The organism is Mycobacterium sp. URHB0044 (assembly GCF_000620625.1).
Lineage (GTDB): Bacteria > Actinomycetota > Actinomycetes > Mycobacteriales > Mycobacteriaceae > Mycobacterium.
Genome location: NZ_JIAW01000006.1, coordinates 338,294 through 393,809 on the forward strand (window position 1 = coordinate 338,294; position 55,516 = coordinate 393,809).

The 55,516-nt window shown below is 66.5% G+C and carries 60 protein-coding genes and 1 tRNA gene (2 of these 61 cut by a window edge); 29 read left to right on the forward strand and 32 right to left on the reverse strand.

The features are described 5' to 3' along the window. On the forward strand, positions 1-83 hold the 3' portion of the coding sequence (locus N536_RS0115525; RefSeq protein ID WP_029114444.1) for a TIGR00730 family Rossman fold protein. Its footprint begins 469 nt before the window's first position; only the last 83 of its 552 coding nucleotides appear in the window; its start codon lies off the left edge, out of view; it ends in the stop codon at positions 81-83. Here the strand turns inward: N536_RS0115525 and N536_RS0115530 are convergent. Beyond that, positions 80-1,714 carry a fatty acyl-AMP ligase gene (locus tag N536_RS0115530; RefSeq protein WP_029114445.1) on the reverse strand — a complete coding sequence of 545 codons (1,635 nt, stop codon included), beginning with the start codon at positions 1,712-1,714 and terminating at the stop codon, positions 80-82. The two genes, N536_RS0115525 and N536_RS0115530, sit on opposite strands and share 4 nt — an antisense overlap. Before the next feature lie 51 nt (positions 1,715-1,765). Here N536_RS0115530 and N536_RS42220 point away from each other — a divergent pair, with 51 nt between their 5' ends. Further along, positions 1,766-1,945 carry a hypothetical protein gene (locus tag N536_RS42220; protein WP_155948607.1) on the forward strand — a complete coding sequence of 60 codons (180 nt, stop codon included), beginning with the start codon at positions 1,766-1,768 and terminating at the stop codon, positions 1,943-1,945. A 110-nt stretch (positions 1,946-2,055) separates the two neighbouring features. Here N536_RS42220 and N536_RS0115535 read toward each other — a convergent pair whose 3' ends face one another. Beyond that, on the reverse strand, positions 2,056-3,021 hold the full coding sequence (locus N536_RS0115535; RefSeq protein ID WP_029114446.1) for a 4-(cytidine 5'-diphospho)-2-C-methyl-D-erythritol kinase: 966 nt from the start codon (positions 3,019-3,021) through the stop codon (positions 2,056-2,058). Positions 3,022-3,217: 196 nt separating this feature from the next. Here N536_RS0115535 and N536_RS0115540 point away from each other — a divergent pair, with 196 nt between their 5' ends. Both N536_RS0115540 and N536_RS0115545 read left to right on the forward strand, forming a co-directional pair. Then, positions 3,218-4,015, forward strand: coding sequence for a serine/threonine-protein kinase (locus N536_RS0115540; RefSeq protein WP_029114447.1), 798 nt, complete (start codon positions 3,218-3,220; stop codon positions 4,013-4,015). Positions 4,016-4,095: 80 nt separating this feature from the next. Next, a complete protein-coding gene (locus tag N536_RS0115545; protein ID WP_029114448.1) occupies positions 4,096-5,610 on the forward strand; it encodes an amino acid permease in 1,515 nt (504 codons plus the stop codon). Between the two features lie 107 nt (positions 5,611-5,717). Here the strand turns inward: N536_RS0115545 and rsmA are convergent, their stop codons facing one another. The 3 genes from rsmA to N536_RS0115560 form a co-directional block, all read right to left on the reverse strand. Beyond that, positions 5,718-6,647: a 16S rRNA (adenine(1518)-N(6)/adenine(1519)-N(6))-dimethyltransferase RsmA gene (rsmA, locus tag N536_RS38565; RefSeq protein ID WP_051574521.1), complete on the reverse strand. Its 930-nt coding sequence runs from the start codon at positions 6,645-6,647 to the stop codon at positions 5,718-5,720. Further along, complete coding sequence (locus N536_RS0115555) at positions 6,644-7,771, reverse strand: resuscitation-promoting factor (protein WP_029114449.1); 1,128 nt, start codon at positions 7,769-7,771, stop codon at positions 6,644-6,646. Before N536_RS0115555 ends, rsmA begins: the two co-directional genes overlap by 4 nt. A 99-nt stretch (positions 7,772-7,870) precedes the next feature. Further along, entirely contained in the window at positions 7,871-8,716 is an 846-nt protein-coding gene (locus tag N536_RS0115560) for a TatD family hydrolase (RefSeq protein WP_029114450.1), read from the reverse strand. A 24-nt stretch (positions 8,717-8,740) separates the two neighbouring features. Between N536_RS0115560 and metG the strand changes: the two genes are divergently transcribed. The 4 genes from metG to N536_RS0115580 all read left to right on the forward strand — a co-directional run bounded on the left by metG (position 8,741) and on the right by N536_RS0115580 (position 13,754). Beyond that, positions 8,741-10,327, forward strand: a complete 1,587-nt coding sequence (metG, locus tag N536_RS0115565) for a methionine--tRNA ligase (protein ID WP_051574522.1) — start codon at positions 8,741-8,743, stop codon at positions 10,325-10,327. A gap of 76 nt (positions 10,328-10,403) precedes the next feature. Continuing rightward, positions 10,404-11,582 (forward strand): NAD(P)/FAD-dependent oxidoreductase, encoded by a 1,179-nt coding sequence (locus N536_RS0115570; protein WP_029114452.1) that lies wholly within the window; start codon positions 10,404-10,406, stop codon positions 11,580-11,582. After that, the gene (locus tag N536_RS0115575; protein WP_029114453.1) at positions 11,579-12,478 is read left to right on the forward strand and encodes an RNA polymerase sigma-70 factor; all 900 of its coding nucleotides are present in this window, start codon (positions 11,579-11,581) and stop codon (positions 12,476-12,478) included. The genes N536_RS0115570 and N536_RS0115575 overlap by 4 nt, the downstream gene beginning before the upstream one ends. 19 nt (positions 12,479-12,497) lie before the next feature. Then, entirely contained in the window at positions 12,498-13,754 is a 1,257-nt protein-coding gene (locus N536_RS0115580) for an aminodeoxychorismate synthase component I (protein ID WP_029114454.1), read from the forward strand. Here N536_RS0115580 and rsmI read toward each other — a convergent pair. Next, complete coding sequence (gene rsmI, locus N536_RS0115585) at positions 13,724-14,560, reverse strand: 16S rRNA (cytidine(1402)-2'-O)-methyltransferase (RefSeq protein ID WP_029114455.1); 837 nt, start codon at positions 14,558-14,560, stop codon at positions 13,724-13,726. The two genes, N536_RS0115580 and rsmI, sit on opposite strands and share 31 nt — an antisense overlap. Positions 14,561-14,653: 93 nt before the next feature. On the opposite strand from rsmI, the gene N536_RS0115590 reads away from it, so the two are divergent. Then, positions 14,654-16,129: a dolichyl-phosphate-mannose--protein mannosyltransferase gene (locus N536_RS0115590; RefSeq protein WP_197040149.1), complete on the forward strand. Its 1,476-nt coding sequence runs from the start codon at positions 14,654-14,656 to the stop codon at positions 16,127-16,129. Between the two features lie 408 nt (positions 16,130-16,537). Continuing rightward, positions 16,538-17,371, forward strand: a complete 834-nt coding sequence (locus N536_RS0115595) for a hypothetical protein (RefSeq protein ID WP_029114457.1) — start codon at positions 16,538-16,540, stop codon at positions 17,369-17,371. Between the two features lies 1 nt (position 17,372). Here the strand turns inward: N536_RS0115595 and arcA are convergent, their stop codons facing one another. Beyond that, a complete protein-coding gene (arcA, locus tag N536_RS0115600; RefSeq protein WP_029114458.1) occupies positions 17,373-18,578 on the reverse strand; it encodes an arginine deiminase in 1,206 nt (401 codons plus the stop codon). A gap of 45 nt (positions 18,579-18,623) precedes the next feature. On the opposite strand from arcA, the gene soxR reads away from it, so the two are divergent. Together soxR and N536_RS0115610 are read left to right on the forward strand one after the other, a co-directional pair. After that, a complete protein-coding gene (gene soxR / locus N536_RS0115605; RefSeq protein WP_029114459.1) occupies positions 18,624-19,055 on the forward strand; it encodes a redox-sensitive transcriptional activator SoxR in 432 nt (143 codons plus the stop codon). A gap of 30 nt (positions 19,056-19,085) precedes the next feature. After that, a complete protein-coding gene (locus N536_RS0115610) occupies positions 19,086-19,718 on the forward strand; it encodes an alpha-ketoglutarate-dependent dioxygenase AlkB (RefSeq protein WP_029114460.1) in 633 nt (210 codons plus the stop codon). Between the two features lie 2 nt (positions 19,719-19,720). Here N536_RS0115610 and N536_RS0115615 read toward each other — a convergent pair whose 3' ends face one another. Together N536_RS0115615 and N536_RS0115620 are read right to left on the reverse strand one after the other, a co-directional pair. Further along, entirely contained in the window at positions 19,721-20,380 is a 660-nt protein-coding gene (locus N536_RS0115615) for a DUF5642 family protein (protein WP_036436464.1), read from the reverse strand. 20 nt (positions 20,381-20,400) lie between these two features. Beyond that, complete coding sequence (locus N536_RS0115620) at positions 20,401-21,057, reverse strand: DUF5642 family protein (RefSeq protein WP_029114462.1); 657 nt, start codon at positions 21,055-21,057, stop codon at positions 20,401-20,403. A 58-nt stretch (positions 21,058-21,115) separates the two neighbouring features. On the opposite strand from N536_RS0115620, the gene N536_RS0115625 reads away from it, so the two are divergent. The 5 genes from N536_RS0115625 to N536_RS0115645 all read left to right on the forward strand — a co-directional run bounded on the left by N536_RS0115625 (position 21,116) and on the right by N536_RS0115645 (position 25,275). Next, on the forward strand, positions 21,116-22,087 hold the full coding sequence (locus N536_RS0115625) for a linear amide C-N hydrolase (protein ID WP_029114463.1): 972 nt from the start codon (positions 21,116-21,118) through the stop codon (positions 22,085-22,087). A 74-nt stretch (positions 22,088-22,161) separates the two neighbouring features. Further along, entirely contained in the window at positions 22,162-22,857 is a 696-nt protein-coding gene (locus N536_RS0115630) for an LpqN/LpqT family lipoprotein (RefSeq protein ID WP_029114464.1), read from the forward strand. Then, a complete protein-coding gene (locus N536_RS0115635; RefSeq protein WP_029114465.1) occupies positions 22,854-23,228 on the forward strand; it encodes a hypothetical protein in 375 nt (124 codons plus the stop codon). Before N536_RS0115630 ends, N536_RS0115635 begins: the two co-directional genes overlap by 4 nt. Next, positions 23,228-24,127, forward strand: a complete 900-nt coding sequence (locus tag N536_RS0115640) for a hypothetical protein (protein ID WP_029114466.1) — start codon at positions 23,228-23,230, stop codon at positions 24,125-24,127. Before N536_RS0115635 ends, N536_RS0115640 begins: the two co-directional genes overlap by 1 nt. Positions 24,128-24,321: 194 nt before the next feature. Then, positions 24,322-25,275, forward strand: a complete 954-nt coding sequence (locus N536_RS0115645; protein ID WP_029114467.1) for an esterase family protein — start codon at positions 24,322-24,324, stop codon at positions 25,273-25,275. A 17-nt stretch (positions 25,276-25,292) separates the two neighbouring features. Here the strand turns inward: N536_RS0115645 and N536_RS0115650 are convergent, their stop codons facing one another. From N536_RS0115650 to N536_RS0115685, 8 genes are all read right to left on the reverse strand, one after another. Continuing rightward, positions 25,293-26,120, reverse strand: a complete 828-nt coding sequence (locus tag N536_RS0115650; RefSeq protein ID WP_029114468.1) for a shikimate 5-dehydrogenase — start codon at positions 26,118-26,120, stop codon at positions 25,293-25,295. After that, the gene (locus tag N536_RS0115655; protein ID WP_029114469.1) at positions 26,120-27,118 is read right to left on the reverse strand and encodes a GNAT family N-acetyltransferase; all 999 of its coding nucleotides are present in this window, start codon (positions 27,116-27,118) and stop codon (positions 26,120-26,122) included. The genes N536_RS0115650 and N536_RS0115655 overlap by 1 nt, the downstream gene beginning before the upstream one ends. Before the next feature lie 46 nt (positions 27,119-27,164). Then, positions 27,165-27,410 (reverse strand): hypothetical protein, encoded by a 246-nt coding sequence (locus tag N536_RS0115660; protein WP_036436465.1) that lies wholly within the window; start codon positions 27,408-27,410, stop codon positions 27,165-27,167. Between the two features lie 121 nt (positions 27,411-27,531). Continuing rightward, positions 27,532-30,420, reverse strand: coding sequence for an RND family transporter (locus tag N536_RS0115665; RefSeq protein ID WP_029114471.1), 2,889 nt, complete (start codon positions 30,418-30,420; stop codon positions 27,532-27,534). Continuing rightward, on the reverse strand, positions 30,417-30,857 hold the full coding sequence (locus N536_RS0115670) for an MmpS family transport accessory protein (protein ID WP_029114472.1): 441 nt from the start codon (positions 30,855-30,857) through the stop codon (positions 30,417-30,419). Before N536_RS0115670 ends, N536_RS0115665 begins: the two co-directional genes overlap by 4 nt. Next, the gene (locus N536_RS38570; RefSeq protein ID WP_064751552.1) at positions 30,854-31,354 is read right to left on the reverse strand and encodes a MarR family winged helix-turn-helix transcriptional regulator; all 501 of its coding nucleotides are present in this window, start codon (positions 31,352-31,354) and stop codon (positions 30,854-30,856) included. Before N536_RS38570 ends, N536_RS0115670 begins: the two co-directional genes overlap by 4 nt. A gap of 219 nt (positions 31,355-31,573) precedes the next feature. Continuing rightward, positions 31,574-32,083, reverse strand: coding sequence for a hypothetical protein (locus tag N536_RS0115680; protein WP_051574523.1), 510 nt, complete (start codon positions 32,081-32,083; stop codon positions 31,574-31,576). 31 nt (positions 32,084-32,114) lie between these two features. Beyond that, positions 32,115-32,615, reverse strand: a complete 501-nt coding sequence (locus N536_RS0115685) for a DUF6328 family protein (RefSeq protein WP_029114474.1) — start codon at positions 32,613-32,615, stop codon at positions 32,115-32,117. Between the two features lie 384 nt (positions 32,616-32,999). Here N536_RS0115685 and N536_RS38575 point away from each other — a divergent pair, with 384 nt between their 5' ends. Continuing rightward, complete coding sequence (locus tag N536_RS38575) at positions 33,000-33,422, forward strand: STAS domain-containing protein (RefSeq protein ID WP_081809220.1); 423 nt, start codon at positions 33,000-33,002, stop codon at positions 33,420-33,422. 4 nt (positions 33,423-33,426) lie between these two features. Here the strand turns inward: N536_RS38575 and usfY are convergent, their stop codons facing one another. Then, positions 33,427-33,738 (reverse strand): protein UsfY, encoded by a 312-nt coding sequence (gene usfY / locus N536_RS0115695; protein ID WP_029114475.1) that lies wholly within the window; start codon positions 33,736-33,738, stop codon positions 33,427-33,429. Between the two features lie 195 nt (positions 33,739-33,933). Here usfY and N536_RS42615 point away from each other — a divergent pair, with 195 nt between their 5' ends. Continuing rightward, positions 33,934-34,107, forward strand: coding sequence for a hypothetical protein (locus N536_RS42615; protein WP_197040143.1), 174 nt, complete (start codon positions 33,934-33,936; stop codon positions 34,105-34,107). Here the strand turns inward: N536_RS42615 and N536_RS0115705 are convergent. Then, positions 34,104-34,649, reverse strand: coding sequence for a type 1 glutamine amidotransferase domain-containing protein (locus tag N536_RS0115705; protein WP_029114476.1), 546 nt, complete (start codon positions 34,647-34,649; stop codon positions 34,104-34,106). The two genes, N536_RS42615 and N536_RS0115705, sit on opposite strands and share 4 nt — an antisense overlap. Positions 34,650-34,756: 107 nt before the next feature. Here N536_RS0115705 and N536_RS0115710 point away from each other — a divergent pair, with 107 nt between their 5' ends. Beyond that, positions 34,757-35,125, forward strand: a complete 369-nt coding sequence (locus N536_RS0115710) for a hypothetical protein (protein WP_029114477.1) — start codon at positions 34,757-34,759, stop codon at positions 35,123-35,125. Between the two features lie 14 nt (positions 35,126-35,139). Then, entirely contained in the window at positions 35,140-35,817 is a 678-nt protein-coding gene (locus N536_RS0115715) for an HAD family hydrolase (RefSeq protein ID WP_029114478.1), read from the forward strand. Positions 35,818-35,839: 22 nt separating this feature from the next. On the opposite strand, the gene N536_RS38580 is transcribed toward N536_RS0115715, so the two are convergent. From N536_RS38580 to N536_RS0115735, 4 genes are all read right to left on the reverse strand, one after another. Next, complete coding sequence (locus N536_RS38580) at positions 35,840-36,760, reverse strand: mechanosensitive ion channel family protein (protein ID WP_081809221.1); 921 nt, start codon at positions 36,758-36,760, stop codon at positions 35,840-35,842. A 78-nt stretch (positions 36,761-36,838) separates the two neighbouring features. Beyond that, positions 36,839-37,855 carry a DNA topoisomerase IB gene (locus N536_RS0115725; protein ID WP_029114479.1) on the reverse strand — a complete coding sequence of 339 codons (1,017 nt, stop codon included), beginning with the start codon at positions 37,853-37,855 and terminating at the stop codon, positions 36,839-36,841. Positions 37,856-37,885: 30 nt separating this feature from the next. Beyond that, positions 37,886-38,422, reverse strand: coding sequence for a cysteine hydrolase family protein (locus N536_RS0115730; RefSeq protein WP_029114480.1), 537 nt, complete (start codon positions 38,420-38,422; stop codon positions 37,886-37,888). A 52-nt stretch (positions 38,423-38,474) separates the two neighbouring features. Next, positions 38,475-39,347 carry an alpha/beta fold hydrolase gene (locus N536_RS0115735; protein WP_029114481.1) on the reverse strand — a complete coding sequence of 291 codons (873 nt, stop codon included), beginning with the start codon at positions 39,345-39,347 and terminating at the stop codon, positions 38,475-38,477. A 107-nt stretch (positions 39,348-39,454) separates the two neighbouring features. On the opposite strand from N536_RS0115735, the gene N536_RS0115740 reads away from it, so the two are divergent. Beyond that, positions 39,455-40,819, forward strand: coding sequence for a wax ester/triacylglycerol synthase family O-acyltransferase (locus tag N536_RS0115740; RefSeq protein WP_029114482.1), 1,365 nt, complete (start codon positions 39,455-39,457; stop codon positions 40,817-40,819). Positions 40,820-40,838: 19 nt separating this feature from the next. Here the strand turns inward: N536_RS0115740 and N536_RS0115745 are convergent, their stop codons facing one another. Continuing rightward, positions 40,839-42,077, reverse strand: a complete 1,239-nt coding sequence (locus N536_RS0115745) for a KasA/KasB family beta-ketoacyl-ACP synthase (protein ID WP_036436468.1) — start codon at positions 42,075-42,077, stop codon at positions 40,839-40,841. Between the two features lie 160 nt (positions 42,078-42,237). Next, positions 42,238-42,597, reverse strand: a complete 360-nt coding sequence (locus N536_RS0115750) for an Rv2640c family ArsR-like transcriptional regulator (RefSeq protein ID WP_029114484.1) — start codon at positions 42,595-42,597, stop codon at positions 42,238-42,240. A gap of 117 nt (positions 42,598-42,714) precedes the next feature. Here N536_RS0115750 and N536_RS38585 point away from each other — a divergent pair, with 117 nt between their 5' ends. Next, positions 42,715-43,137: an ArsI/CadI family heavy metal resistance metalloenzyme gene (locus N536_RS38585; protein WP_036436573.1), complete on the forward strand. Its 423-nt coding sequence runs from the start codon at positions 42,715-42,717 to the stop codon at positions 43,135-43,137. Positions 43,138-43,161: 24 nt separating this feature from the next. On the opposite strand, the gene N536_RS0115760 is transcribed toward N536_RS38585, so the two are convergent. Beyond that, positions 43,162-44,253: a dihydrodipicolinate reductase gene (locus N536_RS0115760; RefSeq protein ID WP_029114485.1), complete on the reverse strand. Its 1,092-nt coding sequence runs from the start codon at positions 44,251-44,253 to the stop codon at positions 43,162-43,164. A gap of 6 nt (positions 44,254-44,259) precedes the next feature. After that, the gene (locus N536_RS0115765; protein ID WP_029114486.1) at positions 44,260-45,291 is read right to left on the reverse strand and encodes a Rieske 2Fe-2S domain-containing protein; all 1,032 of its coding nucleotides are present in this window, start codon (positions 45,289-45,291) and stop codon (positions 44,260-44,262) included. A gap of 125 nt (positions 45,292-45,416) precedes the next feature. Here N536_RS0115765 and N536_RS0115770 point away from each other — a divergent pair, with 125 nt between their 5' ends. The 4 genes from N536_RS0115770 to N536_RS0115785 all read left to right on the forward strand — a co-directional run bounded on the left by N536_RS0115770 (position 45,417) and on the right by N536_RS0115785 (position 47,791). Beyond that, positions 45,417-46,040 carry a TetR/AcrR family transcriptional regulator gene (locus tag N536_RS0115770; protein ID WP_029114487.1) on the forward strand — a complete coding sequence of 208 codons (624 nt, stop codon included), beginning with the start codon at positions 45,417-45,419 and terminating at the stop codon, positions 46,038-46,040. A gap of 214 nt (positions 46,041-46,254) precedes the next feature. Continuing rightward, entirely contained in the window at positions 46,255-46,620 is a 366-nt protein-coding gene (locus N536_RS0115775) for a metalloregulator ArsR/SmtB family transcription factor (protein WP_029114488.1), read from the forward strand. Continuing rightward, entirely contained in the window at positions 46,617-47,354 is a 738-nt protein-coding gene (locus tag N536_RS0115780; protein WP_029114489.1) for an MIP/aquaporin family protein, read from the forward strand. The genes N536_RS0115775 and N536_RS0115780 overlap by 4 nt, the downstream gene beginning before the upstream one ends. Next, positions 47,351-47,791, forward strand: coding sequence for a low molecular weight phosphatase family protein (locus N536_RS0115785; protein ID WP_029114490.1), 441 nt, complete (start codon positions 47,351-47,353; stop codon positions 47,789-47,791). The genes N536_RS0115780 and N536_RS0115785 overlap by 4 nt, the downstream gene beginning before the upstream one ends. On the opposite strand, the gene N536_RS0115790 is transcribed toward N536_RS0115785, so the two are convergent. Further along, positions 47,760-48,170, reverse strand: a complete 411-nt coding sequence (locus tag N536_RS0115790; protein ID WP_029114491.1) for a hypothetical protein — start codon at positions 48,168-48,170, stop codon at positions 47,760-47,762. The genes N536_RS0115785 and N536_RS0115790 overlap by 32 nt on opposite strands. 182 nt (positions 48,171-48,352) lie before the next feature. Between N536_RS0115790 and N536_RS0115795 the strand changes: the two genes are divergently transcribed. Both N536_RS0115795 and N536_RS0115800 read left to right on the forward strand, forming a co-directional pair. Further along, complete coding sequence (locus N536_RS0115795) at positions 48,353-49,768, forward strand: DUF4185 domain-containing protein (RefSeq protein ID WP_029114492.1); 1,416 nt, start codon at positions 48,353-48,355, stop codon at positions 49,766-49,768. 58 nt (positions 49,769-49,826) lie between these two features. Continuing rightward, a complete protein-coding gene (locus N536_RS0115800) occupies positions 49,827-52,478 on the forward strand; it encodes an adenylate/guanylate cyclase domain-containing protein (RefSeq protein ID WP_036436576.1) in 2,652 nt (883 codons plus the stop codon). 10 nt (positions 52,479-52,488) lie between these two features. Here N536_RS0115800 and N536_RS0115805 read toward each other — a convergent pair. The 4 genes from N536_RS0115805 to glp form a co-directional block, all read right to left on the reverse strand. Further along, positions 52,489-52,561, reverse strand: a tRNA-Ala gene (locus N536_RS0115805). A 47-nt stretch (positions 52,562-52,608) separates the two neighbouring features. Then, the gene (gene glpR, locus N536_RS0115810) at positions 52,609-53,733 is read right to left on the reverse strand and encodes a gephyrin-like molybdotransferase receptor GlpR (RefSeq protein WP_029114494.1); all 1,125 of its coding nucleotides are present in this window, start codon (positions 53,731-53,733) and stop codon (positions 52,609-52,611) included. A gap of 134 nt (positions 53,734-53,867) precedes the next feature. After that, positions 53,868-54,521, reverse strand: coding sequence for a GNAT family N-acetyltransferase (locus tag N536_RS0115815; protein ID WP_036436472.1), 654 nt, complete (start codon positions 54,519-54,521; stop codon positions 53,868-53,870). Between the two features lie 15 nt (positions 54,522-54,536). Continuing rightward, positions 54,537-55,516: the 3' portion of a gephyrin-like molybdotransferase Glp gene (gene glp, locus N536_RS0115820; protein WP_029114496.1), read on the reverse strand. The gene runs 280 nt beyond the window's last position; the window shows 980 of its 1,260 coding nt (coding positions 281-1,260); the start codon falls outside the window, past its right edge; the stop codon is at positions 54,537-54,539.

Below are 55,516 nucleotides of genomic sequence, written 5' to 3' on the forward strand. Positions count from 1 at the left end.
AACTCGTGCACATCGCCGACAACGGCCGCGATGCCCTCGCCTACCTGGAGTCTTGGGCACTGACCAGCCGACGCGCGCCTTAGGTGACGAGGGCGACCGAGTTGGCCCGGCGCAGCTTGCCCGACGGGGTCTTCGGGATGGTGCCTGGTCCGAGAACGACGACGTTGCGCGGCCGGACGTCGACCTCGGTCACCACCTCGTGGGCGACCTGATGCTCGATGCGACGCACCTCGACCGGGTCCTGCCAGGCGTTCGACTCGACGGCGACGGCGAACGTCTCACGCGAGTGACCCGCATCGAGCCGGACCGCGACCGCGCAGCCGGGGCGCACGCCCTGGACGCGACCAGCGGCGCGTTCGATGTCGGTGGGATAGATGTTGCGGCCCGCCATGATGATGACGTCCTTGACGCGGCCGCAGACGACGATGTGGCCGTTCTCCATCTGGTAGCCCAGGTCGCCGGTGTCGTACCAACCGTGCTCGTCCTGCGCCGGAAGAAACCCGCCCATGGTCAGGTAGCCGGGCGTCAGGGACTCGCCGCGCAGCTCGATGACGCCGACGCCGCGGGCGGGCATCACGTTCCCGGTGTCGTCGACGACGCGGGCCTCGAGGTCTTGCAGCAGCGGGCCCAGCGAGGCAAGGCGTCGGGTGTTGCCCTTGGTCGCGGGGACGGCGCGGCGCAGCGCGGCCAGCAGGTCGGCGTCCACCTCGTCGACCACCAGGCCGGCGCCGCACTCCGAGAACGACACCGCCAGCGTCGTCTCGGCCATGCCGTAGGCGGGCAGGATGGCTTCGGGTCGCAGGCCGAACGGCTTGCCCGCGTCCAGCAGGTCCTCGACGTCGGCGGGCTCGACGGGCTCGGCGCCCGACAGCGCGAACCGCAGCGTCGACAGATCGAACTGACCGGGCTCGGCCTGCTTGCGCAGCCGCTTGGCGAACAGCGCGTACGCGAAGTTCGGCGCCGCGGTCATGGTGCCCTTGTACTTGTCGATGAGCTTCGCCCACAGCAAGGTGTCGCGCAGGAAGTCCATCGGCGTGACCTTGACCAGCTCGGCGCCGAAGTACATCGGAATGGTCAGGAAGCCGACCATGCCCATGTCGTGGAAGCAGGGCAGCCAGCTCACCATGACGTCCTTGTCGACGTCGTACTGGGCGCCGACGAACATCGCCTCGGCGTTGGAGTGGATGTTGCGGTGCGTGATCTGCACGGCCTTCGGCGAACCGGTCGAGCCGGACGTCAGCTGCATGAGCGCGAGGTCGTCCTCGCTGGTCTCGACAGGGTCGATGGGATCGGCCTCGAGCAGGTCGGAGATCGTGAGGACCTTGATGCCCTTCTCCTCCAGCACCGGGATGGCGACCAGGAAGGGTTCGGAGACGATGACCGCGTTGGCTTCGATCATGCCGATCACGTTCATGGTGTCCTCGGCCCACACGACGAGATCGGTGCGGGGCGTCGGCTGGTGCAGCATCGTCAGGCTGGCACCGCGCATCCACAGCGCCTGCGCGGTCGGAGCGATCTCCACCGGGAAACCGGCCAGCACGCCGACGGCGTCACCCTTGCCGACTCCCGCGGCGGCCAGTCCTCCCGCGATGCGACGGGCGCGCTCATGCACCTCGAGCCAGGTGTGCCGCACCGGCTCGTGCGGTTCGCCGGTCACCATGCCCCGCGTGCTCTCGTGAGCGTTGCGGAACATCTTCTCGGTAAATCTGCTCACCACGACCTCCTGAGTTCAGGCGCCAGTGCCCCGTATTCCATGCTCCGTCTGATGACGGGCACCTTCCAGAAGGCGCGCGTGCACGATTCGGGAGCGGTTTTGTTTCGAATCGGTGATGCCTGCGACAGCCCAGCCAACCAGGAATCGGTTGCCGTTGGGAAATCCAGGCGGCCCGTGCCAGCGCTGCGTATCCGCCCCTCGGGAAGCCCGATGGGCGAAGTCGGCGCGTGAGACGCGTAACCGCTAGCTTTCACCGTCGATCATCTTAAGAGACTCTTAAGTAACTGCCAAACCGACGCGAGAATTGAGGCCTGGGTCACACCTCTAATCAGGTCCGATTCCTAGAGCGGGGTCGGCGTCGGCACGACGCGGGCGCCGTGGACCGGACCGCTCGCCGCGCGGACGGTCCGGCAGACACCGGCGCCGGCCAACTGCACGCCGACGTCGATCGCCGACGACGCCGACGAGCAGAGAAATGCGCACGTGGGCCCCGAGCCCGACACGATGCCGGCCAGGGCGCCCGCTTCCTCACCGGCGCGCAGTGTGCGGCGCAGCTTCGAGTCCAGGCTGAGCGCCGCAGGCTGCAGGTCGTTGCCCAGCAACGGCGCCAGTTGCGCGGCGTCCCCCGAGGCGAGGGCCGCCAGCAGTGGCCCTGGGTCGTCGAGCCGCGGCGGCTCCCCGCGGCCGGAGTCGGCGCGCAACCGGTCGATCTCGCCGAACACCGCAGGCGTCGACAGCCCTCCCTTGCCGAACGCCAACACCCAGTGGAATGTGTTGCGGGCCAATACCGTAGCCAGCTGTTCGCCACGACCAGTGCCCAGTGCCGTGCCACCGTGCAGTGCGAAGGGCACGTCGCTCCCCAGCTCCGCGGCCAGCGCGTGCAGGTCACGGCGCGGCACCCCGAGTTCCCACAACGCGTTCATGGCCACCAGCACTGCGGCGGCGTCGGCGCTGCCGCCCGCCATCCCGCCGGCCACCGGTATCGACTTCTCCACCGAGATCGCGACGTCGGGTGTGCGACCGACGTGCTCGCCGAGCAGTTCGGCGGCTCGCCACGCCAGGTTGCGCCGGTCGGTGGGCAGCGATTCGACGCCTTCGCCGGACATTTCCAACGACAGCACGTCGGCGTTGCGCACCGTAATCTCGTCGAACAACGAAACGGCGTGGAAGACGGTGGTCAGTTCGTGATAGCCGTCGTCGCGTAGGTCACCGACGGCCAGGAAGAGGTTGACTTTGCCGGGTACGCGCACCGTGACGGACCCCGTTGGCACCCACTCGGACGCAGCACTTCCATCGGAGGACGGCACGCCAAAACATTATCGCCGCGACAACGCGTCCGACTACGGAAGTGGTGAGATGCCCCTCGATGATCCCGCCGCTGCGCTCCGGCCGTTCCGACGTGGAGACGACCGCCGCTAGTGTTTGCTCGCAACGAGTGTCGACGATCGTCGCGGTGCGTGCGCTCGACCGGTGCAGAACCCCGCGGCAACCTAGTCTGAGAGCGTGCTCGTGCCCAATGATCGCTTCGAGGACTACGTGGTCGACGACGTCGTTGGCCACGGCGGATCCGCGACGGTGTACCGGGCACACCACGTCTCTGGACGGGACCGCGTCGTCGCACTCAAGGTGCTCGACGAGCGGCACCATCAACCTGCTCAGTTGATCCGCCTTCAGCGCGAGTTCGCCTTTGCCAACCGCCTGGATCATCCGCACGTCGTCACGATGTACGAGAGCGGTCCCGACTGGTTGGCCATGGAACTCATCGACGGTGGCACCGTGACCAACCTCACCACCGTCCGCGATCGGCTCACCGCGTTGGCCGAGGTCGCGGCGGCACTCGACTATGCGCACCTCAACGGCATCGTGCATTGCGACGTGAAGCCGGCGAACATCCTTGTGTTCGAGGATTTCTCGCGCGGGGGCGCGGTTCTGATTGACTTCGGCGTTGCGCGTTCGATGGCAGAGGACGCTCGCCACCGGCCGACGCACGTCGAGGCGTCGCTGCCCTACACCGCCCCCGAGCTACTACACGGACGAACTCCTTCTGCCGCCGCCGACGAGTACGCATTGGCCTGCACGGCCGTCGAATTGATCACCGGTGCACCGCCTTTCACCTCGACGACGACGCTGGCGCTGATCGACGATCATCTGAACCGGCCGGTACCCCGCTACTCCCGCCAAATCGATTGGATTCCACACGCATTCGACTCCATCCTGAGCAAGGCGATGGCCAAGGACCCCGAGCTGCGCTACGAAACGTGCACGGAATTCATCGCGCTCATCGCCAGGGCGCTGAACTGACGCCGTCGCAGGAAACGACTTAACTCAACGTTTACTGTCCCCGAGTTTCCGGTTCGGTCACCCGGGGTTAGCGTCGCTTCATGACCGCCGCCGAGTACGACACGTCTGCGCTGGCCCACGAGGAAGAGGGCTACGACAAGGGCCTGAAACCCCGTCAACTCCAGATGATCGCCATCGGTGGAGCGATCGGCACGGGCCTCTTCATGGGGGCAGGCGGACGGCTGCACACCGCGGGCCCCGGTCTCTTCATCGTCTACGCCGTCTGCGGCGTCTTCGTCTTCTTCATCCTGCGCGCGCTCGGCGAGCTGGTTCTGCACCGTCCGTCATCCGGATCGTTCGTCTCCTACGCGCGTGAATTCCTCGGCGAGAAGGCAGCTTACGTCGCCGGCTGGATGTACTTCTTCAACTGGGCGTGCACGTCGATCGTCGACGTCACCGCCATCGCGCTCTACATGCACTACTGGGGTGCGTTCGAGGCGATCCCGCAGTGGACGATCGCGCTGGTCGCACTGGTCATCACGCTGACGGTCAACATGATCTCGGTGAAGGTGTTCGGCGAGATGGAGTTCTGGGCGGCGCTGATCAAAGTCGTTGCGCTGGTGACCTTCCTGGTCATCGGCATCATCTTCCTGGCCGGGCGGTTCACCATCCAGGGAGCCACCACGGGCCCGTCGGTGATCGCCGACAACGGCGGCATCCTGCCGACCGGGATACTGCAGTTGGTCATCATCACGTCGGGTGTCATATTCGCCTACGCCGCAGTGGAATTGGTGGGCACTGCCGCCGGCGAGACCGAGAACCCGGCCAAGGTCATGCCAAAGGCGATCAACTCGGTGGTGTTCCGCATCGCCGTGTTCTACGTGGGGTCGCTGATCCTGCTGGCGCTGCTGCTGCCGTACACGGCGTACAAGCAGGGCACCAGCCCCTTCGTCACGTTCTTCTCGAGCATTGGTGTGCCTGCGGCCGGCGACATCATGAACTTCGTCGTCTTGACGGCCGCTCTCTCCAGCCTCAACGCCGGGCTGTACTCCACCGGCCGCATTCTGCGCTCGATGTCGATGAACGGCAGTGCGCCGCAATTCACGGCCAAGATGACCCGTCGGGGTGTGCCGTTCGCGGGCATCGCGCTGACGGCGTGCTTCACGGTGGTTGGCGTCTTCCTCAACCTGGTGGTGCCGTCCGAAGCGTTCAACATCGCGCTGGACCTCTCGGCGCTGGGCATCATCGCCTCCTGGGCGACCATCGTGATTTGCCAGATTCAGCTGTACCGCTGGTCGAAGAAGGGCATCTTGGAGCGGCCGTCGTTCCGGTTGTTCGGTACGCCGTACACCAGCTACGCCACCCTGGTGTTCCTGTTCGCCGTCACCGCGCTGATGTGCATCGAGAACTACTGGAACCTGATCGCGCTGCTGGTGATCGTGCCCGCGTTGATCGGTGGTTGGTATGCGGTGCGGCCGCGCGTACTCGCGATGGCCCGCGAGCGCGTGGGCTATACGGGCAATTACCCGGTGGTCGCCGAGACGCCGCTCATGGACGAGTTCCTCGACAAGGACGCACGCGAAGCGGCCAAGCTCGCCAAGGACGACGCCGAGTAGCGGCCGCAGCCGTCGACTCTGCAGTCAGGGCGCAAAAGAGCGAGTAGCCAGCGCCGTCACCGCAGAATCAAACGCACAGTGGGCGTTTGGACCGACGGCGCTAACCGTCAGTACGTGCGGAGTTGACCCGCCTGGCCTTGTTGGCCCTGCTGATCCTGTTGCGGCGCTTCGGGATTCCACTGCCCGGAGCGCTGCAGCAGACGAACGAAGTCGGCGATGCCGAGGGTCTCACCGCGACGCGACGGGTCGATGCTGGCCGACAGCAGCCGCTCAGCGGACTCGTTCCCGGATCCCGCCCACTCGGCGAACGCGTTGCGCGACGTCTTGCGCCGTTGTGAGAACGCGATGTCGATGAGCGAGAACACCTGGTTGCGGAAGCTTGCCTCGGTGGGCCACGGGGACGTCTCGTAGCGGTCGATGCGCACCAACCCCGAGTACACCCGCGGGATGGGCCAGAAGACCGTCGGCGAGACCATGCCGTAACGCCGGACGTTGCCGTAGAAACGCACCTTGGCACTCGGCACGCCGTAATCCTTGCCGCCGGGCTCGGCGGCGAGGCGCTCGGCGACCTCGGCCTGCACCATCACCAGCACGGTGCGGATCGACGGGAACTCCGCCAACAGATGCAGTAGTGCGGGCACCGCGACGTTGTACGGCAGATTCGCCACCAACGCGGTGGGCGGATCCTCCATCTCGGTGTGCATGAACGTCAGGATGTCGCGGTGCAACACCGTGAGCCGGCTGATCTCGCTGTGAGAGTGCTCGGCAACCGTCTGCGGCAACTGGCGAGCCAGCACGGCATCGATCTCGACGGCGGTGACGCGCGATCCACGGTCCAGCAGCGCCAGCGTCAGCGACCCCAGGCCGGGACCGACCTCGAGGACGTGATCATGGCGGTTGACGCCGGATGCCGACACGATGCGGCGCACCGTGTTGGCGTCATGGACGAAGTTCTGCCCGAACGACTTCCTTGGTCGAAAGTCGAGTTCCTTGGCTAGATGTCTTATCTCGGTGCGACCGAGTAGCCGAATCGTCAGTTTGCACCCACTCTCCCACTACACACTGGCCAAGCGCCCCAGCCTTGACGCGCCCGAGTAACTTCAGCTATCGCGATCTGCTCTTCCCGTGTAGCCAGATCGGCTCTAGGAGCATACCGCAAACCACCCTGCCGCTCCCATGTGTTCTGATCAAATTGAACACCACCGTAAAATCCATTGCCGGTGTTTATAGCCCAATTACCACCGGCTTCACACCGGGACAGGGCGTCCCATGTAGCTGGGTTAAGCACTGGCGGCACCTCGGTACCCGGCTTCGCACCCACTCGGAGTACCCCGTCGCGGGCCGGATTTATCACGACATTGGCTACTGGCAGCCTGCTCGTCTCCACGCCGTTGACGTAGGCGACAGCAAAGGTTACGTCCTGCGTTCCCGGCACGCCGGGATCCTCGACGACCTGCCTGCTCATGTTCATCGTGACGTCCGGAATCTGCTTGCTACCGGGGAGAAGCGGCATCCGCTGGGTGGTCTTCTCGATGCGTACCCGCGTGACTTGGATCTGCATGCCGTCGACGACGGGCGAAGACGCCGCGGGCACCACGGTGTCGCTTTGCAACAACGGTGCGCCGGCCGCCTCGAGCAGGCCTGCGACGTTCGCGGCGGCCAGCCGGACCGTCCGCACCGCTCCCCCGTCGTTGATCTGCACGGTCCTCGGGCTCACCACGGGGAGGGACATGCCCTCCAGCGGAACGCGACTGCCGCGGGAGGCTGCGGCGGGGGCCGTGTCCGCCATCGACAGTTGGGAAAGCGCCTCGGACACCGTCGAGGCGGTGGTCCAGACCTGCCTGCTGTCGTGTCCGTCCAACGAGATCTGCAACGGCCGACTGCGTCGCAGCACGATCGTGTCGGACTGGCTGACGGTCGCGTCGCCCGCTGGATAGAGGTCGTCGCGCTCGCCGACGTCGAAGCCGTACTCCTTGACGACGTCGATGACGTGGGACTTCATCGTCGAAACGGTCATCGAAGACCCGTCGACGGTCAGTGTGACGGTCTTGTGCGCAGCGACTGCGTAACCGCCTGCGTAGACCAGCGTGGCCAGCAAAGCGCCGACGAGTAGCCGCAACATGGGCGAACGCGAGTGATGAAGTTTGTGCAATGCATCCAAGAGTGTCTATCCCCGACTATGAGGTCAGCGTGAAGTGAGTCCTGGCCGACCGTTCGATTACAGGACGGTAACGAAAGCCCCTGAGACCGGCAACTCGCGTCAACGACTCATTCCGTAGGTCCTGATCGCATTCGCCGCGGTCTGGTGAGCGACGTCGGTGGCGGGCCGGTCGATGACCTCGGCCAACGCCCTCACGGTATAGGGCAGGCAGTACGACTCATTCGGCGCGCCCCGGTACGGATGCGGGGTGAGGAACGGCGCGTCGGTCTCGACCAGGAGCTGCCCGACGGGAATCAACCGGGCCGCCTCACGCAGTGCCGATGCGTTCTTGAAGCTGACCGTGCCGGACAAGCTGAGCAGCCAGCCCGCGTCGACGCAGGTGCGCGCCATCTCCGGGCCCGAGGAGAAGCAGTGGAAGATCACGGCGTCCGGGGCGCCCTCGGCGTGCAGCACGTCGAGCACCTCGGCGTCGGCGTCCCGGTTGTGGATCATCAGCGGCTTACCGGTGCGCTTGGCCAGGTCGATGTGCCAGGCGAAGGCCTCACGCTGCTGCGCGGGGTCCGCACAGCCGTCGAGCTTGCCGGGCCAGTACATGTCCATTCCGGTCTCGCCGATCGCGACGACGCGAGGATGGGCCGCGAGCCGCTCGATCTCGGCCCTGGCGTCGTCGGTGAGCGCATTGGCGCGCGTCGGGTGCAGCGCCACGGCGGCGTACACCCGCGGATCCCAGTCGGCCGCCTGCGTCACCCACTGCGCCGAGGCCAGGTCGTCGGCGATGGTGACGACGGCCCCGACCCCCACGGCCTCGGCACGGTCGAGGATGGCGCGCACGTCGTCGGCGTCCGACGCGCCGCACGCGTCGAGGTGGGTGTGCGCGTCGACCAGCGGCGCCAACGGTTCCGGCGCGGGCGGCTTCTCACGGTTGGCTGGGCGACTCGAGCTCACCGCCACACAATAAGGTGAGCGTCGATGAGCCCTACCGATCTCCCCGGCGCGGTGACGCCCACCGCGGGACCGCCGTTCTACGTCACGACCGCGATCGCCTATCCCAACGGCGACCCGCACATCGGGCACGCCTACGAGTACATCGCGACCGATGCGATCGCCCGATTCAAGCGGCTCGACGGGTTCGACGTCCGCTACCTGACCGGCACCGACGAGCACGGATTGAAGATGGCGCAGGCCGCGGCGGCCGAGGGCATTCCGACGGCTGACTTGGCGCGGCGCAATTCGAACAACTTCCAGGCACTGCAGGAGAAGTTGAACGTCTCGTTCGACCGCTTCATCCGCACCACCGACGCCGACCACATCGAGGCGTCCATCGACATCTGGAACCGGATGAACGACGCCGGCGACATCTACCTGGACTCCTACGCCGGTTGGTATTCGGTGCGCGACGAACGCTTCTTCGCCGAGGACGAGACCGCCGAGGGCCCGGACGGCACCAGGATCGCCGTCGAAACCGGCACCCCGGTGACGTGGACCGAGGAGCAGACCTACTTCTTCAAGTTGTCCGCCTACACCGACAAGCTGCTGGCCCACTACCAGGAGCACCCCGAGTTCATCGGGCCCGACGTGCGGCGCAACGAAGTCGTCAGCTTCGTCTCGGGCGGATTGAAGGACCTGTCCATCTCGCGGACCACCTTCGACTGGGGCGTGCAGGTCCCCGGTCACCCCGACCACGTGATGTACGTCTGGGTGGACGCACTGACCAATTACCTGACCGGCGTGGGTTTTCCGGACACCGAGTCGGAGTCCTTCCAGCGGTTCTGGCCGGCCGATCTGCACATGATCGGCAAGGACATCATCCGGTTCCACGCGGTGTACTGGCCGGCCTTCCTGATGTCGGCCGGAATCGAGCTGCCGCGAAGGGTTTTCGCGCACGGCTTCGTGCTCAACAGCGGTGAGAAGATGAGCAAGTCGGTGGGCAACGTGGTCGACCCGATCGCGTTGGTCGACGCGTTCGGTCTTGACCAGCTGCGCTACTTCCTGTTGCGGGAGGTGCCGTTCGGACAGGACGGCAGCTACACCGAGGACGCCATCATCGGGCGGATCAACAGCGACCTCGCAAACGAATTGGGCAACCTGGCCCAGCGGTCGCTGTCGATGGTGAACAAGAACCTCGACGCGACCGTGCCGGAACCCGGCGAGTTGAACGACGACGACCTCGCGCTCCTGGCCACCGCCGACGCCCTGCTGGAGAAGGTGCGGGCCCACTTCGACGTCCCGGCCATGCATCTCGCCCTCGAGGCCATCTGGCTGATGCTCGGCGCGGCCAACCGGTACTTCTCCGCGCAGGAGCCGTGGGTGCTGCGCAAGTCCGACGCCCCGGCCGACCAGCAGCGGTTCGGCGCGGTGTTGTACACGACGCTCGAGGTGGTGCGCATCGCCGCACTTCTGGTGCAACCGGTGATGCCGGACTCCGCGGCCAAGCTGCTCGACCTGCTCGGTCAGCCCGCCGACCAGCGGACGTTCGCCGCGGTCGCCACTCGGCTGGCGCCGGGCACCGCGCTGCCGAAGCCCGAAGGGGTGTTTCCGCGCTATCAGGTGGAGTGACGCGCGTCACGTCGTGTCACACTTCGCTCGTGGGCGGTGTCTTGAGGGCAAGGACCCTCGACACGAAGGAGTGACCATGAGCGGGAAGCGCACGCACGTCGTCGTCATCGGAGGCGGTTACGCCGGGACCCTGGCGGCCAACCACCTGCGGCAGCGCAGTGACGTAGATGTCACGTTGGTGAACTCACGGCCCTGTTTCGTGGAGCGAATCCGGCTGCATCAGTTGGTCGCGGGCTCCGACGACGCCGTCGTCGGCTACGAGGACATTCTCGGCGAGGGCATCCGCCTGGTGGTCGATGACGCCGTGCGGATCGACGCGGCGGCCCGGATCGTGACGTTGGCGTCCGGCGACACCCTCGACTACGACTATCTGATCTACGCGGTGGGCAGCGCTGCCGGCGCGTTGACGGTTCCCGGCGCGGCCGAATTCGCCTACCCCATCGCCGAATTGGAGCATGCCGAGCGGCTACGTGCAGCGATCGACGACCTGCATCCCGCCGCGGCGGTGACCGTCGTCGGCGCCGGACCGACGGGCATCGAGACGGCCGCAGAACTCGGCGAGCAGGGTCGCAACGTGACACTCGTCTGCGGCAAGGTGCTCGGCCCGTACCTCAGCACGCCGGGTCGGCGCTCGGTGGCCAAGCGGCTGGCCAAGCTGGGCGTGACCGTGCTGGACGGACCGGACGCGTGCGTCACCGAGGTTCGCGAGCGGACCGTCGTGCTGTCCGACGGCCGTGAGTTGCCGAGCGTCGTCACGATCTGGGCCGCGGGCTTCGCCGTCCCCGACCTCGCCGCGCGCAGCGGATTGCGCACCGACGCGGTGGGCCGCCTGCTGACCGATGAGACACTCACCAGCGTGGACAGCCCACGCATCGTCGCGGCCGGGGATGCCGCCGCGCCGTCGGACCTGCCGCTGCGGATGAGCTGCCAGGCCGCCATCCCGCTCGGCGCCCAAGCTGCCAACACGGTCCTCAGCCGCATCGCGGGCACCGCGCCTGCCGCGCTGAACCAGGCGTTCGTCGGGCAGTGTGTGAGCCTCGGCCGCGGGGCGGCCACCATTCAGATCGCACACCTCGACGACCGCGTCATGCCGGCCTACATCGGTGGTCGCGCCGCCGCGGCGATCAAGGAGACCGTGTGCAAGGGCACCGTCGCGGCGCTGGCCCGCGAGGCCCGCAAGCCGGGCTCGTACTTCTGGCTCAAGGGCGGGAAGCGGGCCGATCGGGTGGCAGCGGTTGGGGTTCGGGTCGAATGACTGGCAGCGAGGAGCACGCCGACCGGTTCACCCTGCTGCGGCCGTTGCTGTTCACCATCGCCTACGAAATATTGGGCTCCGCAACGGAAGCCGACGACGTGCTGCAGGAGAGCTACCTGCGTTGGGCCGACGTCGACTTGGCGACGGTGCGCGACACCAAGTCCTACCTCGCCCAGCTCGTCACGCGTCAGGCGCTCAACGCGCTGCGCGCGGACGCCCGTCGCCGCGAGGACTATGTCGGTCCGTGGCTGCCCGAGCCGCTGGTCCTCGACGACCGGGACCCGGCCGCCGACATGGTGCTCGCCGAGTCGGTGTCGATGGCGATGCTCGTCCTGTTGGAGACGCTTGGTCCCGACGAGCGGGCGGTGTTCGTGCTGCGCGAGGTGTTCGGCTTCGGCTACGACGAAATCGCCTCTGCTGTCGGCAAATCGACGGCCACCGTTCGCCAGGTCGCGCACCGGGCACGCGAACACGTGCATGCCCGCCGCAAGCGCTTCGAACCGATCGACACCGCGACGTCCGCCGAGCTCACCGAGCGGTTCCTCACGGCGGCGGCCACCGGCGACATGGACGGCCTGCTGTCGATGCTGGCCCCTGACGCCACGTGGACGGCGGATAGCAACGGCAAGGCGAGTGCCGCGCGCAGGCCCGTGGTGGGTGCGCGGAAGGTGGCATCGGCGGTGATCGGCTTGTTCCGGCTCGGCAACAAGTTGCCCGACGTCCGCATGGAGATGGTCACCTGCAACAGCGCGCCTGCGATCGTGGTCTACAGCGGCGATCATCTCGAAGGCGTGTTCACCATCGAGATGATCGACGGCAAGATCACGCACTTCTACGCGATGCGCAATCCCGACAAGTTGGCCGCCATCGCCGTCCGACGGGCGATCAGCCGCTAGCGTCTGACACCCTTGGCCGGTGCGGATTGATCGGCTCGGCGACCTCGGCAGCGCCCCGTCGGTGTTGCGCACGGTCGCCGACGCCGCCGCCCGCCGTGGCATGCCGCCGCCAGCGGCCCTGATCGGTGAGTGGTTCGGGTCGAGAGCGGTGATCGCGCCGAGCGTGGCGGTTCGACCGGTCGACGTCGACGCCGTCTTCGACGTAACACCCGGGGCGGGCGAGGCCGTCGGTGGCGGCTGGATCGGGTATCTGTCCTACCCCGACGCGGGCGCCGACGGCCGTGGGCCGCGGATTCCGGAAGCGGCAGGCGGCTGGACTGACTGCGTGCTGCGCCAGGACGCCGGCGGTGCGTGGTGGCATGAAAGCCTTTCGGGTGCAGGGCTTTCCGCGTGGGTGGCCGACGCACTGCAGCGCCCCACGCCGCCGCAGGAATGCGGGATCGTGTGGGGCGATGCCGACCGCGATGCTCACCGCCGCGGAGTGCTGGAGTGCCTCGAGGCGATCGCCGCGGGTGAGGTTTACCAGGCGTGCGTGTGCACACAGTTCTCCGGCCGCCTGCACGGCACGCCGCTCGACTTCTTCGTCGAGGCGGTCGGCCGAACCGCCCCCGCGCGTGCGGCATACGTGGCGGGCGAGTGGGGCGCGGTGGCCTCGCTGTCGCCCGAACTGTTCCTGCGCCGGGCCGGTGTGTCGGTGACGTCCAGCCCGATCAAGGGCACGTTGCCGATCACGGCCGACCCAGCTCAGTTGCGGGCGTCGGTCAAGGACGTCGCCGAGAACATCATGATCGTCGACCTGGTTCGCAACGACCTGAGCCGTGTCGCCGTCACGGGCAGCGTCACGGTGCCGGAGCTGCTGGCCGTGCGGCCCGCGCCAGGCGTGTGGCATCTGGTGTCCACCGTCGCCGCGCGCGTCGACGTCGCGGTGCCCATGGCCGAGGTGCTCGACGCGACGTTCCCGCCGGCGTCGGTGACCGGTACGCCGAAGTCGCGGGCTCGCCACCTCTTGACGAGATGGGAGCCGATGCGTCGCGGAATCTATTGCGGCACAGTAGGGTTGGCGTCACCCGTCGCCGGAACCGAGCTCAACGTCGCGATCCGCACCGTCGAATTCGACGCCAGTGGAGGCGCGGTGCTAGGGGTCGGCGGCGGCATCACCGCGGATTCGGATCCCGACGCGGAGTGGGACGAATGCCTGCACAAGGCCGCGCCGATCATCGGCGCTCCGCATACGGCCGCCATCGCTCAGCGCCGCGAACGCAGAACCGCGTCGTAGAGCTCGCGGCGTGACGGTGCGCCGGGATTCGCGGCGATCACCTCGGCGCACGCATCCTTGACGCCCGCGCCGGCCTCCACCAGGGCCAGCACCGCGGCGACCAAGGTCGCCTCGTCCACGCGGGGTTGCGCGCCGGCGAGCACCACGGTGATCTCGCCGAGGACGCCGTCAGCGGCCCAGTCCGCGAGCTCGCGCAGCGATCCGCGCCTGATCTCCTCGTGGGTCTTGGTCAGCTCGCGGCACACGACCGCCCGACGGTCGGGCCCGAGGGTGTCGACGGCGTCGCGCAGGCAGTCGGCAAGCCGGCGCGGAGACTCGAAGAACACGCACGTCCGCTGCTCACCGGACAGCCCGGCGAGCCACGAGGTCCGCGCGGCCTGCTTGCGCGGCGCGAAGCCCTCGAAGCAGAACCGGTCCGACGCCAGCCCCGACACCGCGAGCGCCGTCGTCACCGCCGATGGGCCTGGCAGGCAGCTGACCTGCAGCCCCGCTTCGGCGCAGGCCGCGACGAGGCGATAGCCGGGATCGTTGATCAGCGGCATGCCTGCGTCGCTGACTACCAGGACCGTCGCACCGCCCTCGATCTCCTCGATCAGCCACGGCACCCGCGACGCCTCGTTCTGATCGAAGAAGCTGACCACTCTGCCGGCGGGCTTGACGCCGAGCGCCTGCGCCAGTGTCCTGACCCGCCGGGTGTCCTCGGCGGCGACGATGTCGACGGTGCCCAGCGCCTCCACCAGACGTGCCGACGCGTCGCCGACCTGCCCCAACGGGGTGGCCGCGAGCAGCAGTCGGCCTCCCGTCACACTGCACAGCCTACGATCGCTCGTGTGACCGCTCCGCCCGCCGACGTCGTCGACGCCCCACGCGCGGTTCCGGTGATCAGCCCAGCCCCGCTGATGCCCGCCCCCGACTTCGGGCCTGCCGACCGTTTGCAGGGCTGGGCGATGACGGCGGTGATCACCGCACTCGCGGCCATCACGCGGTTCCTCAACCTCGGCTCGCCGACCGACGGCGGCACCCCAATCTTCGACGAGAAGCACTACGCGCCGCAGGCCTGGCAGATGCTGGGCAACCACGGCGTCGAGGACAACCCGGGCTACGGGCTGGTGGTCCATCCGCCGGTCGGCAAGCAGTTGATGGCGATCGGCGAGGCGCTGTTCGGTTACAACGGGCTCGGCTGGCGGATCAGCGGCGCGGTGTGCGGCGTGATCATCGTCCTGCTGGTGGCGCGGATCGTCCGCCGCATCACCCGCTCGACGCTGTTGGGCGGCATCGCCGGACTGTTGATCATCGCCGACGGCGTCAGCTTCGTCTCGGCGCGCACCGCACTGCTGGACGTCTACCTGGTGGTGTTCGTCGTGGCGGCGTTCGGCGCGCTGATCGTAGACCGCGACCAGATGCGCGAGCGCATGCACGTCGCGCTGCTGGAAGGGCGCATCGGCGAGACGCCGTGGGGGCCGCGCCTCGGGGTGCGGTGGTGGCGCTTCGGTGCGGGCGTGTTGTTGGGGCTGGCGTTCGGGACGAAGTGGTCCGGCCTGTACTTCATCGTCTTCTTCGGGTTGATGTCGTTGGCGTTCGACGTCGTAGCGCGGCGTCAGTACCGGGTGCCGCGGCCGTGGCTGGGCACGCTGCGCCGAGACATCGGGCCGTCGGTGTACGCGCTGGGACTCATCCCGCTCGGCGTCTACCTCGCGTCCTACGGGCCGTGGTTCGCGTCCGAGACGGCGACGAACCGGCACGAGGAAGGGCAGTCGATCGGCGAGGGCGGGGTGATGCCCGACGCGCTCCGATCGCTGTGGCACTACACGTATTCGGTTTACAAGTTCCACTCGGAGCTGACCAACGCAGCAGGCAACCACCATCCGTGGGAGTCGAAGCCGTGGACGTGGCCGATGTCGCTGCGGCCCGTGCTGTACGCGATCGACCAGGACAACATCGCGGGGTGTGGCGCCCAGTCGTGCGTCAAGGCGGTGATGCTGGTCGGCACGCCCGCGATGTGGTTCCTCGCGGTGCCGGTGCTGGGCTGGGCCATCTGGCGGGCATTCGTCAAGCGGGACTGGCGGTATGCGGTCGTGCTGGTCGGCTACGGCGCGGGCTATCTGCCGTGGTTCGCCGACATCGACCGGCAGATGTACTTCTTCTACGCCGCGCCGATGGCCCCATTCCTGGTGATGGCGATCGCGTTGATCCTCGGCGACATCCTGTATGCGCCACGCCAGAACGCCGAACGCCACACGCTCGGGTTGCTGGTCGTGTGCCTGTATGTCGCCGTGGTGATTACGAACTTCGCGTGGATGTTCCCGATCCTCACGGGGCTGCCCATCTCGCAAGCTACGTGGAACATGCAGATCTGGCTACCCAGCTGGCGTTGAAGCAGCAGGTCGGCTCCCGCAGCCAGTCGCCTGCCGCAGCCCGTCGCCGGACGGTGCCGTCGCCTTGCCTAGTCCTCGGCGCGCGGCAAATGCCTTTCACGGCCCTATGCGCATTTTCCACGCCACGGTCGTCGATACCGGGCTATCGGCCCGAACGCGCAGCCCCCGTGTAGAAACCGCGTATAGGACGGCGAGGGGCATGGTGCTGGACGGGCCGGGCCTCCCGGCATATGCCCTCGGCGCATGGTGCTGGATGCGCCGGGCCTTGGTTCTCAGATGGTGCTGGGCGGGGCGGGACTGGATTCTCGCGGTGCCGGGATTTCCACAGTGCGTTTTCCATCCACAGGTGACCATCAACTGAGCGAACGGTGGGCAGTAGCGTCGGCTGAACCGTCGATCATCCTGGGTATGGACCCATTCGTCGGATCCGAGGCCATCGCCAGTGGTGCGCTGACACGCGGCCAGCTGCGGTGGAACTACACCGCGCTCTATCCGAACGTCTACGTCGCCAACGACGCCGCGCGATCAATCTCGACGAACGCGCACGCCGCGTCGCTCTGGTCCGGTGGCACGGGAATCATCGCCGGCAAGGCCGCCGCCGCTCTGCACGGGGTGCGCTGGATCGATGAGTCGACGCCCATTGAATTGATCACCAGCCACGGCAGGCAGCATCCGGGGCTCATCGTCCGGCAAGAGCGCATCGAGGACGACGAGGTGCAGGCGCGCGGCCCGCTGAGAGTGACCACGCCGGCGCGCACCGCACTCGACCTTGCGCGGCGGCTACCCCGCGATGAGGCCGTAGTTCTCATGGACGCGTTGGCCAAGATGACGCTTCTGGAACTTGCGGAGGTGGAGGCGTTGGTCGACCGGTATCGCGGAGCACGGGGCATGCGGCGGGCACACATGGCGGTGCCTTTAATGGACGGCGGTACCCGATCGCCGGCCGAGACCCGGTTGCGATTGATGTTTCGCGACGCGGGAATTCCGAAGCCTCGGACGAACATCGTTCTGGTGGACGGCCATCACTGCGTAGTCCTTGGGATGGGCTGGGATTCGTACAGGGTCGGAGTCAGTTTTCAGGATCCGGCATGTCAGCCCGCCTCGTTGGTGCAGCAGATCTACCAAGAGGACGTCGTTCGGCGGCTTGGTTGGGTGGAGGTACGGGTCGCGCCGCAGCACTGGCGGCCCAACATAATCCACCGTGTTCGCGATGCGCTGCGACGGCGTGGGGCGCGTGTCTGAGCTACAGCGGGTCGCGGGCAGCGGGACACGACATGCAGCGTGGTCCACCGCGGCCCGTCCCCAACTCCGACGCCGCGATGCGCAGCACTTCGATGCCCGAATCCTCGAGTCGCGCATTGGTTTCCGCGTTGCGCTCGTACGCGACCACCACCCCGGGCGCCAGCGCCAACGTGTTGTTGCCGTCGTCCCACTGCTCACGCTCGGCGGTGACGGGATCCAGCCCGGTGTCGATGACCCGCAGCTTGCCGATCCCCATCGCATCCGCGGCGGCATCCACGAACGGGGCGGCACGGTCGATCGTCACACCGCTGCCCGTGCTGCGAATGGTGAACGCCGACAACGAGTCCACGATGTTCGGGTACATCACGACGGCGTCGGTGTCGACCATCGTGCACACGGTGTCGAGGTGCATCTGTGCGCGTTCCTGCGCGATCGGCACCGCAAGCACCGTGTGGGCGAGTTCGTCGTCGAACAGACTGCGCGCCAACGCCTCCGCACCCGCAGGGGTGGTCCGCTCCCCCACGCCGACTGCCACGACACCGGGCGCGAGCAGCAGCACGTCGCCACCTTCGACCGGCGCCGAGCGCGACTCGTAGGCGCGTCGCACCCCGAGGAAACGCGGATGGTGCGCGTAGATCAAGTCGGTCAGCGACGTCTCGCGCATCCTCGCCGGCAGCGCCAACGACGTGATCGCCACCCGCGGCCCGATCCAGAACGACGAATCACGGGTGAACAGCAGGTTCGGCAGGGGGTCGATGACGAAGTCACCGCCGTGGTGCATCCGGCGCACCAACGACAGTTCGCTCTCGCCGAACGGCAACTCGTTGAACGTCATGCCCGCCATCAGCACACGCGCCAGCGATTCCGGTTCCAGCGTGCGCAGATACGTCGAAAGTTCCTGGGCCAACGGCAATCCCAGGCGCCGCGAATCGACGGCTGCCGAGATGCCATGCATCCGGGCGGCACCGCTGGCCAGTGCCTGCGTCAACAGGTCCGCGAGCAACAGCACCTCGACGCCGCGCGAGCGCAGCACATCGGCGAACGCGTCGTGTTCCTCCTGCGCCTTCACCACCCAAGGCAGCCCGTCGAACAGCAGCGAGCCGTTGTTGCGTGGCGTCAGGCGCTGCAGTTCGGGACCCGGTCGGTGCAGAATGACCACCCGCAGCGTGCCCACCTCGGAATTGGAACCCAGCACCGTGCCCGTCACCACTAGACCGTAACGCCATTCGCCACCTCAACTAGGGTTTAGGTCATGGAGTCGCACGAGCTGACGCCCGGTGAGATGGCGCACCGCAGCGGCGTTGCGGTGTCTGCACTGCACTTCTACGAGCGCGAAGGCCTCATCCACAGCAGGCGCACGTCGGGCAATCAACGCCGCTACCCTCGCGAAACCCTGCGCCGGGTGGCGTTCATCCGGATGTCGCAACGGCTCGGCATCCCGTTGGCGCGAATCCGCGAGGCCCTGGCGACGCTACCTACGGATCGGACACCGACGGCCAAGGACTGGGCCCGGTTGTCCGCAGGCTGGCGCGACGACATCGACGAACGCATCGTGCATCTGCAGCGGTTGCGCGACAACCTGGCCGGGTGCATCGGTTGCGGCTGTTTGAGCTTGAAGACGTGCGCGTTGTCCAACCCGGGCGACGTGCTGGCCGGACGGGGCCCCGGCGCAGCCAACCTGTGAAATCGAACGAGTGTGCGATAACATCGGCTGGTGTCCTTGACGGTCCAAGGGTCGCTGTTCGACCACGCCGAGCGGCGGTCGCTGGGTGACGGCGCGTGGATCGACGTGCGAACGGGGTGGTTTTCCGGCGGGCAGGAGCGAAGCGACCCGGGGAATGGTTCCGGCGGGGAAGCCCTGTTCGACGAACTGCTGACCGAGATCCCGTGGCGGGCGGAGCGCAGGCAGATGTACGACCGGGTGTTGGCCGTCCCCCGACTCGTCAGCTTCCACGACCTCGGTTCCGAGCCTGCGCCGCACCCCATGATCGCCAAGCTGCGCGTGCGCCTGAACGACCTCTACGCCGGCGAGTTGGGTGAGCCGTTCATGTCCGCCGGCCTGTGCCTGTACCGGGACGGCGCCGACAGCGTCGCCTGGCACGGGGACACCATCGGCCGCAGCAGCACCGAGGACACCATGGTGGCGATCGTGAGCCTCGGCGCCAGAAGGGTTTTCGCGATGCGGCCGCGCGGCGGCGGGCAATCCCTGCGGCTGCCCCAGGGCCACGGCGACCTGCTGGTGATGGGTGGCTCCTGCCAGCGAACGTGGGAGCACTCGGTGCCGAAGACGTCCAGGCCGACTGGCCCCCGGATCAGCATCCAGTACCGGCCGCGCGACGTGCGCTGAGCTCAGCGGCGAACCGCGCCCACCGCGGCGGTCAACAGGTCGCGCGCCCGCTGCGTGTCGACGGGCGCCACGGGCTGATTGGGCACCACCAGCGGATTGGCCGTGACGATCACCAGGAAGCTGCCGAAGCTCGCCACGTAGTTGTACAGCTCGCCGCTGGCCGGCTTGCCGTTGACCACGGTCTGCACGACGCGATGGGTGCCCAGCGTCCGCACGCCGTCGATGGCCGGCGACTCGGCGACCTCCACGACACCGCGTGCGCCAGGACCGGCGAAGCCGACCTTCTTGCACGCGTCGCCGGGATCCGGCACCGGCACGGGCTCCGACGTCTCGACCGCGATCGCGATGAACCGGTTGCCCTCACCCTCGGCCGTGGTGGCTGCCATGTTGCCCTTCAAACCCGCCGGCACGGCCAGGCCCGCCGCGAACTTCGTGCAGTCGGGCGGCTCGAACTTCACCCCCGGCGGAAGCGTCTGCGGCGCGAGGATGCGCGGATCGATGCCCGTCGGAGCGACGGTGGTGACCTTGAAGTCCGGCCCGAAGCTCGACTTGACGTCCAGGACACCGGAGATGTCGGAATGCTCGTCGACGGCGGCCTGCCCACCACTCGAACACGCGGCCAGTGCAGCGGTGCACACGAGGGCGAACAGCGTCCTGAGCATCGCCGCCAATGTACCTTCGCTCACCCCTGCAGCGCCGAGACGGTCTTCACCAGTAGCCCGGCGGCGAAGTCGGCACCAAGGATGGGACCAGACGAGCCGGGGTCGGTCACCACCGTGACATACGCGACGTAGCCGCCGAAGTAGGCCGTGAAAGTATCTGCGTGCGAATGTGTTTCGGTTCCGCCCTCGACGACGGTGGTGGTCTCGGTGCGGGTACCCAACGTGGTCGCCGCATCGATCGACGGCGCTTCGACGGTCGTCACCGTCGCGCTGGTGCGCCCTGCGGAGAACGTCGAACTACCGCAGTCACCGATCAACGCGACGTCGGGTCCGGTGGCAGGTCCGGCCGCCGCCACCACATAAACGATCCCGCCGGGGCCAGACGCCGACCAGCCCCGCGCCGTCGCGCCGTCCACCGCCGGATCGGCAAGCACTCCGCACTGCGGCGGGTCGGCGGTCCACTGCGGACCGAAGCCCCAGAACGCCGACGGCGCCGTAGGACCGACGAGATCGGCCACCTCGTATCCGGATGGCAGGTCACCGCGAACGCGGGCGACATGGGCGAGATCGACGGCCGCCGGACGCGGTGAGCCAGCCGTCGGGCGGGGCACGTCCGACGGGCCGCAGGCCGCACACAGCGCCACCGCCACCGCCACGAAGGCCGCGAACACGCGCACGCCGTCTTGATACCACAGCTACGCTGACCTCCCCGAATACCAGCGAGAGGACACGCCCATGTGCACCCGAGTGCTGTGGAATTCCAATCAGATCGCGGTACTGGCCGGCCGCAGCATGGATTGGCCGGAATCGACTGAACCCCTCATCGTGGCGTTTCCCCGTGGTCGGCAGCGTGATGGCGGACAGCTGTTGACCGAGACGGTCGTGCCGGACAATCCGCTGCGCTGGACCAGTCGCTACGGGAGCATGGTGACGACGATCTACGGATTGGGCTCCGTCGACGGCCTGAATGAGGCCGGACTGGGCGTGCACGCGCTGTATCTGCAATCGACCGACGTGGGAACCCGCGACGCCGGGATCCCCGGCCTACACACTGGGCTGTGGGCGCAGTACCTCCTCGATCAGGCGGCGACGGTGGCGGAGGCGTTGGCTCTAATGGAGGGCATCCAGTTGGTCATGGTCGCCGCCCATGGCTTCGATGCCACGCTGCATCTCGCCATCGAGGACGAGGGCGGCGACTCGGCGATCATCGAGTTGGCGGCGGGCGCACCCGTCGTCCACCACGGACGTGAGTTCACCCTGATGACCAACGACCCAACCTACGAAGAACAGCTGGAACTGCTGGCAGCCAAGGACTTTTCACATCCGAGCCGCGAACTACCGGTACCGGGAAACGTCAATGCAATCGACCGGTTCCAGCGCGCCGCGTACTACTCGGCACTGCTGCCCGAACCAGCCGACGAGCGTCAGGCGGTGGCCGGCGTTATGGCCATCATGCGCAACGTCTCGGTGCCTTTCGGTGCGCCATACGGTGAATTCGGGGTGTACAACACGGAATACCGGACGGTGGTCGACCTCACCCACCGGAACTACTTCTTCGAGCTCACCACCAGCCCCAGCACCATCTGGGGTCGCATGGCGGCCCTGGACCTCACCGACCGTGGTGAGCCGCTGGCCGTGGACCCCTACGACACGTCCCTGACCGGCGACATCACCGATCGATTCGCCGCGCGGGCCGTCGGTTTTTGACACCCGCCCGCATTCCCGTGCAGTTTCGGTTTGCTGACCGTAGGCTCATGCTGCTTCCGACGACAGGAGAGTCCATGATTTCCCCCATGAAGGCCAGCGGTACTGCGATCGCCGTTGTCGCACTTGGCCTCGCCCTGGCAGGTTGCGGGTCGGACACCAAGTCCGCGCCGAGCACGTCGGCATCGGCATCGAGCACGTCCAGCAGCGCCAAGAGCAGCAGCGCCGCGCCGTCCAAGCCGGCCGAGGCGGGCAAGAACGAAACGATCGCCGACTACATCAAGACGGCCGGGATCACCGAAACACCGGTGCACCGTGGCGATCCCGGAACACCTACGGTTGACCTTCCTGTCCCCGCCGGCTGGGCCGACGCCGGGCCGAAGACGCCCGAATACGCCTGGGGCGCCATCTACTTCACCGATCCGGCGATGGCCAGTGACCCGCCGTCGATCGTTGCGCTGATGTCCAAGCTGACCGGTGACGTCGACCCGGCCAAGATCCTCGAGTACGCGCCCGGCGAGCTGAAGAACCTGCCCGGCTTCGACGGCGGCGACGGCGCGAAGGACGAACTCGCCGGCTTCGACGCCTACCAAATCGGCGGCAGCTACGTGAAGGACGGCGTCAAGCGGATGATCGCCCAGAAGACCGTCGTCATCCCGGGCCAGGACGCGGTCTACGTCCTGCAGCTCAACGCCGACGGTCTCGAGGAGCAGATGGGTCCGCTGATGGACGCCACGTCCGAGATCGACGAGAAGACCAAGATCACGCCATGACCGCAACGGATCCGGCGGAGCCGGCACCACCGCAGCGCGGCCTCACCCGCGACGAGCAAAACAGCGCGGCACAGGCGGAAGCCGAAGCCGGACCCACGCCATCGAAGACCCAGCAATTCCTGCATGCGATGAGTCCGCGGCTGGTGTGGTCGCAGGCCGACGGCTATCCGGTGGTGGTCAAGCAGTTCATCCAGTTCTGCCTGATCCTCATCTACCCGGCGTGGGTCTTCATGGTGCTCGTGGGCGCTGCGCTCACCCTGCTGTTCTACGTGACGATCTACCCCATCCTCTGGGTGCTCTTCTGGCCCATCCGAGCCTCGCAGAAGAAGAATCACCCCGAGGAGTACGCCGAGAGCCAGAGAAAGAAGTAGTGGGCCTGTTCAGCCGGGCGGCGGCCGCGACGGTGATCGTGTCACCCGAGACCGCCACTCCCCGGCAGACGGTGCACGCGACGGTCACCACCGACAAGCGCATCGACAAGGTCACCTCGGCGCGCCTGGACTGGGGTTACACCAACTTCTACCAATACCACTGGGCCGGCAGCAACACGAATGTTGCAGACACCGGCAGCATCTGGACGTCCGACCAGGTCGGCACCAACTACGGCGGAGACCGCGACACCAACGACTGGGTCAGCGTCATCGTCGAGGACGTGCCCATCGCAGCAGGCGAGTTCACCGGCGCCTCGTCGACGTTTCGCGTCCCGTCGTGGGCGCCGGCGTCGTCACCCGAGATCGCTCGATGGGAATGCCGGCTCACCGTCGAACGCGGCGGCCGCGACGTCGATACCCGCGGTGAATTCGCCGTGATCGTCGGGACGGCCGACGTGGAGGCGTACGTCGACCCCGTCGAGGTGGTCGCCGGTGCCGCCGAAACCGCCATCGACGTCGCGCTGTCGTCGCCGGTGTACCGCGCGGGCGAGACCATCACCGGCCAGGCCACGCTGACGCCCACGATGGACCTGCCCGACGGCGACCTCGCGGTGTCCTGGCAGCGCGAACGGGAGTCGCACCCCCTGACGCGCACGCCCAGCCCTGGCACCCAACTGGACGGCCGAATCGTGTCACTTGGCAAGCGCATTCAACTGCGCGCCGGCGTGCCCGTCGTGCTGCCGTTCGAGATCCCACTTCCGCCCGATGCTGCGCCGACGGCGACGGCCGTGCACTCGTCGCTGAACTGGTTCGTGCAGGCGCGATTGATGTACGCCGGGTTCAGCGGTCACATGCTGGAACGCGTGCGGCGTCCCATCGTGGTGGTCAACGCACCCTGACCGCGACAGCGGTGTAACGCCGCCGCGGCGCGGCGCGAATTAACTCCTGGCAGCCACTGCAGTTTGCGTGCGCTGGCCCGGGTATCGGCGCTCAAGCAGGTGGCGCTCCTGCGATGGCCCACGTCGCCTCGCAGCAATAACCACATCATCGCCCGCAGCGGCTGTGGGCATGTCCCTGAAGGGATGACCGACGAATGAGGATCTTCAAGAATTGGGCCGGACGCATGGCCAGCGCGGGTGCGGCAGCGTTGTTGCTGCCAGGACTGATCGGCATTGCGGGTGGCGCGGCGCCTGCTGAGGCGTATTCGCGCCCAGGGCTTCCCGTCGAAACGCTGATGGTGCCGTCCGCGGCGATGGGCCGCGACATTCCGGTGAAGTTCCAAGGCGGCGGCGCGCACGCGGTGTACCTGCTCGACGGCCTGCGCGCACGCGACGACAACAGCGGGTGGGACATCGAGACCGCGGCGTTCGAAAACTACTTCGAGTCCGGCCTTTCGGTGGTCATGCCGGTCGGTGGCATGTCGAGTTTCTACACGAACTGGCAGGGTCCGGCGGTCGGCAACGGCGGAACGTACAACTACCAGTGGGAGACGTTCCTGACCTCCGAACTGCCCGCCTACCTGTCGGCGAACAAGGGCGTCTCGCCCAGCGGCAACGCCGTCGTCGGACTCTCGATGGCGGGTAGCGCCTCGCTGATCCTCGCCGCCTACCACCCCGGTCAGTTCAGTTATGCCGGGTCGTTGTCGGGCTTCCTGAATCTCTCGGACGGCATCTGGCCGACGCTGGTCGGAGTCGCCATGCGTGACGCAGGCGGCTTCGACGCAGGCGCGATGTGGGGACCCGGCGGCGGCCCAGCGTGGCAGCGCAACGATCCGACGGTCAACGTCGGCAGGCTGGTCGCCAACGGCACCCGGATCTGGGTGTACTGCGGCAACGGCACGCCGAACGAACTGGGCGGCGGCGATCTGCCCGCGACAGTCCTCGAAGGCCTCACGCTGGGTAGCAACAGGGCCTTCCAGTCCCGGTATCAGGCGGCGGGCGGCTCCAACGCCACGTTCAACTTCCCGGCCAACGGCACCCACAGCTGGGGGTACTGGGGCGCGCAGCTCAACGCCATGAAGCCCGACATCCAGCGGACGCTGGGCTGACCGCCCGGCGGCCCGCGTCAGGCCCGCGAGATCGCCGAAGCCTCGGCGACCTGCTCGGCCGTCGGCCGCACGCCGGTGTAACGCTCGAATTGCTCGGCGGCCTGCAGCGCGATGACCTCGGCCCCGCTGATGACGTCGACGCCCGCGGCGCGCGCCGAGGTGATCAACGGCGTCTCCGACGGCAGCGCGACTACGTCGAACACCGTGCGCGCGCGGGCGATCGTGCTGTCGTCGAAGGGTTTCTCGGTCGCTTCCGGCGCGCCCGCCATCCCGAGCGGCGTGACGTTGACGATCACCGCGGCCGACCGGGAGCCGACCTCGGCTGCGTAGTCGTAGCCGAGCCGCCTGGCGAGTGCCCGGCCGGCCTCCTCGTTCCGAGCGACGACGGTCCCGGACTGGAACCCGTGGTCGCGGAACGCCGCACCGACCGCGCTGGCCATGCCCCCGCTGCCACGGATCAGTACCGTCTCCGCGGGGTCGAGGCCGTGTTCGTCGATGAGCCGCTGCACCGCAAGGTAGTCGGTGTTCGACGCGGTGAGGTGACCGTCGTCGTTGACGATGGTGTTCACCGAGTGGATGGCCCGCGCCGAGTCCTCGACGTCGTCGACGAGCGCGATGACGTCCTCCTTGAACGGCATGGACACCGAGCAACCGCGGATGCCGAGGGCACGGACGCCCCCGATGGCCGCCGCGATGTCGGTGGTGGTGAACGCCTTGTAGATGAAGTCGAGCCCGAGCACGTCGTAGAGGTGGTTGTGGAACCGGGTGCCGATGTTCGACGGCCTGGCCGCCAATGAGATGCACAGCAGGGTGTCCTTGCTCAGCGGCGGGCGACGGCCCGCCATCAGCCGACCGCCCTGATGGCTTGGCGCGCAACGGAACTGATCTGGCGGTACACCTTCGGCGGGATCGAGAGGGCGCGCAGCGTTGGCACGTCGATGACGGTGGTCACCACGCCCTGCTCGTCGCGGTGCCACTCGGCGCCGTACTTGTCGAGAATCCGTCGCATCGGGTAATTCTCCGTCAAGACCCGCGCGGTGAACCGCTTCACGCCGTCACCGCGCGCCGCGACGGCCAATGCGTCCATGAGGAACTTGCCGATGCCGCGGCCCTGGTAGTCGTCGGCGACGATGAACGCCACTTCGGCGACTGTCGGATCCGCCACGTCGCGGACGAAGCGCGCGTCGGCGATCACCGGCCCGTCAATCCCGTCGGTCAGCACCCACACGAAGTGATCGACGTAGTCGACTTCGAACAGGTAGGTCATCAGTGACGCGGTCGGCATGCGGGTGGTCTGGAACCGGCGATACAACGTCTCGCCGGAGAACAGCGCCGAACCGTCAACCGTGCGTTCCTTGTCGCCGGGTAGCACGGGGCGCAGGTACAACCGCGTGCCGTCGCGCAGCCGCACCGGAATTGGTTCGAGATAGGTCGCCAGGCGCTGCCGCGCCGTACGCACCAGCTTGTCCAGCAGGCGCGGAACTTCGAGCATCGCCGCGAAGGCCTCGCGCCCGCCGACCCAGCCGGTCAGCGTCTCCGTAGCGGTGACGGTGGCGTTGCGTGGCGTATCGCGCAGCAGCGCGATCTCGCCGACGATCAACCCCGGTCCCACTTCGACGACGCTGGTGTTCCCGCCTGCCCCAACGTGTTCGACCTCGGCACGGCCCGACCCGATCAACAGGAAGGACACGGCGGGCTCACCCTGGCGCAGGAGAACCTGGCCCGGCGCTGCCGTCAGCTTTCGGAGGTGAGCCGCAAGCGGACCCAACGAATCGATGGGACACCCTGCGAAGAACTCCAGGGCAGCCAATTCGTCGGCGCCAACGGCAGTGGATCCCACCACGCCCCGAGGCTACGGCGTTGCGCCGGTGCCAGGCAATCGCCCAAGGTCAGCCGGGAAGTCCCTGCTCCTCCTTCGGCAGAGGTGCCGGGCCCTTGATGCTGGGCTCCGCGACGGGAATCGGCGCTTCCGTGACCGCTGTGGTGGCCGTGACGGTGACGCCGGTGCTCATCTCGGACCCGGCGGCCTCGTCGGATCCCGACGGCCCCTGCATGATCGCAACCCCAAGGGCCGCGGCGGTGATGGCAGCACCCGCACCGATCACTGCCAGCGGTTTGATTTCCTTCACATTCACGAGTCGAATCTCCTTTACGTCCGCTAACTCCCCCTGAGGTAGCAGCGCAGTTCGGAGCTCGTCTATTCCTCGTCCGGGGTGGCGAATGTCATTGTTGCGGTGGCCGACACGCGGGTATTCGCTACGCCCGGCCGGGCAGCGCGACGGTGTCCTCGTCGTCGCGCGGTGTGCGTCGGGGTTGCGGCTTCAGGAAGTGGTTGTCGCCGCGTGGGTAGACGACCTGCGGCCACCAGAACCACCTGCCCAGCAACGTCGCGATCGACGGCATCAGCAGCGAGCGCACGATGAAGGTGTCGACCAGTAGTCCGATGGCGATGGTGGAACCCATCTGGGCAAGCACGATCAGCTTGCTGCCCATCATCCCTGCCATGGTGGCCGCGAACACGAGACCGGCGGACGTCACCACACCGCCGGTACCGGCCATGGAGCGGATGATTCCCGTCTTCAATCCGGCGTGGATTTCGTCCTTGAAGCGCGACACCAACAGCAGGTTGTAGTCGGATCCCACTGCCAACAGGATGATGACCGACATCAGCATGACCAGCCACTGCACCTGGATGCCGAACAGGTCCTGCCAGATCAGCACCGAGATGCCAAAGGACGCCGCGATGGAGCTGGCGGCCGTGCCCACGATGACGAGTGCGGCCACCGCACTGCGGGTCAGGATGAGCATGATCATGAAGATCAAGGTCAACGACGACACCACCGCGATCATCAGGTCGTAGCGGGCGCCGTCGGACATGTCCTTGTACGTTGCCGCGACCCCACCCAGATAGACCTTGGCGTCCGAGAGCGACGTCATCTTCAACGCCTCTTGCGCGGCCTTGCGTTCGGAGTCGACGCGGGCGATGCCGTCCACCGTCGCGGGGTCGCTCTGATGTGTGATGAACATGCGCGCGGACTTGCCGTCCGGCGAAAGGAACATGTCGAGACCGCGTTTGAAGTCGGGGTTGGCGAAGGCCTCCGGTGGCAGATAGAACAGGTCGTCGTTCTTCGCCTGATCGAAGCTCTGCCCCATCGCCAGGGCGGTGTCGTTACTGGCCTCCATCTGATCGAGCAAGGCCTTCTGCGAGTTGTACGACGCCAGCGACAGGTCCCTGCTCGCCTTCGTCGACGCAATCGTCTGCGGCAGGAGCGCGGTCAACTGCGGAGCGAGGGCCGCCAGCTGGTCGGTGTTGCCCTGCACGGCTCCCGTCTGGTCGGTGAGCTGATCGATACCGTCGAGGGAGTCGAAGAGCGCACGCATCGCAGAGCACATCGGGATGTCGAAACAGTGTGGCTCCCAATAGAAGTAGCTACGCAGGGGCCGGAACTGGTCGTCGAAGTCGGCGATGTGGTCCCGTAGTTCTTCGGTGGTCGCCAGAAGCTCCCGTGACTTGGCGGCTGAATCCTGCGTGAGTTTCGTTTGTTGGAGGGAGAGTTGATACTGCCTCTCCATGATGTCGATCGAGACGTTCGTCGCGTCGATCATCTTCAGCTGGTTGGCCAACTGTTCGCGCTGGAACGGCAGGTTCATGTTGCTCGTCTGTCCCTGAACACTCGTCTGGAACGGAATCGAGCTGTGCTGAATCGGAATTCCCAACGGGCGCGTGATGTTCTGCACCATCGCGATGCCGTCGGTGTGCATGACGTTTCGGGCCACCGCGTTGAGGACCAGCATGTCGGCGGGATTGCGCATGTCGTGATCGGCATTGACCATCAGGATGTCGGGGTTCATCCGGGCCTGCGAGAAGTGCCGGTCGGCGGCGGCGAAGCCGATGTTGGTCGGGGCGTCCGCCGGCATGTAGTAGCGGTCGTTGTAGGCGGGCTTGTATCCCGGGATGGCCACGATGCCGATCAGCACGATGAACAAGCTGGCCACCAGAATTGGGCCTGGCCAACGGACCACCGCGGTACCGACCCGTCGCCAAAACCTGCTCTGCGGAGGACGTTTCGATTCGTAGAGCCCCACCCGGCTGCCCAGGAACAGGATGGCAGGCCCCAGCGTGACGGCGATCGCCACGACCACGATCATCCCGATCGCGACTGGCGCGCCCATGGTGCTGAAGTAGGGCAGTCGCGCGAAGCTCAGGCAGTACGTCGCCCCGGCGATGGTCAGGCCCGAGCCGACGATGACCGGAGCTACTGACCGAAATGTGGTGTAGTACGCGGCATCCCGGTCTTCGCCCATGCCGCGCGCCTCACGGTAGCGACCGAAGACGAAGATGCCGTAGTCGGTGGCCGCCGCGATCGCCAGCATCGTCAGGATGTTGCCCGCGAACGTCGTCAGGCCGAAGGCGCCGTGGCTGGCGAGCACCGACACCACTCCGCGCGCAGTCAGCAATCCGAGGAAGGTCAGGAAGAGCTGAATCAGCGTCGTGACGATCGAGCGGTAGACGATCAGCAACATGCCCGCGATCCCGACGAGGGTGAGCAGCGTGATCTGAGCGAGGCTGGCATTGCCGATGACGTGCAGGTCGTCGGTGAGCGCGGCGGGGCCTGCGACGTAGGCCTGCACGCCCGGTGGAGCCTTGGTGTCCGCGATGACCTCGCGTACGGCCTGAACGCCTTCGTTGGCCAACGTCTGGCCCTGCTCGCCCGCGAGGTTGAGCATGACGTAGGAGGCCTTGCGGTCGGCGCTCTGCGCCCCTGCCGCGGTAAGCGTGTCGCCCCAGAAGTCCTGGATGTGCTGGATGTGCTTTGGGTCTTGGCGAAGCTTCTGGATGATCTCGTCGTAGTAGCGGTGGGCGTCCGGCCCGAGGGGCTGCTGGCCCTCGACGACGATCATCACCGTGCTGTTGGAATTGAATTCCTTGAAGTTGCCGCCCATCAACTTCATCGCCTGCATCGACGGCGCGTCCTCGGGAGCCATCGGCGCCGAATGCTGCTCGCCGACCACCTCGAGCTGCGGAGCGATCACGTTCACCAACACGGCGAACAGGATCCAGAACAAGATGATCGGCAGCGCCAGGATGCGCAGAGCGTGGGCGAAGACCGGTCTCTTCTGGTGCGCGGTAGCGGTGTCGGTCATGCGGACTTCACCAGGCAGTAGGTCTGGGCGTTGATCCCACTGGCGGACTGCTCCTCACGAATGGTTCCGTTCACGGTGACGCGGCATCCAATCTGGTCGCCATCGGTCTGTGCCATGAGATTGGCGCTGACGGTCGGCAACGTCGTTGACAAGGTGACCGACCACGGCAGGGCCACGTCGATCGAGTGCACGTTCGCATCGGGGTCGAAGTAACTGATCCGGGCACTGCTGCCGGGCGATCCGTAGACGTCGTAGACCATCACCTTTGGGTTGAACTGGACGATCTCGATACCGGCACCGGCGTTCGCGTTGAGGTCCGCAGACGCGAACTGCTTATGCAAACGGGTGACGACGAGCGCCGAGATGGAAAGCACGACGATGAGTACCAACGGGATCCAGATCTTCTTCAGCGCGCGACCCAACGGAAGGGCCTTCACCCCAAGGCCTTTCGCTCGTCGTGCGCCAGTGGACAGTTCCGTGGATCGTCGGCGTTGGTTGCCAGTTGACTCAGCACCGGAGAGGCCACCCGGGCGCTGAGCCACAGCTGGCACTGCTCCTCCGCAGTCAACGTGGCCAACAACGCCGCCAGCCGCTCTCTCCGCTTTCGCTTCTTGTCGTCGAGTAGTGCCTGACCGTGTCCTGTGATGCCGATGAGGGCAGCGCGCCCGTCGTCGGGATCGGCGAGGCGGGTCACCAGGTCCTGACGCTCCAGCCGCTGGATCAGTTGAGTCATCGACGGTTGGCTGACGCCTTCCTTGGCGGCGAGGGCGGTAAGTCGAATCGGCCCTTCCCGGCAGACCCGATTCAGTACGAACGCAGCCGATGCGCTCAATTCCGCGCGGTCGGACAGGAATCGGGCCGTCAGGTCCATTGCCTGGTCGAGAAGCTCACCGACGCAGTCCTTGGCATCTTCATCGGTCAGCCGCTTTCCCATTCGATATCTATATCACGCAGCCTATATAGCAGCAATCGGGACCGAACCCAGCGCCAACCGGCGACGCTCCCGAAGTACGGTCAGTGGCCCGAAGCCACCTGTTTCCCATGCTCATTCCCGTCCAAACCGGGCAGAGAAGCGCGCATCGACCCGTGTCGTCCGGATGCATCGATGATTGGTGAACCACCAACTACATAGAACGGGCTATGCAGTACGCGATCACGGGTACGCGACGAAGTCCATGGGAGGACCGTTCAATTCGGCTACCTCGCGGTCTGCGACCGTGGTCGCGATGGCGGTTCCGTCCCGAACCACGGCGTAGATGCACACCTCGTCGTTGACAGCGAAAGCCGTACCGGCACTGCCGATTCGGTTTCCTCGGTCAGTGATCGTTGCGGTGTCCGCGTTGATCAGGTAAGTGCGGGCGAACCCGTTGGGACTGCGTGCCGTCACCCGGTCCGCGGAGACCGCCACCAAGGTGCCCTGCTGGCTGACGGATTGAGCCACCGGCGCCGGTTCGGGGGCGTGCTGGCGATAGGGACCGGACGCGCCGACGAAGAACACCACCGCCGCGGATGCGACAGCGGCGAACATCACCGTTGCAGTGACCGCGGCAAAGATGCGGTTGAACCGGCCGTCGTCCAGATCCGGCCGCCGATGCTTGGAGCCCATGCCCTGGGTCTCGCTTTCCGCAGTCACCGCTGTCTTGGCGTCGCTGCCGGTGACCACTGTCTTCCGATGCGCTAGAGGTACCCCTCGTTCAACGCCCAGAAACGCGCATCCATACCGGGACGATCACCCAGAATGACGCAAAGGCCGCAAGCGCCGTCGCGCCGGCGATCACACCGGCCGTCTTTCCGGACACGGCGTCGAAGATGACGACCGTCGTCGCCACCATCGCCAGGCCCAACAACAGCAAGCCGGAGTACGCCATCCGGTGTGCGGCGGAGACCAGCGACTTGAGTCGGTGCTGCCGGAACAACACGCGGTGCATCCCGACCGGGGCGATCAGCAGCACCGTCGACGACACCGCGAGCGCAACGGCGGTGAGGTACACGAGCCGGATGTCGTGGTCGAGCGCCTCGAATCGCTGCTGAAACGGCAGGGTCAGGAGGAAGCCGGTCAGCAGTTGCACGCCGGTCTGCACCACCCGCAGTTCCTGCAACAGGCTGGACCAATTGCGGTCCAGCCGTTCGGTTTGGGTTTCCCGCCGAGCCGACTGATCCCACTTTGCGTCGTCCTCTGGCCGGTCGACGTCCACCTCGTGATCATCCCATCTCGAAGCCCCACTCACGGCGGTCATCGCTGATTCTCCGGGCGTATCGGGCACCGTCGTCACCCGCTGATTCGCGGGCACGGAAAGCGGGTCCGCGGAATCGGTCGCCTCATTCACCGCTGCCGTCCGACCACCACCGGATCGGGCCTCGGACGACCCGGTTGACCAGCGATTATTACGACAATTCAACACTCATTGTTCACCCGCCGATTTCGTACTACCCTTTGCTCAGGTTGAGTTAACAGCCGAAGGAGACGTCATCGACGCCCGGGGCTGCCGCTCCGAGCGACGGCTTTCAGCCAACAGAGCCCATCATCCTGACGTGAGCCTCAGTACGAGTACTTCGACTGACGGAGTTTCACCATGTCAATGGCCCCTACGAGACCCCATAAACCGCCGGCCCATGCCTCACGGGAACGGGTCCACTTCAGCAGCTGCCCCATCAGCGCGTCGACGTTGGTAGTGACGGCTGAAGGCGAGATCGACGCGAGCAATGCCCGCGGCCTCGCCGACTACGTCGAGAGCGTTCTCGACTCCTCCACCAGGCTGATCGTCGACCTACGCGGCCTGCACTTCTTTGGGACCCAAGGGTTTTCGACGCTTCACACGGTGAACGTCACCTGTTCACGCCGCGGCGTGACCTGGTGCGCGATCCCGGGTCCGGAGGTGGAAAGGCTGTTGCGGATCTGCGACCCTGGCGGCGGCCTTCCCGTTGAACCCACGCTGGAGAAGGCGGTCGCGTCCGTGGTGCGGGGCCCGCGGAGTCACTTGCGGATGCTGCCGCCCACGTAGGAACTCAACTCGTTGGCGGCTCCGCGTGCGCCTGCGGATGCTCGGCGAGCCAACGCGCTTCCTTCCGGCGCACCCGCATGTGGACCAGGTACACCCATCCACCGCCCACCGCTGCGGCGACGACCGCCACCACTGCGGCGGTCACGCCGACCGACGAGTGGCCGGATGCGAACGTGGCGAGCGAGACCACCATCGCCACGACGGCTATGGCCAGCAGGATCAGGCCGGGAGCGTTGACGCCGTTCTTCATCGTCTCGCCCGCGTGCTGACGCGTCGTTCGGGCGTGATCAACGGGGTCTTTGGAGGTGTCTCCCATCGCACCGCTCCTTTCGATCGAGCCGATCACTGACCGGCATGCCCACGGTCACGGATCGGCTACCCGGCGAAAGGTGGGCGGAAACTGCGGGCCCGTGATCGTTGACATGGCTCTTGCAGCCGGTTGGACGGGCCGGAATCGGGGTAACGCTGCACGACGACCTGAAGCGGCAGACGTAGAGAGGGAGATGCCCGAATGACTGGTCCCGAACACGGAAAGACCGAGGCGGACGTCGACGACGATCCGCACATCGCCCGCTCGCGCGCCGATGCCGAAGAGGACGGCTCATACGTGGGCCGCACAACTTCCGACGACGACTTCGACGCCGGAGAGACCGGAGCGGAGGCCCGCGGGCGGCACCGCCGCTAGCCGGCCGAGAACCGGCCGACGATGGCCTTGCAGAATGCGGGCAGATCGTCGGGCGACCGGCTGGAGATGAGGTTGCCGTCGACGGCGACCTCCTCGTCGACCGGATGCGCGCCCGCATTGCGTAGGTCGGTACGAAGGCTCGGATACGAGGTCAACGTCCGTCCCTTGACCACGCCGGCCTCGACGAGCGTCCACGGCCCGTGGCAGATCACGCCTACCGGCTTGCCCGACTCGACGAAGTCATGCACGAACGCGATCGCCGACCGGTCGAGGCGCAACTTGTCCGCATTGACGGTGCCGCCGGGTATCACCAGGCCGTCGAATTCGTCGACGGCGGCGTCGCCGACCTGCCGGTCGACGCGGAATTCGCCCGCGGGCTCGAGATCGTGGTCACGCGCGTCGATCGACCCCGTCTCGAGCGACAGCAATTCGGTGTCGCCGCCGGCCTGCTGTATGGCTGCCATCGGCTCCTCGAGTTCACGGCGTTCGACTCCGTTGGTAGCCAGAATCGCGATCCGCTTGCCTTCCAATACGTTGCTCATGACGTTCGCATTTCCCCGCCCAAATCCCGCCAAACATCGCGCCGGTTACCCCGTCCACCTGTCGGGTATGCCGTACCCAGTCAGCATCGATTCGGGAGGTGGCCGCCATGTCCGCAGCAGACGTTGAACACGAAGAGCGCGAGCAGTCCGCCGTCCGAGAGGCCGCGCCCGGAGGAAGGCACGCCGTCGTCAACTGGGTCCTGGCGCTCCTGACCATTCCCGGCGCCATCGCCGTCGTCGCGTACTCCTACCTACAGGTGATGAGCACGGCCGCATGCGTCGAACGGGCGTGCCGGCTGGGACCGGGTGAGTTCGTATTCGGCCTGATCATGTACGGCACACCCGTGGTCGCCGTCGTCGCGATCGTGCTGTCGTTCTTCACCGCTCGCCGTCCTCGCGGGTTCGTCGTGCCCGCCCTCGCGTGGGCATGGCTGGTGATCGCTGCGGTGATTCTCGCTTTGACGTTCGACACGTAGCCGACACTCCAGCAATGGCCCCCGCACCCGCAGTCCTGTTCGACATCGACGGCACCCTGGTGGATTCGAACTATCTTCATGTCCACGCGTGGCAACGCGCCTTCACCGAAGTGGGACTGGAGATCCAATCGTGGCGCATCCACCGCTGCATCGGCATGGATGGGTCGTCGCTGGTGGCCGAACTGGCGTCAGACCAAATCGACGACCCCGAGCGGGTGAAGGATCTGCATTCCAGCTTCTACGCCGAGACGACGGGCCTGCTGCGACCCCTTCCCGGAGCGCGCGAACTCCTCGACGCCGTCGCCGACCTCGGCCTGCAGGTCGTGCTGGCGACGTCGGCGCCTGAGGACGAATTGGCGATCCTGCGCAAGGTTCTCGACCGGGACGACATTGTTTCCGCGCTGACCTCGTCGGCCGACGTCGACTCCGCGAAGCCCGATCCCGACATTGTGCGCGTCGCGCTCGACCGTGCCGGGGTGGGCCCGGAGCGGGCCGTGTTCGTCGGCGACACCGTGTGGGATGTGGAGGCCGCGGCCCGTGCAGGCGTGGAGTGCCTCTGCCTGCGCAGCGGCGGCATCTCGCAGGCCGAACTCGAGTATGCAGGCGCCACCGCGGTATTCGACGATCCGCGCAGCCTCGTCGAGCATCTCGGCGACACCCGAATCGACAGGTTGGCCATGTCCAAGACATGACGAGGACCTGACGGGGTTTTCGTCAGGCGGCGTCGACCGTTGCCGTGCCACTGGCGATTCCGGCGCGCCGCAGCGCAGCCACCACCAGCACGCGCAACCACCTGCCGACGTCGAACTGCTTGCCAGGAAGCGTGCGTGCGACCATCCGAAGGTTGACGGTGTCCACGCCGATGCTCTCGACGCCCATCAACGACGGCTCGTCGAGTAGCAGCTCCGCAAGCCCCTCGTCCTTCATCGCGTTGGCCGAGACGCCGCGGAGAACGTCGTTGATCCGGTTCAGGTCCGCGGATGCAGGCACAGGGATGTCGACGACGGCGCGTGCCCAATCCTTGGACAGATTCAGCGATTTCACGATCTGCCCGTTGGGCACCGTGAAGACTTCACCGTCACTGTTACGAAGCTTGGTGACGCGCAACGTGACGTCCTCGACGGTTCCTCTCGCATCGTTGGCCGAGCCGGTGATCGTGAGCTGGACCAGATCACCGAAGCCGTACTGCTTTTCGGTGATGATGAAGAACCCGCTCAACAGGTCCTGAACGATGCGCTGAGCACCGAAACCAAGGGCGGCGCCCAACACTGCGGCGGGCGCCACCAGTGAGCCCACGGGGAGTCCCAGCGTATTGATGATGTCGACTGCGACCACGACGTAGAGAAGCGCGACCAACACCGAGGAGATGACCGACGCAACGGCCTTGCGGTGCTTGACGGTTTCGGATCGAACGGTGGCGCCGACCTCGACGTCGTCGTCGAGGCGGCTGCTGATCTTCCCGGCGATCCAGCGGATCACCCGGGTGGCGAGCACCGTGCCGATCACCACGAGCACGAGGTGTAGCCCGCTGGTGGCGATCCAGTGCCCGAACGGCGACGCGAAGAACGCGTTCCAGGTGTCGTGCACCCGCGCTCCCTTCACTTCGAGGCTCTGGTCTCCATGGTCCAGCCGCATGCCTTCCCGACACCTGCGGATGCCAAACGTGATCGACCGCACCGATCGACGCGGCGGCCTCGTGTGCGCGCCGTCGAATCAGCCCTTGGCAACGCGCTGTATGAGCGTTCGGGTGCCTTTGTCCAGGATCGCCTGCCTCTCATCGGCGTCTCGGCAACGTGCGGCTCGCTTGACCGCGGTGGCGATGGTGAGGTTGCTCTCATATCCGGTGACGACGCGCGGATCGACGTACGACCCGCGGGCGACGGCGGGGGTATTGCCGAGAGCCTCCGACACCTCCTTCATCACCGCCGACTCCACCCGTTTGATCACGGCCTTCGACACCGGCGGGTCCGCGTCGACGAAGGCCTCGGCAGCCAAAACGGTGCCATGCCAGGTGCGTAGGTCCTTGACGCTGTACTCGTCGCCCATCAACTCCTTGAAACGTGCGTTGAGATCTTCGGCGTGGATGTCCACCCATCCGCTGACGTCCCGGCAGACCAGAAATCTGTCGGTCCGATCAGGTCTGCGCAGCAGTGAGCGGACCGCCTTGACCACCTCGGGGTCTTGCACTTCCAGCGTCCTGCGGACTCCGCTCTTGGCGGGATAGTCGAACGCGACCGTCCCGTTGCGCAGCGTGACGTGTTCGCACAACAACGTCGCGAGCCCATGGGAGTCGTTCTCCTCGGCGTACTGCTCGCCGCCTGCGCGAAAGTAGCCGAGGTCCACCAGATGCAGTGCGAGCGCCAGTATCCGGTCCCGCTCGAGACCGCGACCGCGCAGATCCGCTGCCACTCGGGCGCGCCATTCGGGCAGCCGCTTCGACATCTCCAGCACGCGGTCGAACTTCTCCTCGGCCCGCTCCTCCTGCCACCGCTGGTGATAGAGGTACTGGCGACGGCCCGCGACGTCGGTGCCGACGGCCTGAATGTGCCCGTTGGCGTGCGGGCAGATCCACACGTTCTTCCACGCGGGCGGGATCACCAGCTCCTTGATGCGTTGCAGCGCGGCCGGGTCGTCGAGCGGCTTGCCGTCTGGCGCATGGTACGAGAACCCCTTGCCCCGGCGCTTTCGCGTGATGCCGGGGCCGGAGAGTTCACTACGGCGCAGTCGCATGGGCGAGTAATACCCATGAAACGTCAACTGTCACAGGCATTTCTCCGCGGGCAGTATCTCCGCATCCATGTTGCGCTGCATCATCTTCAGCGCCGCATCGCCCAATTCGGGGATGATGTGCGCCACGGCGTCCTGCGGTACGACGACGTCGAGGTGCCGGATGTAGCCGTCCAGGGCGCTGTAGAGGATGCACTGTTCGGTGACCTGACCGGCCAACACGATGCGCGTGGCGTCCAGCTGAGTCAGCAGGTACCCCAGTGTCGTGGCGTAGAAGGCGCTGTGGCGGACCTTCGTCAGGAACGGCAGGTCGGCGTCGGGCACGATCGGCTCGACGAGTTCGGGCCTGGCGCCGTTCAGAGCGGCTTGCACCACTTCGGCGCGGCCGGCGCTGAAGTCACCACGATTGTCATTGATGTAGATCAGTTCGACGTCGTCCCGCTCGCGAGCCTCGGCGATCAACTGCGCCATCGGGTCGATCACCTTCGCCACGTTGGCGGCGAGCGCGTCGGCGTCGGGATGGTCGTAGGTGTTCAGCATGTCGATCACCAGTACGGCAGTGGTAGTCACCCGTCAGGGATACCCGCCACCGGTCGGCCAAACTACGTCGCCGATCGACGGGTTAGACGTGCCGCAACACCGGCTGGGAGCCCGAGACGCCGGTCCTCGCGATGAAGTCGTCGATGAGGTCGACCACCTCGATGGGCGCCTCGACGTGTGCGAAGTGTCCGACGTCGGGTAGCACCTCGACCCGGCAGTCCGGCCTGGCCTCCAGCGCGGAGTAGGCGTGGTCGACCGGGATGATGGTGTCCTGCTCGCCCCAGATGGCCAGGGTCGGCAGATCGGCTCGCAGATTCAACCGGTTCAGTGCGCTCACCGATTGACCGCGGTAGTCGACGACGGAACGCAGGGTCCGCAGGAATGCCGCCCGGGTCTCCGCGTCGGCGAACGACGAGTACGCGTTCCAGATCTCCGCGCCGCGCGGCGAACGCAGACCCAGCGAACTCAGCCAGCCCCGCACCGAGTTGCCCGCGCGAAGCACCGGCGACGGTGCGATGACCGGCATGATCAGTTCGGCGCCGGGCGCGGCCAGTAGCCGCAGAATCCAGCCGACGTCGGGCCCGAGCCCCCCGCTGCTGATCAGGATCAGCCTGCGGCAGTAGTCGGGATGCTGGTACAGGAACTGCATGGCGATCCCACCCCCGAGGGAGTGGCCGACGACCGTGGCGGATTCGACGCCCAGTTCGTCGAGCAGATCGCGCAGCCCGACGGCGAATGCGCCCAACGAATAATCGGTGCGCGGCTTGGACGACCGTCCGTGTCCCAGCAGGTCGGGGGCGATCACCCGGTACTTCTTGGCGAGATGAGGCATGACCGCACGCCACGTCTCCGAGCTTCCCGCCATGCCGTGGATCAGCAGCAGCGCCTCGCCCTCGCCCTCGTCGCGGACCGCGAACTGCTCGCCGTGAATGTCGATGAACTTGGGTTCTGTCATTGCAGCCTCCCTATCCCCTTGCCCCGAGACTACCGGCGGGTAACTTTCCGAGTCCACATTTGCCCTGGAACGCATGCGCCCGGTGTGAGGTGGGTAACGTCACCATCATGAAGTTGATCTCGCCGACAGACTCGATGTTCCTGATCGGCGAATCACGCGAGCACCCGATGCACGTCGCGGGGTTGCAGCTGTTCGAGCCCCCGAGCGACGCCGGTCCCGACTTCGTCCGCGACCTCTACGAGGCGATGATCAAGCACGACCACTTCCAGCCGACGTTCCGCAAGCATCCAGCGATCCTCTTCGGTGGCATCAGCAACCTGGCCTGGACGTTCGACGACGACGTCGACCTCGACTACCACGTGCGCCGGTCGGCGCTGCCGCGCCCCGGCCGGGTGCGGGACCTCCTGGAGTTGACGTCGCGGTTGCACGGCACGCTGCTCGACCGGCACCGGCCGCTGTGGGAAACCCACTTCATCGAAGGCCTGCAGGACGGGCGGTTCGCCGTCTACGCCAAGTTCCACCACGCCCTGATCGACGGCGTCTCCGCGCAGCGGCTCACGATGCGATCGATGACGCCGAACCCCGACGACCGCGAGATGCGGGTGCCGTGGACGCTCGGGCCGATGGCGGGAAGCAAGGAGCCGGCCCACTCGCGGTCGACCGTGCGGACGGTCATCGATGCCGCGGGAACCCTTGCGGCACTGGGGCCCTCGGCCCTCACCGTGGCCCGCGCCGCGTTGCTCGAGCAGCAGTTGACCCTGCCGTTCCGGGCACCGAAGACGATGTTCAACGTGCCCATCGGCGGCGCACGGCGCGCGGCCGCGCAGTCCTGGCCACTCGCCCGCATCAAGGGCGTGAAGAACGCCACCGGAGCGACCGTCAACGACGTAGTGCTTGCGATGTGCGCGGGCGCGCTACGCGCCTACCTCAGCGAGCAGGAGGCGCTGCCCGATACTCCGTTGGTCGCCATGGTTCCCGTCAGCCTGCGCACTGCGGACGATCAGGACGCCGGCGGAAACATGGTCGGTACGATCCTCTGCAATCTGGCCACCGACCTCGAGGATCCCGCGAAGCGGCTCGATGCGATCAGCACGTCGATGCGCGAGAACAAGAAGGTGTTCAGCCAACTCCCGCGCACGCAGGCCCTGGCATTGTCGGCGTTCCTGAGCTCCGGCGTCGCGTTCGGCCTCGTTCCCGGCCTGGTCGGATCGACCCCACCGCCGTTCAACATCGTCATCTCGAACGTGCCCGGCGCGCGAGAACCGATGTACTGGAACGGTGCCCGCCTCGACGGCAACTACCCGCTGTCGATCGCACTGGACGGCCAAGCGCTCAACATCACGCTGACGAACAACGCCGACAACCTCGACTTCGGACTCGTCGGCTGTCGGCGCAGCGTGCCCCACCTGCAGCGGCTGCTCGGGCATCTCGAGGATTCACTTGCCGACCTGGAACGCGCTTGCGGGATCTGAATTCCCTTGGGCCGGAGCGTCAGTACTTGCCGAAGGCCAGCACGACGTTGTATCCGCCGAACGCGAACGTGCTGCTCAACGCGTAGCGATAATCGGCCTTCCTGGCCTGTCCGCTGACCACGTCGAGATCGATCCGCTCGTCGAGTTCCTTGAGGTTGAGCGTCGGGGGCACGATGCCGTCCCGCAAAGCCAGCACCGTCAGCACGGCCTCGATGGCGCCCGCAGATCCAAAGGTGTTGCCCAACGCGGCCTTCGGTGCATACACCGCAGGCCCATGGCTGCCGAACGCCTTCTGCAGCGCGGTCGCCTCGACGAGGTCGCCGTCGACGGTGCCTGCGGCGTGGGCGTTCACGTGGTCGATGTCGTCGGGCGCCAGGCCGGCGAGCTCCATGGTTCGCAGCAGCGCGTGGGTCTCTTGTTCGGCGTCCGGGTCGGAGAACAACATGTCGTAGCCATCGGACGTCGTTGCTGCGCCGAGCACGCGGGCCAGGATGTGCGCACCCCGCGCCTTTGCGTGGGCTTCCGTCTCCATGATCATCAGCGCGCCGCCCTCGCCGAGCACCATGCCGGTTCGGTTCCGGTCGAAGGGGCGGCACGCGCCGATCGGATCGTCGTTGTCGGTGGACAGGACGCCTTCGGTCTGGGCGTACGACGCGATGGGCACGGCTTCGATGTGGGACTCCACGCCACCGCAGATCACGATGTCGGCGTCACCGAAGATGATCTGCCGCCACGCCTCTGCGACGGCGCTTGCTCCGGAAGCATGCGCCATCATCGGCGCCGAGACGCCACCACGCGCGCCACGGTCCAGTCCCACCGCGGCCGCAGGCCCGTTGGGCATGAACATCTGGACGAACAGCGGGGATACCGCCCGCAGACCACGTTGGCGCATGTCGTCGTAGGCGAAGATGATCTCTTCGGTGCTGCCCAGCCCGGTGCCGATCGACACCGCCAGTCGAGTCGGGTCGACGTCGGGAGATCCGCTGTGCGCCCACGCCCGACGGCCTAGCAGCAGTGCCATCTTCTGCAGATAGGACAGTCGTCGCAGTTCTACGCGGCTCAGCTGAGTGTCGAAGTCCTCGAGCAACTTGCCGCCGATGCGGGCCGGCAGGCCCAGTTCCTCCACGAACGGTTCGGTCAGCGGACGGATGCCGCTGCGGCCGTCGATCAGTGCCGTCCAGGTCTCCTCGGCGTCGGCCGCCAGCGCACTGGTCATCGCGACACCGGTGATGACAACGTCAGGAAGTTCGCCTCGCATCAAGCCGCCTGTTCAAGTGTTCTTTGATCGGGTGCCGCACGGACGACCCCGGGCACCAAATTTACCGAGTCCCGCTCCGGCCCGCCGCACAGCCTTGGGTTGCACGGCAAACGCGAAGCTGCGGTGGGCTACCCCATTTGCGACGGAGCAACCAGATTGCCTAGGTGCAGCAGTTGGGGTCCAGCACCGCGCACAGCGCTCCGAGCGCGTCGCGGTGCGCGCGGTGATAGACGTTCATGCCGCGACGTTCGGACTCGACGAGTCCCGCCCGACGGAGCTGGGTGAGGTGGTGGCTGACCGTCGACTCGGTGAGGCTTAACGCGGCGGCGAGATCACCGCTGTTCTCCTCGCCGGCCGACGAACTGAACAGATACGACATGATCTTCACCCGCGCAGGATCGGCGAGCGCCTTGAGCCGCAGCGCGACGTGCAGCGCGTCGTCGTCGCTCATCGGGCCTGCCGCGACCGGTGCGCAGCAGACCGGCGCGGACATGTCGATCGTTGGCAGCGTCTTGGGCACATACCGATTCTGCCGATAACATTGACATAAGTCAAAAAGGTAGGCATTCTGGCCAGGGTGCACCAATTCGACATAAGTCACACACGTACACAACTCACAGAGCAGGAAGGCTCACCCATGTCCCGGATGCAACTCGCACTGAACGTCGACGATCTCGACGAGGCCGTCGCGTTCTACTCCAAGCTGTTCAATACCCAGCCCGCCAAGCTCAAGCCCGGCTACGCCAACTTCGCGGTCGTCGAGCCGCCGCTGAAGCTGGTGCTGTTGGAGAACCCCGGCAAGGGCGGCACCATCAATCACCTCGGCGTCGAGGTCGAGTCCAGCGACACCGTGCACAGCGAGATCGCCCGGCTCACCGAAGCGGGTCTGTTCACCGACGAGGAGATCGGCACGACGTGCTGCTTCGCCACCCAGGACAAGGTCTGGGTCACCGGGCCCGCAGGCGAAAAGTGGGAGGTCTACACCGTGCTATCCGACTCCGACACGTTCGGCGCCAGCCCCGGGCACCTCGACGACACCGCGGCGTCGTCCTGCTGCTGAGGCTGCATGTGGTTCGGTTCGGAATTAATCCTTGAACCTGCCGGCGAATCCACGCAGGGGCAGGTCGGCGCTGGTGACTAGCCCGGGTGGAGCGGCGACCACCGACGAGATGGCGTTGAGCGCAGGCAGGCCTGTGACGGTCATGCCGATCGACGCGAAGTTATCCGGATTCGACAAGTCCACCCCGGGTTTCGGGAAAATCATGTGTTTGTTGTAGACGCACGGATCGCCTTGGATCTGGGTGATGTAGCAGCCCTTGATATTCCAGCTCGGATCGGTGTGCGGAGTCATCTGCCACTCGAGGTGCGTCTCAACGCGGGGCACTCCACCGACCATGCCCTGGTACTTGATGTAGTTGGCGCCGAGTGAGCCCTTCGGCATTTGATACCAACCCAGGTCGACGTCCTTGGTACACGCGCCGAGTTCGTAGGTGAACTTCACTTCGTCGAGTTCCAGTCCGAAACAGTCGGCCATCATCAGCACGCTGTCGGCGAAGACGCGGGTGTACTTCTCCAGCTTGCCTGGGATGCTCGGGTCGTCGATGGGCAGTCCGTAGCCCACCTCGATCCACGTGTCCTTCGAGTGATGACACGAGACATCAACGGATTCGATGGTCGTGATGTTCTCGATCTCGGCGACGTCGGCGGAACACACCACCCCGAGGATCTGGTTCAGGCCGGGGTTCATTCCGGTGCCGTAGAAGGTCGAGCCACCCTTCTGGCACGCCTCGGCCAGCAGTTGTGTCACCGGCTTGCCCGACGGGTGGGGGTGGTTGGCGTCGCGGTGCCAGCCGGTGATCCAGTCGGCCGTCGTCACGACGTTGATGCCAGCTTCAAGCACTTTCACGTAGAGGTCCTCGTCGGGGAATACGCCGTGGAAGGTAAGCACATCGGGCTTGGCTGCGATGATCTCCTCGATGGTGCCGGTGGCCTTCACGCCAACCGGGGCCAGCCCGACGATCTCGCCGGCATCGCGCCCGACCTTATCCGCTGTGTAGCAATGCAATCCGACGAGTTCGAGGTCGTCGCGGTTAACGATCCGCTTGATCATCTCGGAACCGACGTTGCCCGTCGCCACCTGGAACACGCGAACTGGCCTGCTGGCGGTGGAAGTCATTGATACTCAGCCTTTCTGGTTGATAGCTGCGGCCTGCAGTTCGGCGGCGCTGCCGCCGCGACCGTCGGGATAGAACTGTCGCGCCCACTCGCGGATCGCGGTGAAGCCCGTGAACTCCGAGGGCGACAGAGCGGGCGGGTCCGAATAACGTTGGTGAGACCAGATATAGACGTCCTGGCTGAACTGCCGGATGACCTCTTGGCCGAATGCCTCCGCCCTAGCTTCCGCTCGCGGGGTGTCCTTGCCAGGAGCGCGGCCGATGTAGACAGTGAAGCGAACGTCGGAGGTGAACTCGTCGACGGGCGTGATCGCGGAGATCGTCCGGTTGTCGATCATGCCCGAACTCTTCGTCACCGCAATGCCCAGCCCGCCGTTGATGGCCTCGACACCGCTTGTGACGTCGTCGATCGACTGGTTCTCGTCACCGTCGAAAGTGATGGTGAAGTCGACGTAGGACACCGGCTCATCGAAGTCGTGTCGGGTGAAGACCGGCACGATCGGCGTCTTGTGCACGAACTTGAAATGCGCGGAGTCGACGCCGTTTTCGAGCACGTACTGGGGGTGCAACTCAAGCCGCTGCTCGTAGAGGCGGGCTCGTGGGTAGTAGCCGGCCGCGCTGCTGCCGTCGTGGAAACTCGCGAACACGTCGGGGACGTCGAAGAACGGCTCACGACCTTCGGTGTCATGCCAGATGTAGACGGACTCATTGCGTTCCACCACTGGGTAGACGCGCATCCTGCGCCCTCGATTGGGCCGATTCTCATAAGGGATGCAGACGTTGCGACCTTCGTGATTCCACTGCCAACCGTGGAAGGCGCACTCGATCACCTCGCCTTCGACATGACCGCCGAAACCCAGATGCGCGCCGAGGTGTTCGCAATAGGCGTCCATCACCGTCAGCCGGCCCGACTGCGCGCGCCACGCCACCATCTCCTGGCCGAAGTACACCATCTTGTGCACATCGCCGACCTCGATCTCCTCGGACCAGGCGACCTGGAACCAGCCCGTCGGCTTCATCGAGAGCGGTGGCTTCGCCATGCCCGGCTCCTCTCCTCGCGCGTTGCAAAGCGTCCTTTGGAAGAAGAATAGAGGGGTCTGTGTAAAAATCAAAGAGCCCTCTGTGAATCTACGAATCCGCAGGTCCGACCGGTATCATCCGCAGCATGACCGACACCGGCGTCCAGCCTCAGCGCACCAACCGGCGCGGTGATGCCACACGCCAGAACATGCTGGACGCCGCCTTGAAGGCGCTGGCCACCGGCGACCCCGGGGCGGTGTCGGCGAATCGGATCGCCAAGCAGATCGGGGCCACCTGGGGTGCGGTGAAGTACCAGTTTGGCGACGCCGATGGACTCTGGGCCGCGGTTCTGCAGCGCACGGCTGAGCGACGGGCCGACGTGTTCGTCTCCGCGAAGCCGACGTCGCCGCTGCGGCAACGGGTCGCCAACATCATCGACATTCTCTACGACGGTCTCACCTCGACCGACTCGCGCGCGATCGAGAATTTGCGCGCGGCGCTTCCCCGCGACCCAGCGGAACTGGAACGGTTGTATCCGCGCACCGCCGCCGAACTCCAATCCTGGGGACGGGGCTGGCTGGTGACATGCCAGAACGCGTTTGCGGGTCTGGACATCGATCCGGGTCGGCTGAACGAGGTCGCCACCTTCATCCCCGGGGCCATGCGTGGGATCACGTCCGAACGCCAGCTCGGTACGTATGCCGACCTCGACCTCGCACGACAGGGGCTCACCAACGCGATCGTGGCGTACCTCGAGGGTTCGGGTTAGGCCCGACGGGGAGTTCGCGCCCCCTGCGATGCCCCATTCCGCGTGCTATGCGCAATTTCCACGCCACGGCTGCTGATATCCGGCACACCGGCAGATATCGCAGCCCTGGTGTTGAAGACGCGCATAGGACGGCGAAGGGCATGGTGGCGTGACCGGCTGGCCGTTCACCAGGCGTTGGCTTGTGCACTGATTCGACATCGGTCAATATCGACGGATGTCTAAGTCGGAATTGCCGGTGACCGCCGCTTCCGGCTGCGCCATCTCTCCCCTGGCCCGCGAGCCGCTGTCCGCGGCGGCGGCAGTCGAACTGTCGGCGAAGCTCAAGGCGTTGTCCGACCCGGTGCGGTTGCGACTGCTCAGCGTGGTGGCCAGCCACGCGGGCGGCGAGGCATGCGTCTGTGACCTGTCGGTGGGAATCGAGCTGTCCCAACCGACCATCTCGCACCACCTCAAGGTGCTCCGCACGGCCGGTCTGCTCGACAGTCAGCGGCGCGGCTCCTGGGTCTATTACCGAGTGGTTCCCGATGCGCTGCAACAACTTTCACTACTGCTGAACACCGAGACCATGGTGAGCCAGTGACGAGCGGCCCTGTTCCTCTCCCCCGTCGACTACTCGCCGAATTCACCGGGACGGCACTGCTCGTGACGGTGGTCGTCGGCTCCGGCATTGCGGCACAACTGCTCTCGCCGGACGACGTGGGTCTGCAACTGCTGGAGAATTCCACCGCGACCGTGTTTGGTCTTTCGGTGCTCATCCTGCTGTTCGGTCCGGTGTCGGGCGCCCACTTCAATCCCGTCGTGTCCGCAGCCGACTGGCTGCTGGGCCGGCGCAGCGGCACCGGAATCAGTGCCAGTCACGTTGCCTCCTACACGCTCGCCCAGATCGGAGGAGGCGTCGCAGGCGCGATACTGGCCAATGTCATGTTCGACCGGCAGGTGTTCGAGATCGCCACCAAGCAGCGCATCACCACGGGCCACCTGGTGGCCGAGGTCGTCGCCACCGCCGGGCTCATCGCGTTGATCTTCGCGTTGGCCCGAAGCGGGCGCGCGGCCCTCTCGGCCGCGGCGGTCGGGGCGTACATCGGTGGGGCGTACTGGTTTACGAGCAGCACGTCATTCGCCAACCCCGCCGTCACCATCGGCCGGATGTTCTCCGACACCTTCGCGGGCATCGCTCCCAGCTCTGCGCCGGGCTTCATCGCGGCCCAGATCGTCGGCGGCCTGGTCGGATTGGCGCTCGTCGTCGCCCTCTATCCCGACGCCGCCGCCACCGCGGACGACGTCGTCATTCCGCATCCGGCGGAGACTCGATGAGCCAACCCACGAGCGCGCCGTCCGTCCTCTTCGTCTGCGTGAAGAACGCCGGCAAGTCGCAGATGGCGGCGGGGCTGATGCGCAAGATCGCCGGCGACGCCGTGCGGGTGTACTCGGCAGGTACCAAACCCGGCGGTGCGGTCAATGAGCTCTCCGCGCAGGCATTGTCCGAGGTCGGCGTCGACATCACCGGCCGGACACCCACGCTCGTCGACCCCCAGCTCGTCCGTGACGTCGACGTCGTCGTCACACTCGGACGCGAAGCCCATGTCGACCCGGTGGCGGGCACCCTGTTCGAGACCTGGGACACCGACGAACCGTCCGAGCGGGGCATCGACGGCATCGAACGCATGCGGCTGGTGCGCGACGACATCGCCGTCCGCGTCGCCGATCTGCTCGACCGGATCAGTTCCCGACGTAACCCGAACCCAGGTTGACGATGTTGCAGTAGGCGCCCGTTCCAGCGGGCTTGGGGGCGTTGTTGGTGTGCGAGACGATCGTCCGCCCGCCTGCCGAGACCTTGCACGTGACCGACCCCGGATCGCCGCCGGGATGAATGCCGGTGAACGTCAGCGAACGCGCGCTGCCGGCGTACTCGAACGCGGTCGACCACGGCAGGCCCGCGACCTCGACAATGGGTTCGTCGTTGGCGCCGAAGTACGAGACCTGCACACCCTCTCCGAACGTGCCGGTCAACTCGAACACGATCGGGATGGACGCGGACGCCGTCCCGGGAGTTGCCAGAAGCAAGCCCCCGCCCAGTGCGACGGCAGCCGCCAGCCGGCCCAACGAACGTGCAACGCAATCAACCCCCATGCGTGGATTACAGCACCGCTCATCGACTTCCATGCGGCGATCCGGTGAAATCCGCGTGTTGCGACACGGTCACGGATGCATACCCATTCAAGCATCAGCTGTCACTACAGCCTCAACGATCACTATCGTCACATCAGCCAACTGCTGACGTCAATGCGACGTCCCGCCCTGGAAGGTGTGACATGTCGCCGCGTCCGCGAATCGCTTCGGTATCGATGGCGTCGGCGGCGGTGATCGGACTCAGCGTCGCGATGGGTGTCGCGCCACTGGCGTCCGCCGAGCCGTGCGAGGGCGCTGCCGCTGCGGCACAACCACTTCCGAATCAGGCCTTCCAGATTCCCAGTCCGTCACGGCTGGCGCCGTTCAACCGCCCGATCGGACACAAGCCCGTCGGCGCGAACGACGCATCGCCGCTACCCAAACTCGGTCTGTTGCCCGCGCTCCTCAAGGCGCTCACCCCCGCTCCCCGCTCCGCGCCCGTCCAACAGCAAGCGGCGGTGGTTCCGGCGCCCAATCCCGGCGGCGCGGCCACTGCGCAAGCCCCGGCGCCTCAACCGGCCGCGGCGCCGGCACCCGCGCCGAGCGGTCCGCCGGGGACCTCGATCGTGGGATGGGTGACCGGGCCCGACAGCCCGAACCAGACCATTCAGCGATTCGCGATCACCGGGACCGATCTCGGAATCATGTGGGACAACGGCGATTCCGCCAACCGCCAGGTGCTCATGGCGTTCGGCGACACGAACGGCTACTGCGGGATTCCCGGTAAGCAGTGGCGGTACAACGCGCTGTTCCGCAGCCAGGACGGCGCCCTCTCGAAGACTGTCGCCGTGCCGGACGGCGTCGTCGGCAACAAGTACTCCGGGTCACCGGTGTGGCGTGCGGGCATCTCCAAGCAGATCATCAACAGCATCGGTCAGGCGCCCGAGGAGACGGGCATCATTCCGACGGCAGGCGTCGCGGTCGGCAATCACCAACTCCTCAACTTCATGTCGATCAGGGACTGGAACAGCCCCGGCTCGTGGTCGACGAACTTCTCCGCGATCGCGATGTCGTCGGACAACGGCGAGACGTGGGGCGTCTACCCCGGAACGGTTCGCACCCCCAGCGCGGGTAACGAGAACTTCCAGATGGGCGCATTCCTCAAGCCCGGACCTGGCGATCCCTACCTGTACACGTTCGGAACACCCAACGGGCGAGGAGGTTCGGCGTACGTCGCGCGAGTGGCCCCCAACTTGGTTCCCGACCTCACCAAGTACGAATACTGGAACTCTGACAACGGATCCTGGGTCCCCGCCAATCCGGCGGCTGCGACACCGGTGATCCCCGGACCGGTCGGCGAGATGTCCGTCCAATACAACACGTATCTCAAGCAGTACCTCGCGCTCTACGGCAACGGCGCCAACGACGTCGTGATGAGGACGGCGCCGACGCCGCAGGGACCGTGGAGTCCCGAACAGTTGCTGGTGCCGTCGATGCAGATCCCCGGCGGCATCTATGCGCCGTTCCTGCACCCGTGGTCGACGGGCAAGGAGCTGTATTACAACCTGTCGCTGTGGTCGGCGTACAACGTGATGTTGATGAAGACCGTGCTGCCCTAGCGGTTCGACGACGTTGCAGGTGAGACGCCGTTGAGTGTGACATCCTGTGCAAGTGTCCATGGGGGGACCACCTTCGGGCGTCGTGACGTTCCTGTTCACCGATATCGAGGGTTCGACCCGTCGGTGGGAATCCGATGCGGCCGCGATGCGGGCAGCCCTGCAAGCGCACGACGAGGTGCTGCGCACCGCGATCGAGTCGCACGGCGGATTCCTGTTCAGCCACACCGGTGATGGCGTGGTGGCAGCGTTCGCCTCCCCGCGCTCGGCTGTGGATGCGGCGGTCGCTGCTCAGCGGGCGTTGGAGTTACCAGTCCGGATGGGATTGGCGACCGGGGAGGCCGAGCTTCGAGACGAGGACTACTTCGGCACCGTGCTCAACCGCGCCGCACGGGTGATGTCCGCCGGGCACGGCGGTCAGATCCTGGTGGCCGACTCGACGGCGCCGCTGCTGAGCGGTGTCGATCTCGTCGATCTGGGGCCGCGGCGGCTGCGCGACGTGCCGATGCCGATCACAGTGTTCCAACTTCGAGCGCCGGGTCTGCGCACGGGCTTCCCGCCGCTTCGGACACTCGAGGTGAATCCGGGGAACCTGCGGCCCGCGGGAACCAGCTTGGTCGGTCGCGAGTCCGAGGTCGCCGAGATCGAAGCGGAGCTGAGAAACCATCGACTGGTGACGTTGACCGGGGTGGGTGGGGTGGGCAAGACGCGGCTCGCGACCGAGGTCGCGACGCGGATGGTCGATGAATTCCCAGACGGGGTATGGCTTTTCGAGCTGGCCGCGGTCTCGAATCCTGCAGCCGTGCCCGATGCGGTGGCAGCCGTGCTGGGCATCATGCAGCAGCCGGGCAAGACCGTGAGCGAATCCGTGGCCGCCACGCTAGAGGGCAGGGTCCGGTTGCTGATGCTCGACAATTGCGAGCACGTGCTCGACGCAGCGGCGGACCTCGTGGAGGCCATCCTCGCGCAGTCCGCAACGGTGCGTGTCTTGGCCACCAGCCGCGAAGGATTGGGCGCCGCAGGTGAGCAGATATGGCCGGTGAAGTCTCTGCCCGTCAGCGCCGCGGTCGAATTACTGGTCGAACGCGCGCACAGTGTTTCGCCGAGCTTTTCGGCCGACGAGGCGGTCCTGGAGATCTGCCACCGCCTTGATCGGATTCCGTTGGCCATCGAGTTGGCGGCCTCGCGAATGGCATCGATGACGGCGGCAGAGGTGCGCGACCGGCTCGATGACCGCTTCAAACTACTGGTGGGATCACGACGCGGAGTGGAACGCCACCAAACATTGCGTCACGCAGTGCAATGGTCATATGACCTGCTAGACGATGCAGAAAGGGCGCTGCTCGATCGGTGTTCGTTGTTCGCCGGTGGGTTCGACGCCGAAAGTGCTTGCGCACTGGCAAGATCCGACGGTGCCGACGACTATGCCGTCCTCGATCTGCTCGACGCGCTGGTGCGCAAGTCGCTCCTGATCGCCGACCGGTCAACCGGGCGGACGAGATTCTCGATGCTGGAGACGATCCGACAGTTCGCCGAGGAACAACTCGTCGCCCGCGGCGAGGCAACCGATGCGCGTACCGCGCATGCCGGCTACTTCGCCGGGCGGGAAGCCGACATCCTCGTGCTGTGGGACAGCCCCCGGCAGCGCGAGGCCTACGACTGGTTCACCATCGAGCTGGCCAATCTCCGTACCGCATTCCGCTGGGCGGCCGACCAGGGCGATCTGGATGTCGCCGCCCCGATCGCCATATATGCGGCGTGGTTCGGTATGCACACCGCCAATTACGAACCTATCGCGTGGGCTGAAGAACTCATCGAACCCGCCAAGACCATCGACCACCCCCGGCTCGCGGGCCTGTACGTGACGGCATCGAATTGCTACATGGCCGGACGGGTCGATGCGGCTATCGGGTATTCCGAGGCGGCCGAAACGGCGATCAGCCGCGGAAGCGATCACCTCCCGTACGGTGCCGAAGGCTTCCTCGGCGGAGCGTACGTCGCTGTCGGCCAGTCGGAACGGTGGGTTCAGTGGTGTCGCACTCAGCTCTCGCGGGGTCTGGACGCTCGAGCGTTCATCCAGGCCTGCCTCGTCATCGGACTGACGCTTACCAATTCCATCGACGATGCGATGGCAGCCGCCGACGGTCTGATCGACGCCGCCGAAGTGACTGGAAACCCGCAGGTGCTCTCATGGGCGCTTCTCGCCTGCGGCTACGCCTTCCGCGACGCCGACCCCGACCTTGCGCTCGAGGCCTCGCGCCGGGGCTTGTCCATCGCACGAGACAGCGGCAACACTTTCAACGAGACAGTCCTCGTCTACATGCTGGCCAGCCTCGAGGCCGAACACGGCGACCGGATGGCCGCGTTGGATCACTTCACCGTGGCGATAGGCAATTATCACGAGTCAGGCAACACCTACATGCTCAGCGCGCCGCTGGCGCTCCTCGCCGTCTTTCTCGACCGGCTCGGACGTTACGAATCAGCGGGCACGATCGCCGGCTTCGCAGCGACGAACCCAATGACGGCGGCGGGTCAACCCGAACTAGTCACGGCGATCGCCCACCTTCGCGAAGTGTTGGGTGATCAGAACTATCAACGCCTTGCGCGCGCGGGTGAAGCAATGACCGCCGCCGCCATCGTGTCGTACGCCTACGACCAGGTCGACCAGACTCGTGCGGAACTGAAGGCCGTCTCGACGCGGCGATCTAGCTAGTCAAACTCTGTGGAGCTAGGGAGAATCGAACTCCCGACCTTCTCGATGCGAACGAGACGCGCTACCAACTGCGCTATAGCCCCTTGTACCGGAAGCACAGGTTACCAGTGACCTCGCCGAGCCAGAAAATCTACTGGCCCGCGGCGCGCGGCAACGGATAGTCCGCGGCGTACGGGGCGTAGTCGAGATGCTCGAAGATCGGATCTTCGTCGTCGATTTCCAGCACGACCGCACCGGGACGGCGCAACCGCGACGGCACGACGTCGAACTCGCTGTCCTGAGTGCTCTCGACCCCGAGCCGCGCCCGCGCCAACCTCTTCGCGCGACGGCGGCGCACCTGCTCCTCGATGCGGGTCTGGCGGCGCAGATAGCCGAGGTAGAGGACGGTGAACCCGCCGATCGAACCGCACGCCCACCACAACGCCGGCAACACGAGGCACGCGGCGGCGGCCGAGGCCACCAGCAGCACCGCCAAGGTCAACAGCATCCGCTTGCGGAAGCGGAACTTCCGCGCGCTCACCGCGGCGGCCGTCTTGGACTCGTAGCGCCTGCGCCGCGCCGCGGAGATGGAGTCGGCCGCGTCGAGATCGGCGTCGGACGCCGCTTCCAAACCGGACGAGTCGTCGACGTACTCGTAGTCGTGTTCCGTGCCGTCTTCTTCGAGTGGCTCGAAGACGTCCGTGGTGTCCTCCGCCTCGAGTTCCGGCGCGACGGCCTCGGCTTCGGCTTCGAACTGGGGCTCGGGCTCGGATTGGATGGCCTCGTCCGCGTCGACCTCGGAGAGATCGTCGACGGAGAAGGTCCGCGTGTTGTCGTCCAAGTCCAAGGGCAGCTGCGGGTCCCCGGCGTAGTCCTCGACCGGCCGCGCGTCGGAAACCCCGATCGGCAGTGCACCCGAGTCCTCCTCGACGATGTCCACGTCGAGGTAGTCGGGTTCGGTCTGCACGGTGGCGGCAGCCAGCACGACGGGCCGTCGCGCCGCGGCGTCGTCGTGGGCGTCCTCGTCATCCTCGTCGAGGTCGTCGTCCAGGTCGTCTTCGGAATGTCGCCAGTGGGGATCGCTGTAGTGGCCGGCGGCCGGACCGGTGCGGCGGAGCAACCGCGACGCGCGCCCGGTGTTGAGCACGCGGGTGGCCAGGGCGACGTCACTGGTGCGACGCACGGTGTCCCGCTTGCTGATCAACATCGGAACGAGCACGAAGAGCCAGAGCACGACGAGTGAAATCCACAGGAGGGATTGGGGGATGCTTGGCATGTCGCCGGCTCCTTTCCCCTTCAGGCTAGGTCTGTGACCAGCGCACCCGGGGGCGACGCGCCGAGGTCAATTACACACCTGTAATTCACCAGTGACAAGCACATTAGCCCCACAAGTCACATCTGCAACAGCACTCACGCCCAGGCGGCGCGGCCCGCACGGACCAGACGTGACGTCGCCGACCCCTCGAGCTCCTCGACCGTGATCGCCACCAGAAGGTGATCGCGCCACGCTCCGTCGACCTCCAGGTAGCGCTTCAACAACCCCTCTTCACGGAATCCGACCTTGGCCAGCACCGCCCGGCTGGCGGCGTTCTCGGGCCGCACCGTCGCCTCGATGCGGTGCAACATCACCGGCCCGAGGCCATGGTCCAATCCAAGGGCGAGCGCGGCCGTCGCCACCCCACCACCGGTCACCGACTTCGCGACCCAATAGCCGATCCACGCCGAGCGCAGCGCCCCGTGCGTGACGTTCCCGATGGTGAGCTGCCCGCAAAACTCACCGTCCAGTTCGATCACATACGGCAGCATCCGTCCGCGGCGCGCTTCGGACCGCAGCCCCGAGCAGATCGACGGCCACGACGAAATGGCATGCCGCACTTCCCAATTCACCTCGGCGACCGGCTCCCACGGCTCGAGATGCGCACGGTCACCGAGTCGCAGACGGCTCCACTGGGCGCCGTCGCGCAGCCGGACCGGCCGCAGTCGCACCAGTCCGGCCCGCACCCGAATAGGCCCGACCGGTTTGGGCCAACCCGGATGGATGGACGACGAGCGCAGAAAGCTCACGCACCGCTCCGTCCGTCAGCCACGTTGGGCCAGGAAGGCTACGTCGACGATCTCACCGGTGCGGACCTGCTCGGCCTCGCTGGGGACGATCACCAGACAGTTCGCCTCGGCGAGCGTGGCCAGCAGATGCGACGAGGCGCCGGGCGCGCCGCCGAGCGCCTGCACCAGATACTCTCCGGTGTCCTGGTCGCGCATCAGCTGCCCGCGCAGGTATCCGGTGCGCCCGGCCACCGAACTGATCGGCGACAACGTGCGCGCCTGCACGACACGCCGCAACGGCTGCCGCTTGCCGAGCGACATCCGGATCAACGGCCGCACCATCACCTCGAACACCACCAGCGCGCTGACCGGATTGGCGGGCAACAGGAACACCGGAACGCCGTCGCGACCCAGCTGTCCGAACCCCTGCACCGAACCGGGATGCATCGCGATGCGGGCGACCTCCATGTCCCCCAGCTCGGAGAGCACCGCACGCACGCCCTCGGCCGCCGCCCCACCGACACCGCCGGCAATCACCACCACCTCGGCGCGGCTGAGCTGGCCCTCCACGACGTCGCGCAGCTCCGTGGATTCGGTGTCGACGATGCCGACGCGATTCACCTCGGCTCCGGCGTCGCGACCGGCCGCCGCCAACGCATACGAGTTGACGTCGTAGACCTGACCGTTGCCCGGTGTGCGGGAGATGTCGACCAGTTCCCCGCCGACGCACATCACCGACAGCCGCGGCCTCGGGTGCACGAGGACGCGTTCGCGGCCGACCGCGGCCAGCAGGCCGACCTGGGCCGCCCCGATGATCGTCCCCGCACGCACCGCGACGTCGCCGGGCTGGACGTCGTCGCCCGTGCGCCGGACGTAGGCGCCCGACCGCACGCTGCGCAGGACGCGCACCCGAGACTCGCCGCCATCGGTCCAGCGCAGCGGCAACACCGCGTCGGCAAGGGTGGGCATCGGCGCGCCCGTCTGCACCCGGGCCGCCTGACGCGGTTGCAGGCGAC

What these genes read in the sequence shown, in the direction of transcription:
- N536_RS42615 (WP_197040143.1), top strand. Translation starts at nt 33,934, where the DNA reads ATGACTGGTCCCGAACACGGAAAGACCGAGGCGGACGTCGACGACGAT.
- N536_RS38575 (WP_081809220.1), top strand. Translation starts at nt 33,000, where the DNA reads ATGGCCCCTACGAGACCCCATAAACCGCCGGCCCATGCCTCACGGGAA.
- N536_RS0115630 (WP_029114464.1), top strand. Translation starts at nt 22,162, where the DNA reads ATGATTTCCCCCATGAAGGCCAGCGGTACTGCGATCGCCGTTGTCGCA.
- N536_RS0115735 (WP_029114481.1), bottom strand. Translation starts at nt 39,347, where the DNA reads ATGACAGAACCCAAGTTCATCGACATTCACGGCGAGCAGTTCGCGGTC.
- N536_RS0115645 (WP_029114467.1), top strand. Translation starts at nt 24,322, where the DNA reads ATGAGGATCTTCAAGAATTGGGCCGGACGCATGGCCAGCGCGGGTGCG.
- N536_RS0115790 (WP_029114491.1), bottom strand. Translation starts at nt 48,170, where the DNA reads ATGGGGGTTGATTGCGTTGCACGTTCGTTGGGCCGGCTGGCGGCTGCC.
- N536_RS0115665 (WP_029114471.1), bottom strand. Translation starts at nt 30,420, where the DNA reads ATGACCGACACCGCTACCGCGCACCAGAAGAGACCGGTCTTCGCCCAC.
- N536_RS0115740 (WP_029114482.1), top strand. Translation starts at nt 39,455, where the DNA reads ATGAAGTTGATCTCGCCGACAGACTCGATGTTCCTGATCGGCGAATCA.
- N536_RS0115625 (WP_029114463.1), top strand. Translation starts at nt 21,116, where the DNA reads ATGTGCACCCGAGTGCTGTGGAATTCCAATCAGATCGCGGTACTGGCC.
- N536_RS0115710 (WP_029114477.1), top strand. Translation starts at nt 34,757, where the DNA reads ATGTCCGCAGCAGACGTTGAACACGAAGAGCGCGAGCAGTCCGCCGTC.
- N536_RS0115800 (WP_036436576.1), top strand. Translation starts at nt 49,827, where the DNA reads ATGGGGGGACCACCTTCGGGCGTCGTGACGTTCCTGTTCACCGATATC.
- N536_RS0115575 (WP_029114453.1), top strand. Translation starts at nt 11,579, where the DNA reads ATGACTGGCAGCGAGGAGCACGCCGACCGGTTCACCCTGCTGCGGCCG.
- N536_RS0115765 (WP_029114486.1), bottom strand. Translation starts at nt 45,291, where the DNA reads ATGGCGAAGCCACCGCTCTCGATGAAGCCGACGGGCTGGTTCCAGGTC.
- N536_RS0115785 (WP_029114490.1), top strand. Translation starts at nt 47,351, where the DNA reads ATGAGCCAACCCACGAGCGCGCCGTCCGTCCTCTTCGTCTGCGTGAAG.
- N536_RS0115770 (WP_029114487.1), top strand. Translation starts at nt 45,417, where the DNA reads ATGACCGACACCGGCGTCCAGCCTCAGCGCACCAACCGGCGCGGTGAT.
- N536_RS38585 (WP_036436573.1), top strand. Translation starts at nt 42,715, where the DNA reads ATGTCCCGGATGCAACTCGCACTGAACGTCGACGATCTCGACGAGGCC.
- N536_RS38580 (WP_081809221.1), bottom strand. Translation starts at nt 36,760, where the DNA reads ATGCGGCTGGACCATGGAGACCAGAGCCTCGAAGTGAAGGGAGCGCGG.
- N536_RS0115570 (WP_029114452.1), top strand. Translation starts at nt 10,404, where the DNA reads ATGAGCGGGAAGCGCACGCACGTCGTCGTCATCGGAGGCGGTTACGCC.
- N536_RS0115725 (WP_029114479.1), bottom strand. Translation starts at nt 37,855, where the DNA reads ATGCGACTGCGCCGTAGTGAACTCTCCGGCCCCGGCATCACGCGAAAG.
- N536_RS0115650 (WP_029114468.1), bottom strand. Translation starts at nt 26,120, where the DNA reads ATGGCGGGCCGTCGCCCGCCGCTGAGCAAGGACACCCTGCTGTGCATC.
- N536_RS0115745 (WP_036436468.1), bottom strand. Translation starts at nt 42,077, where the DNA reads ATGCGAGGCGAACTTCCTGACGTTGTCATCACCGGTGTCGCGATGACC.
- N536_RS38570 (WP_064751552.1), bottom strand. Translation starts at nt 31,354, where the DNA reads ATGGGAAAGCGGCTGACCGATGAAGATGCCAAGGACTGCGTCGGTGAG.
- N536_RS0115590 (WP_197040149.1), top strand. Translation starts at nt 14,654, where the DNA reads ATGCCCGCCCCCGACTTCGGGCCTGCCGACCGTTTGCAGGGCTGGGCG.
- usfY (WP_029114475.1), bottom strand. Translation starts at nt 33,738, where the DNA reads ATGGGAGACACCTCCAAAGACCCCGTTGATCACGCCCGAACGACGCGT.
- N536_RS0115545 (WP_029114448.1), top strand. Translation starts at nt 4,096, where the DNA reads ATGACCGCCGCCGAGTACGACACGTCTGCGCTGGCCCACGAGGAAGAG.
- N536_RS0115635 (WP_029114465.1), top strand. Translation starts at nt 22,854, where the DNA reads ATGACCGCAACGGATCCGGCGGAGCCGGCACCACCGCAGCGCGGCCTC.
- metG (WP_051574522.1), top strand. Translation starts at nt 8,741, where the DNA reads ATGAGCCCTACCGATCTCCCCGGCGCGGTGACGCCCACCGCGGGACCG.
- soxR (WP_029114459.1), top strand. Translation starts at nt 18,624, where the DNA reads ATGGAGTCGCACGAGCTGACGCCCGGTGAGATGGCGCACCGCAGCGGC.
- glpR (WP_029114494.1), bottom strand. Translation starts at nt 53,733, where the DNA reads ATGCCAAGCATCCCCCAATCCCTCCTGTGGATTTCACTCGTCGTGCTC.
- N536_RS0115775 (WP_029114488.1), top strand. Translation starts at nt 46,255, where the DNA reads ATGTCTAAGTCGGAATTGCCGGTGACCGCCGCTTCCGGCTGCGCCATC.
- N536_RS0115595 (WP_029114457.1), top strand. Translation starts at nt 16,538, where the DNA reads ATGGACCCATTCGTCGGATCCGAGGCCATCGCCAGTGGTGCGCTGACA.
- N536_RS0115705 (WP_029114476.1), bottom strand. Translation starts at nt 34,649, where the DNA reads ATGAGCAACGTATTGGAAGGCAAGCGGATCGCGATTCTGGCTACCAAC.
- N536_RS0115715 (WP_029114478.1), top strand. Translation starts at nt 35,140, where the DNA reads ATGGCCCCCGCACCCGCAGTCCTGTTCGACATCGACGGCACCCTGGTG.
- N536_RS0115615 (WP_036436464.1), bottom strand. Translation starts at nt 20,380, where the DNA reads ATGCTCAGGACGCTGTTCGCCCTCGTGTGCACCGCTGCACTGGCCGCG.
- N536_RS0115795 (WP_029114492.1), top strand. Translation starts at nt 48,353, where the DNA reads ATGTCGCCGCGTCCGCGAATCGCTTCGGTATCGATGGCGTCGGCGGCG.
- N536_RS0115760 (WP_029114485.1), bottom strand. Translation starts at nt 44,253, where the DNA reads ATGACTTCCACCGCCAGCAGGCCAGTTCGCGTGTTCCAGGTGGCGACG.
- N536_RS42220 (WP_155948607.1), top strand. Translation starts at nt 1,766, where the DNA reads ATGACGGGCACCTTCCAGAAGGCGCGCGTGCACGATTCGGGAGCGGTT.